The organism is Fibrobacter sp. UWB7 (genome assembly GCF_900142945.1).
Taxonomy (GTDB): domain Bacteria; phylum Fibrobacterota; class Fibrobacteria; order Fibrobacterales; family Fibrobacteraceae; genus Fibrobacter.
The window spans coordinates 1,095,760-1,153,430 of sequence record NZ_FRCO01000001.1 but is presented as its reverse complement, the minus strand read 5'-3'; the positions used below and the strand labels follow the sequence as shown (position 1 = coordinate 1,153,430).

At 45.5% G+C, this 57,671-nt stretch carries 50 protein-coding genes (2 of these 50 only partly in view); 37 read left to right on the top strand and 13 right to left on the bottom strand.

Translation table 11 applies throughout. The annotated features are described in order from the left end of the window. The 3 genes from BUC30_RS04775 to BUC30_RS04765 form a co-directional block, all read left to right on the top strand. A protein-coding gene (locus BUC30_RS04775) for a DUF2442 domain-containing protein (RefSeq protein ID WP_170861502.1) crosses the window boundary here: on the top strand, positions 1-104 show its 3' end. The gene continues 298 nt to the left of window position 1, outside the view; the window shows 104 of its 402 coding nt (coding positions 299-402); its start codon lies beyond the left edge, outside the window; it ends in the stop codon at positions 102-104. 669 nt (positions 105-773) lie between these two features. Next, positions 774-3,059, top strand: coding sequence for a hypothetical protein (locus tag BUC30_RS04770; RefSeq protein ID WP_073423767.1), 2,286 nt, complete (start codon positions 774-776; stop codon positions 3,057-3,059). An 11-nt stretch (positions 3,060-3,070) separates the two neighbouring features. Next, positions 3,071-3,595, top strand: coding sequence for a hypothetical protein (locus tag BUC30_RS04765; protein ID WP_073423766.1), 525 nt, complete (start codon positions 3,071-3,073; stop codon positions 3,593-3,595). Positions 3,596-3,709: 114 nt separating this feature from the next. Here the strand turns inward: BUC30_RS04765 and mnmA are convergent, their stop codons facing one another. The 4 genes from mnmA to BUC30_RS04745 all read right to left on the bottom strand — a co-directional run bounded on the left by mnmA (position 3,710) and on the right by BUC30_RS04745 (position 8,644). After that, positions 3,710-4,810 carry a tRNA 2-thiouridine(34) synthase MnmA gene (gene mnmA / locus BUC30_RS04760; RefSeq protein WP_073423765.1) on the bottom strand — a complete coding sequence of 367 codons (1,101 nt, stop codon included), beginning with the start codon at positions 4,808-4,810 and terminating at the stop codon, positions 3,710-3,712. A 211-nt stretch (positions 4,811-5,021) separates the two neighbouring features. Beyond that, positions 5,022-5,954, bottom strand: coding sequence for a cysteine synthase A (gene cysK / locus BUC30_RS04755; protein WP_073423764.1), 933 nt, complete (start codon positions 5,952-5,954; stop codon positions 5,022-5,024). Between the two features lie 25 nt (positions 5,955-5,979). Further along, positions 5,980-7,266 (bottom strand): O-acetylhomoserine aminocarboxypropyltransferase/cysteine synthase family protein, encoded by a 1,287-nt coding sequence (locus tag BUC30_RS04750; protein WP_073423763.1) that lies wholly within the window; start codon positions 7,264-7,266, stop codon positions 5,980-5,982. Between the two features lie 361 nt (positions 7,267-7,627). After that, complete coding sequence (locus BUC30_RS04745; protein WP_073423762.1) at positions 7,628-8,644, bottom strand: helix-turn-helix transcriptional regulator; 1,017 nt, start codon at positions 8,642-8,644, stop codon at positions 7,628-7,630. Positions 8,645-8,799: 155 nt separating this feature from the next. Here BUC30_RS04745 and BUC30_RS04740 point away from each other — a divergent pair, with 155 nt between their 5' ends. The 7 genes from BUC30_RS04740 to BUC30_RS04710 all read left to right on the top strand — a co-directional run bounded on the left by BUC30_RS04740 (position 8,800) and on the right by BUC30_RS04710 (position 15,232). After that, on the top strand, positions 8,800-9,321 hold the full coding sequence (locus BUC30_RS04740; RefSeq protein ID WP_073423761.1) for a phospholipase D-like domain-containing protein: 522 nt from the start codon (positions 8,800-8,802) through the stop codon (positions 9,319-9,321). 69 nt (positions 9,322-9,390) lie between these two features. After that, the gene (locus tag BUC30_RS04735; RefSeq protein WP_073423760.1) at positions 9,391-9,921 is read left to right on the top strand and encodes a type II toxin-antitoxin system death-on-curing family toxin; all 531 of its coding nucleotides are present in this window, start codon (positions 9,391-9,393) and stop codon (positions 9,919-9,921) included. Positions 9,922-10,478: 557 nt separating this feature from the next. Next, positions 10,479-11,273, top strand: coding sequence for a hypothetical protein (locus BUC30_RS04730; RefSeq protein ID WP_073423759.1), 795 nt, complete (start codon positions 10,479-10,481; stop codon positions 11,271-11,273). A gap of 3 nt (positions 11,274-11,276) precedes the next feature. Continuing rightward, positions 11,277-12,734 carry an AHH domain-containing protein gene (locus BUC30_RS15755; RefSeq protein ID WP_139260786.1) on the top strand — a complete coding sequence of 486 codons (1,458 nt, stop codon included), beginning with the start codon at positions 11,277-11,279 and terminating at the stop codon, positions 12,732-12,734. A 29-nt stretch (positions 12,735-12,763) separates the two neighbouring features. Then, a complete protein-coding gene (locus tag BUC30_RS04720; RefSeq protein ID WP_073423758.1) occupies positions 12,764-13,288 on the top strand; it encodes an ankyrin repeat domain-containing protein in 525 nt (174 codons plus the stop codon). Then, entirely contained in the window at positions 13,275-13,997 is a 723-nt protein-coding gene (locus BUC30_RS04715) for an ABC transporter ATP-binding protein (protein ID WP_073423757.1), read from the top strand. Before BUC30_RS04720 ends, BUC30_RS04715 begins: the two co-directional genes overlap by 14 nt. An 8-nt stretch (positions 13,998-14,005) precedes the next feature. Then, entirely contained in the window at positions 14,006-15,232 is a 1,227-nt protein-coding gene (locus tag BUC30_RS04710; protein WP_170861501.1) for a hypothetical protein, read from the top strand. A gap of 172 nt (positions 15,233-15,404) precedes the next feature. Here BUC30_RS04710 and BUC30_RS04705 read toward each other — a convergent pair whose 3' ends face one another. Together BUC30_RS04705 and BUC30_RS04700 are read right to left on the bottom strand one after the other, a co-directional pair. Further along, on the bottom strand, positions 15,405-15,605 hold the full coding sequence (locus tag BUC30_RS04705; protein WP_073423755.1) for a hypothetical protein: 201 nt from the start codon (positions 15,603-15,605) through the stop codon (positions 15,405-15,407). 172 nt (positions 15,606-15,777) lie between these two features. Then, positions 15,778-16,587 (bottom strand): Rpn family recombination-promoting nuclease/putative transposase, encoded by an 810-nt coding sequence (locus tag BUC30_RS04700; RefSeq protein WP_073423754.1) that lies wholly within the window; start codon positions 16,585-16,587, stop codon positions 15,778-15,780. A 100-nt stretch (positions 16,588-16,687) separates the two neighbouring features. Here BUC30_RS04700 and BUC30_RS16050 point away from each other — a divergent pair, with 100 nt between their 5' ends. Both BUC30_RS16050 and BUC30_RS04695 read left to right on the top strand, forming a co-directional pair. Then, positions 16,688-16,837, top strand: coding sequence for a hypothetical protein (locus tag BUC30_RS16050; protein ID WP_170861499.1), 150 nt, complete (start codon positions 16,688-16,690; stop codon positions 16,835-16,837). Between the two features lie 220 nt (positions 16,838-17,057). Then, positions 17,058-17,543, top strand: coding sequence for a hypothetical protein (locus BUC30_RS04695; protein WP_073423753.1), 486 nt, complete (start codon positions 17,058-17,060; stop codon positions 17,541-17,543). Positions 17,544-17,546: 3 nt separating this feature from the next. Here the strand turns inward: BUC30_RS04695 and BUC30_RS04690 are convergent, their stop codons facing one another. The 3 genes from BUC30_RS04690 to BUC30_RS04680 are packed head-to-tail and all read right to left on the bottom strand — an operon-like array spanning position 17,547 to position 21,351. After that, entirely contained in the window at positions 17,547-19,208 is a 1,662-nt protein-coding gene (locus BUC30_RS04690) for an AAA family ATPase (protein WP_073423752.1), read from the bottom strand. Between the two features lie 60 nt (positions 19,209-19,268). Beyond that, the gene (locus tag BUC30_RS04685) at positions 19,269-20,102 is read right to left on the bottom strand and encodes a tRNA threonylcarbamoyladenosine dehydratase (protein WP_073423751.1); all 834 of its coding nucleotides are present in this window, start codon (positions 20,100-20,102) and stop codon (positions 19,269-19,271) included. A gap of 25 nt (positions 20,103-20,127) precedes the next feature. After that, positions 20,128-21,351, bottom strand: coding sequence for an aminotransferase class V-fold PLP-dependent enzyme (locus BUC30_RS04680; protein ID WP_073423750.1), 1,224 nt, complete (start codon positions 21,349-21,351; stop codon positions 20,128-20,130). Between the two features lie 220 nt (positions 21,352-21,571). Between BUC30_RS04680 and BUC30_RS04675 the strand changes: the two genes are divergently transcribed. Next, the gene (locus BUC30_RS04675) at positions 21,572-22,948 is read left to right on the top strand and encodes an FISUMP domain-containing protein (protein ID WP_073423749.1); all 1,377 of its coding nucleotides are present in this window, start codon (positions 21,572-21,574) and stop codon (positions 22,946-22,948) included. Further along, positions 22,948-23,919: an EF-P lysine aminoacylase EpmA gene (epmA, locus tag BUC30_RS04670; protein ID WP_073423748.1), complete on the top strand. Its 972-nt coding sequence runs from the start codon at positions 22,948-22,950 to the stop codon at positions 23,917-23,919. Before BUC30_RS04675 ends, epmA begins: the two co-directional genes overlap by 1 nt. 111 nt (positions 23,920-24,030) lie before the next feature. On the opposite strand, the gene BUC30_RS04665 is transcribed toward epmA, so the two are convergent. Next, positions 24,031-24,549 (bottom strand): TlpA family protein disulfide reductase, encoded by a 519-nt coding sequence (locus tag BUC30_RS04665; protein ID WP_073423747.1) that lies wholly within the window; start codon positions 24,547-24,549, stop codon positions 24,031-24,033. A gap of 51 nt (positions 24,550-24,600) precedes the next feature. Here BUC30_RS04665 and BUC30_RS04660 point away from each other — a divergent pair, with 51 nt between their 5' ends. Both BUC30_RS04660 and BUC30_RS04655 read left to right on the top strand, forming a co-directional pair. Further along, positions 24,601-25,668 carry a type IV pilus twitching motility protein PilT gene (locus BUC30_RS04660; RefSeq protein ID WP_073423746.1) on the top strand — a complete coding sequence of 356 codons (1,068 nt, stop codon included), beginning with the start codon at positions 24,601-24,603 and terminating at the stop codon, positions 25,666-25,668. Positions 25,669-25,671: 3 nt separating this feature from the next. Beyond that, a complete protein-coding gene (locus tag BUC30_RS04655; protein WP_073423745.1) occupies positions 25,672-26,874 on the top strand; it encodes a type II secretion system F family protein in 1,203 nt (400 codons plus the stop codon). Between the two features lie 212 nt (positions 26,875-27,086). Here BUC30_RS04655 and pflA read toward each other — a convergent pair whose 3' ends face one another. Then, a complete protein-coding gene (gene pflA, locus BUC30_RS04650; protein WP_073423744.1) occupies positions 27,087-27,866 on the bottom strand; it encodes a pyruvate formate-lyase-activating protein in 780 nt (259 codons plus the stop codon). Between the two features lie 312 nt (positions 27,867-28,178). On the opposite strand from pflA, the gene BUC30_RS04645 reads away from it, so the two are divergent. The 3 genes from BUC30_RS04645 to BUC30_RS04635 all read left to right on the top strand — a co-directional run bounded on the left by BUC30_RS04645 (position 28,179) and on the right by BUC30_RS04635 (position 30,817). Continuing rightward, positions 28,179-29,126, top strand: a complete 948-nt coding sequence (locus BUC30_RS04645; RefSeq protein ID WP_073423743.1) for a hypothetical protein — start codon at positions 28,179-28,181, stop codon at positions 29,124-29,126. A 24-nt stretch (positions 29,127-29,150) separates the two neighbouring features. Next, on the top strand, positions 29,151-30,083 hold the full coding sequence (locus BUC30_RS04640) for a hypothetical protein (RefSeq protein WP_073423742.1): 933 nt from the start codon (positions 29,151-29,153) through the stop codon (positions 30,081-30,083). 62 nt (positions 30,084-30,145) lie between these two features. Further along, the gene (locus BUC30_RS04635) at positions 30,146-30,817 is read left to right on the top strand and encodes an MBL fold metallo-hydrolase (protein WP_073423741.1); all 672 of its coding nucleotides are present in this window, start codon (positions 30,146-30,148) and stop codon (positions 30,815-30,817) included. A gap of 119 nt (positions 30,818-30,936) precedes the next feature. On the opposite strand, the gene pflB is transcribed toward BUC30_RS04635, so the two are convergent. Further along, the gene (gene pflB / locus BUC30_RS04630) at positions 30,937-33,192 is read right to left on the bottom strand and encodes a formate C-acetyltransferase (RefSeq protein ID WP_073423740.1); all 2,256 of its coding nucleotides are present in this window, start codon (positions 33,190-33,192) and stop codon (positions 30,937-30,939) included. 369 nt (positions 33,193-33,561) lie between these two features. Between pflB and BUC30_RS04625 the strand changes: the two genes are divergently transcribed. The 11 genes from BUC30_RS04625 to BUC30_RS04575 all read left to right on the top strand — a co-directional run bounded on the left by BUC30_RS04625 (position 33,562) and on the right by BUC30_RS04575 (position 46,924). Further along, positions 33,562-34,602, top strand: coding sequence for a family 16 glycosylhydrolase (locus BUC30_RS04625; RefSeq protein WP_073423739.1), 1,041 nt, complete (start codon positions 33,562-33,564; stop codon positions 34,600-34,602). A gap of 117 nt (positions 34,603-34,719) precedes the next feature. Then, positions 34,720-35,205, top strand: a complete 486-nt coding sequence (locus BUC30_RS04620; RefSeq protein WP_073423738.1) for a hypothetical protein — start codon at positions 34,720-34,722, stop codon at positions 35,203-35,205. 211 nt (positions 35,206-35,416) lie between these two features. Next, a complete protein-coding gene (gene alaS, locus BUC30_RS04615; protein WP_073423737.1) occupies positions 35,417-38,065 on the top strand; it encodes an alanine--tRNA ligase in 2,649 nt (882 codons plus the stop codon). Between the two features lie 233 nt (positions 38,066-38,298). Beyond that, complete coding sequence (locus tag BUC30_RS04610) at positions 38,299-38,748, top strand: zinc ribbon domain-containing protein (protein ID WP_073423736.1); 450 nt, start codon at positions 38,299-38,301, stop codon at positions 38,746-38,748. Positions 38,749-38,863: 115 nt separating this feature from the next. Next, entirely contained in the window at positions 38,864-39,658 is a 795-nt protein-coding gene (locus tag BUC30_RS04605; RefSeq protein ID WP_073423735.1) for a MetQ/NlpA family ABC transporter substrate-binding protein, read from the top strand. Positions 39,659-39,667: 9 nt separating this feature from the next. Continuing rightward, positions 39,668-40,477, top strand: coding sequence for a methionine ABC transporter ATP-binding protein (locus tag BUC30_RS04600; RefSeq protein ID WP_014545774.1), 810 nt, complete (start codon positions 39,668-39,670; stop codon positions 40,475-40,477). After that, a complete protein-coding gene (locus tag BUC30_RS04595) occupies positions 40,474-41,160 on the top strand; it encodes a methionine ABC transporter permease (protein WP_073423734.1) in 687 nt (228 codons plus the stop codon). The genes BUC30_RS04600 and BUC30_RS04595 overlap by 4 nt, the downstream gene beginning before the upstream one ends. A gap of 107 nt (positions 41,161-41,267) precedes the next feature. Beyond that, positions 41,268-42,425: a GGDEF domain-containing protein gene (locus BUC30_RS04590; protein ID WP_073423733.1), complete on the top strand. Its 1,158-nt coding sequence runs from the start codon at positions 41,268-41,270 to the stop codon at positions 42,423-42,425. A 44-nt stretch (positions 42,426-42,469) separates the two neighbouring features. Beyond that, entirely contained in the window at positions 42,470-43,957 is a 1,488-nt protein-coding gene (locus tag BUC30_RS04585; RefSeq protein ID WP_073423732.1) for a DEAD/DEAH box helicase, read from the top strand. 311 nt (positions 43,958-44,268) lie between these two features. Then, positions 44,269-45,099, top strand: a complete 831-nt coding sequence (locus tag BUC30_RS04580; protein ID WP_073423731.1) for a TIGR02147 family protein — start codon at positions 44,269-44,271, stop codon at positions 45,097-45,099. Between the two features lie 13 nt (positions 45,100-45,112). Next, on the top strand, positions 45,113-46,924 hold the full coding sequence (locus BUC30_RS04575) for an FISUMP domain-containing protein (protein ID WP_073423730.1): 1,812 nt from the start codon (positions 45,113-45,115) through the stop codon (positions 46,922-46,924). Between the two features lie 145 nt (positions 46,925-47,069). Here the strand turns inward: BUC30_RS04575 and BUC30_RS04570 are convergent, their stop codons facing one another. Next, the gene (locus BUC30_RS04570; protein ID WP_244536480.1) at positions 47,070-48,140 is read right to left on the bottom strand and encodes a GSCFA domain-containing protein; all 1,071 of its coding nucleotides are present in this window, start codon (positions 48,138-48,140) and stop codon (positions 47,070-47,072) included. 162 nt (positions 48,141-48,302) lie between these two features. On the opposite strand from BUC30_RS04570, the gene BUC30_RS04565 reads away from it, so the two are divergent. The 7 genes from BUC30_RS04565 to BUC30_RS04535 all read left to right on the top strand — a co-directional run. Continuing rightward, positions 48,303-49,136 carry a TIGR02147 family protein gene (locus tag BUC30_RS04565; protein WP_073423728.1) on the top strand — a complete coding sequence of 278 codons (834 nt, stop codon included), beginning with the start codon at positions 48,303-48,305 and terminating at the stop codon, positions 49,134-49,136. A gap of 9 nt (positions 49,137-49,145) precedes the next feature. Continuing rightward, positions 49,146-50,741: an FISUMP domain-containing protein gene (locus BUC30_RS04560; protein ID WP_073423727.1), complete on the top strand. Its 1,596-nt coding sequence runs from the start codon at positions 49,146-49,148 to the stop codon at positions 50,739-50,741. 364 nt (positions 50,742-51,105) lie between these two features. Then, on the top strand, positions 51,106-51,939 hold the full coding sequence (locus BUC30_RS04555; protein WP_073423726.1) for a TIGR02147 family protein: 834 nt from the start codon (positions 51,106-51,108) through the stop codon (positions 51,937-51,939). Positions 51,940-51,947: 8 nt separating this feature from the next. Beyond that, positions 51,948-53,951 (top strand): FISUMP domain-containing protein, encoded by a 2,004-nt coding sequence (locus tag BUC30_RS04550; RefSeq protein ID WP_073423725.1) that lies wholly within the window; start codon positions 51,948-51,950, stop codon positions 53,949-53,951. Positions 53,952-54,256: 305 nt separating this feature from the next. Next, complete coding sequence (locus BUC30_RS04545; protein ID WP_073423724.1) at positions 54,257-55,087, top strand: TIGR02147 family protein; 831 nt, start codon at positions 54,257-54,259, stop codon at positions 55,085-55,087. 9 nt (positions 55,088-55,096) lie between these two features. Then, on the top strand, positions 55,097-56,776 hold the full coding sequence (locus BUC30_RS04540; RefSeq protein WP_073423723.1) for an FISUMP domain-containing protein: 1,680 nt from the start codon (positions 55,097-55,099) through the stop codon (positions 56,774-56,776). Positions 56,777-56,962: 186 nt separating this feature from the next. Continuing rightward, positions 56,963-57,671, top strand: the 5' portion of a protein-coding gene (locus BUC30_RS04535; protein ID WP_073423722.1) for a phosphoglycerol geranylgeranyltransferase. Its footprint extends 47 nt past the window's final position; 709 of the gene's 756 nt are visible here — the first part of the coding sequence; the start codon lies at positions 56,963-56,965; its stop codon lies beyond the right edge, outside the window.

Below are 57,671 nucleotides of genomic sequence, written 5' to 3'. Positions count from 1 at the left end.
TGATGGCTGCGTATATGAATGGTTCCAAAAAGCCGTCTGCTGAACGGGAAAAGCATATTCGTGAAGAAATTCGTAAAATCGGGCGAGAACTTTTGGAAATTTGAGTTTTGTTTGCGTGGAGTGCGAAAATACTCTGTTTTAGAATACGAAAAATGCACTTTTTAAGAAAAAGTTATTCATTTTCGTAAATATTATGTTAATTTTATCTTGAAATAGAGAGTTTTGCTCTTGTTCTCTAGTTGAAATCTCGAAAATTTCCTTAGACGAGAACAGGGTGAACGCTCACGCAGGCATGCCGTCTTTGCGGTATGTTTCAGTTTGTCGTGCCGACTTTATGGTCGGTCTTTGGTCGTATGACCGAAGGGCAACAGCCCTTTTGGGGCGTGGGTCGTTTGCGTTTATCGTCTAAAGGCATTCGAGAGCCTCAACTAGGTAAATGCAACGATCTGCGCCTTTTTTGTATTCTCAAAAAAGTGGCATATTGTTCTATAAGAACAAAACTCTAGCAACAATAAGTTTCAATACGATGGGGAACTAAAAAAAACGTTTTTTGCGAATATGTGCAAAAATGTGTCTGTACTTTTATTTGATGTTAGATGATAAGAAAGTGTTGCCTCAACAGTTGTTGTTTCTAGGATATAACAATATAGCAAGGAGAATAATATGAATTTTATTCAATATCAAAAGCGTGAATTGCTTGAGGAATGCGGTTGCGTAAGAGATATATCTTTGCAACTAATTAGTAATAGAATTATGGAATAAAGGGGTTGATTATGAAAAAATTTATATGGTTGATTATTGCTTTGTTCTCTGTTGCTTTTTCTACACAGGACAGGTGTTTTGAAAAGGATTCAGGTGGATTTATAGTAAATGGAGGCGATTGGAAAAAATGTAAATCCGTTTGTTCTGGTAATGGGGGTGGCAATGGTGCTTCAAGAACGTTGGCTTGTTTTTGGGGAATGAGTGAATCCAATGAAGATTATTTTAAAAGAACTTATGATGAAAGTGTAAAACCGGAAAATAAGCCGTATTATTCTTTAAAAGATTACAAAGATAATTTTTGTGTATTTCTTGCAATGTCTATAGATTCTGCATTTCAGAAAGATTCTCCTCTTAAAGTTAGAAAGAGCTTAAATGCTCCTTTGGCGGAATATCTTTTTTGGAGTAATTATCGGGACTATTTAACTCTGTGCCCTCCTAACATTATTAGTAGAAAAAAATGGGATGAACATTTCAAAGAGTGCTACAGTTATAATACATGTTATGATGGTAATCCGTATCCGTCGGATTTTGCAGAAGCCCTTTTTGCCGATGGTCAAAAGGGTCGATTGGAACGTTTGTCCAAAAAAGAACTGTTTTGGTTCTTGCTTCTTTCGGAATATCGTGATTCTGAAGATAGTTATAAAAAAGGATATTTTTATAATCTGAGCAAAAAACTTGATCAAATGTTTGAACTAATAAAAGGTAATCAAACAAGGATGAAAAAGTTTAAAAGAGAATTCAATTCTGGAATGAAAACGAAGAATTTTATTACAGAAGAATTCAAAAAGACTCAAAGAAAAGACATTTTGCTTAATGAATATCTGAATTATTTAAATGATATTAGAAAAATATTGTCAGAGGTTTCTCCACGATGGATTCCTCTAATAGATGATGAAATTGAACTCCATAAACAGATTCCCACGGAATGCGAGGAATTGCTGACTACGGGAGCTGATAGAAAAAGTATCAAGGGTGGAATTGAGTATATAAAAAAGATTTGTAGCGAATATACTTTAACCTATGATTTACATAAACGTGTGCTAGATTCCTTGGAAGAGTATTATTGGAAGGGTGCTGATAAATATGGACTTTATGGATTTTATTTGAAAAATTTTCCAAATGGAAAATATTATGGTCTTGCTCAGAATAAACAGAAATCAATTTTTATTTCTGCAAATGAGGTGATAAAAAGAACAGAGGAAAAATTTGAAAAAGGAGCTTCTTTAGATGAAGTAATTGATGATTTGGAGGAATATCAAGAAAATTTTTCTGATTTCTCTAATGGTCGTTTAAATCAAATGATTGAAAAGTATACTTCGGTTAGAGATACGATTACATCTTATTTCGAAAAATTAAAATCTGATAAAGATTATGAATATGATGAACTTTTTAAATGCTCTTTTGTGTCTGGTAAAAATTCGTATAAGGTTAATTCTGACAGTTTGGAAAAATTGCCGGAAAAAAATGGAAAAATGTTCTGCATGTTTCCTCTGTATGCTAGTGAATCCATATTTTCGATTGTTAAGCAAGAGCTCTCTATAAAAAATCGAAAAATTGAGGATGGAAAAGAAATTGGATTTAATCCAAGTACAATGGAAGTTAATTATAGAAAAACAATTCATTCTAATGTTGAAAAAGGCTTTTTTGTGTATAACCCTTATAAGGTTTTATTTGATAAAAATGGATATTCAATTAAATTCCCGAAAGAATCTGATTTTGTGTTGGAACCTTTTGCGGCTCGAGATATAATAAGTCTGCTAAGCAAAAATGAAAATTCGGCATATTATTTAGAGTGCTTGCCGTTTGTATTGTTGTCGGATCATGGATTGTCACCATCTTGCGAAGATGCTGATAAAGCTGAGTATAATGCAAAAATAAAAGATGGTCGAATTCTATCGGTATCTTTTAAAACTGATTCAAGGTCAGTGTTTATTCCACTTAATAATTGGGGAGAAATTAATGGAATAATTAAATATTGGGATTCTGATATAGGAAATGTTGAAGTAGCTGTAAATGCAAGTATGCCTTCATTGTTTGATGAGCACGGACGCTCTAAAGTAACAAAAGTTAAAATAAAAGGATGTACTTTTACACCCCCAAGAAAAATAATAAGCTATAAGAATACAAAATATGGAAAAGAGCCTGTTTATGAAACGTATTCAAAAAAATGTGAAGAGGTAGCTTCTGAAACAGGGATGAATTTATTGCTAAATGCAATAACTCCATATAGATACAGGGATGGCGAATTTATACCTAACTTTTTGATTCGTTTTCTTGATTGGAATAGCATTAAATAAAAGGAGGAAAAATGATACCGACATTTATAATAGAATGGAAAGGACCTTATAAAAAATCAAGCGAAACTAATCAAACTAATATTCTTTATCTCATAACAGGGTCTTCAAAAGCAGGGAGACCTTGTAAAAAGATTCGTTATATTGGTAAAACGGGAAGTGGTTGTAGAGGTCGCTTTAATAAGAGTCATCCTTTTTCAACGATGGTAGGAAAAGATAAAGAGTTTTGGATAGGACGAATAAAAAAGAGTAAAAGTGCAAAAAAAGATTCTTCCGCAATATCTAGGGCTGAAAAAATTTTAGTTCATTATTTAACAGCCTATAAAACGTCCTTTCTAATAGACCTTTTGAATGAACGATTGAAAAACGAACCTCAAAAAGCATTTGGTGTTGTAAATCGATGGTTTAAAAAAAATGGTAAGGAATATGAAAAATACCTTTTCCCGTTTAACTTGATTCCTGATATAATATTGTGGGAGAGTTCTAAGGATGTTTTGATCTCATCGGATAAATTATATATTGAAAAAGATGTAGAGTGATATTAGAATTATAAAACTTTAAGGGGTGCTTGTTAAAGCACCCCTTTGGGTATATTTTTTTTGAATTACGTTAAAATATTGAGATTTGGTAAAATCGAGGCGATTCTCGCCCCTTTACTTCCCGATGATCGCGCTGGCGACTACGCCTTTGTCTGCATAGAGCACGAGTACTTGACCCGGTGCCGATGCGAATTGCGGTTCGTCAAATTTCACGCTGATTGTGCCGGCCGCAGTGTCCAAAGCCGTAATTCTTGCCGTTGCGCCTTTATGGCCGAGGCGAATATGTGCCGTGAGCGGTTGCTTCAAAAGCGGCGATGTTTCCGAAACCATCAAGTTCAAGTCAACGGCAGAAACTTCGGTACAGCTCAATGCGCTTCGCGGACCTAAAATCACCTGGTTGTGGTGCGCGTCAATTGCCACGACGTAAAGCGGTTCCGCTTGCCCGCCGATGTTGAGCCCCTTACGTTGCCCGATCGTGTAATGCACAATGCCCTTATGCTTCCCGAGAACTTTTCCGTTCACATCGATAAAATCTCCGGGAACGTTATCGCTCTCGTCAAATAGCACCGAGTAATCGCCGCACTCGATAAAGTCCTGGCTTTCGCGCTTTGTCGCAAAATCGTCCCAGCCGATTTCCTTGGCGAGCGCTTTCACGTCTGCTTTCTGCATTCCGCCGAGCGGAAAAATCACGGTGGAAAGTTGCTCTGCCGAGAGTCTCGATAAAAAGTACGTCTGGTCTTTATGCTCGTCAAGCGCTTCGTACAAGAATGGGACATCGGGATTCTTGAAATCGAGTCGCGCGTAATGCCCCGTCGCAAAGTAATCGAAATCAATCCCGAGCTTGCGTGCCGCATGCTGTAGCGCTCCAAACTTGATGCTCTGATTGCAACGGACGCACGGATTCGGCGTTCGCCCTGCGCGGTATTCCGCACGGAAATAGTCGAGAACTTCACGCTTGTAATCTTCGGCAACCGGAACAACGTAATGCGGAATCCCGAGACGCTCGGCAACGAGCTTTGCCTCTTCGATATTCTTGTCTTCGCTCGGACCGTAACAGCCTTCGCGACCTTCGACTGCAGGCATTTTCACGGAGCCGTCCCACGTCGCCATCGTCATGCCGACAACTTCGTAACCTTGCTTTTTCAGTAAATACGCCGAAAGGGCGGAATCCACACCGCCCGACAATCCAACAGCGACACGCTTTTTTTCAGACATCTTGTTGCCTTTTGTAATTCACCCGGCGCGCATCTCGAAAAAACTTTTAGAATAGCACGACTACAGATGAGGTATAAAACACAAATAAACGCTAGAGAGGCGAATGGAACCTTCTAGCGTTTGCATTCAATAAACTTTTGTTGAGAGGATGGTTTCTACCGCGTAGCGAATGGAACCGCGAAGCACTTACCGAACAAATTTTATCTAACACTTAGTCAGCGAAGAGCGGAGTGGAGAGGTAACGGTCGCCGCTATCCGGGAGGAGTGCGACAATCGTTTTGCCCTTGTTTTCCGGACGCTTTGCAAGTTCGATTGCGGCATGCAAAGCAGCGCCAGAAGAGATACCCACGAGGATGCCTTCAGCCTTGGCAATTGCCTTGCCGGCAGCGAATGCGTCTTCGTTCTTGACCGGGAGCACTTCGTCATAGACGGAGGTGTTCAAAGTATCCGGAACAAAGCCTGCGCCAATACCCTGGATCTTGTGCGGACCAGCCGTGCCCTTGGAAAGCACCGGAGAAGATTCCGGTTCAACTGCGACAACCTTCACATTCGGATTTTGGGACTTGAGGTATTCACCGACACCCGTGACCGTTCCACCAGTACCTACGCCTGCGACGAAAATGTCAACCTTGCCATCCGTGTCTTCCCAAATTTCCGGACCCGTCGTTGCCTTGTGGGCGGCCGGGTTTGCCGGGTTCACGAACTGACCCGGGATAAAGCTGTTCGGAATTTCCTGAGAGAGTTCTGTTGCGCGAGCGATTGCACCCTTCATGCCCTTAGCACCTTCGGTGAGAACGATTTCTGCACCGTAGGCCTTGATGAGCTGGCGACGTTCAACACTCATGGTTTCCGGCATCACGATGATGATGCGGTAGCCGCGAGCGGCGGCGACAGAAGCAAGACCGATACCAGTGTTACCAGAAGTCGGTTCTATAATCACGGAACCCGGCTTAAGCTTGCCTGAAGCTTCGGCATCGTCAATCATTGCCTTAGCAATACGATCCTTGACAGATCCAGCCGGGTTGAAATATTCAAGCTTTGCCACAATCTTAGCCTGGAGATTGTTTTCCTTTTCGATGTGGGAAAGTTCGAGGAGCGGGGTATGACCGATAAGTTGGTCAGCAGAAGAGTAAATCTTTGACATGGTAGAATCCTTTTGTTATTTGTAATTAAATCTGGTCAAGAGCCTGTGCGAGGTCGTTGATGATGTCTTCGTAGTGTTCCGTACCGATGGAGAGACGGATCGTTGCAGGAGAGATACCAGCTTCGGCAAGTTCAGCCGGAGTGAGTTCGGAGTGGGTCGTCGTATACGGGTGAACAACGAGGCTCTTCACGTCGGCAACGTTAGCGAGCAAGCTGAAAATCTTGAGCCCGTCGATGAACTTGAAGGCTTCTGCCTGGCCGCCCTTCACATCGAATGTGAAGATGGAACCGGCACCGTTCGGGAAGTACTTCTGGTAGAGAGCGTGCTGCGGATGATCTGCAAAGCTCGGGTGGTTGACCTTAGCGACCTTCGGGTGCTTCGAGAGGAATTCGAGAACCTTCTTGGTGTTTTCCACATGACGGTCAAGACGGAGCGAAAGCGTTTCAGTGCCCTGCAAGAGAAGGAATGCGTTGAACGGGGAAATTGCTGCACCTTCGTCACGGAGAAGGATAGCGCGGATGTAAACGATGTAAGCTGCTGCGCCAGCTGCTGCGGTGAAAGGCACACCGTAGCTCGGGTTCGTTTCGGTGAACTGCGGGAACTTGCCAGATGCAGCCCAATCAAACTTGCCACCGTCAACAATCACGCCGCCGAGAGTCGTACCGTGACCGCCGATGAACTTCGTTGCAGAATGCACGACGATATCAGCACCGTGTTCGAGCGGACGAATCAAGTACGGAGTACCGAAGGTGTTGTCGATCACGACCGGAATCTTGTTCTTGTGAGCGAGTTCGGAGATGGCCTCGATATCCGGGATGTCGGAGTTCGGGTTGCCGAGAGTTTCGATAAAGACGAGCTTCGTGTTGTCCTTGATAGCGCCTTCGACTTCCTTCAAGTTGTGGATGTCAACGAAAGTCGTTTCAATGCCGAACTTGGAAAGCGTATGTTCCAAGAGGTTGTAGGTGCCGCCGTAGATGGAGCGCTGTGCGACCACGTGGTCACCCTTGCGAGCGAGAGCCGTGATGGCATAAGTAAGAGCTGCTGCACCGGAAGCGACTGCGAGACCTGCGATACCGCCTTCGAGAGCAGCGATGCGCTTTTCAAAAACGTCCTGCGTGGTGTTGGTGAGGCGGCCGTAAATGTTGCCTGCATCCTTCAGATGGAAACGGTCAGAAGCGTGCTGAGCGCTGTGGAACACGTAAGAGGTGGTCTGGTATATAGGAACTGCTCGGGAATCGGTTGCCGGGTCTGCCTGTTCCTGACCAACGTGGAGCTGAAGAGTTTCGAAATGGAGCTTATTCTGAGTCGTCATATTATTTAAATCCTTTTGTGCGCTTGGCGCGAAATTTTCGCGTTCGCCCGAACGTTTTGTTACTGTTGGCGTCGGGCGACGCGATAGTTAATAGTTTTGCTCAATCCTGAGCGTTAAATTTTGGCGGTATTAGGCCCGCCCGCCTTCAGCTTGGTTACACATTCGACATCGCATAGCGAAATCCTCCAGGCTTTTCCCTTTCGGGGTGCCTCGTTCGTTTGATGTGCATAATTTAAAAACATAACCCTACTAGTCCAATAGGAAAGTAGGGTGAATTATAAAATTTTTCTAGAAAAGTTACTTATATATAAATAAAAGCTATAACAAGACCGTAATTTTGGTAATAACGAGTGGATTTTCCTTACTTTTCGTACTTTTCTACCAGCTTTTTTGCCGTTTCCAGTATCATCTGCCTCAGTTTTTTCGGCTGTTGGACCGTCGCGATGTTCCCATAATACATTACCCACTGCTTGAGTAATTCGTTCACCTCGACTTTCATCGTCACGCGGATCTCGTCGCCAGGCGCGTCTTCCATTTTCATGGAGCGGTGGTACGGACGTTCCTTTAAAAAGTTCTTGGCGTATTTCGGGAAGTAAATGACGACCTTTTCCTCTTGCGGATTCTGTTCGCCCAAAAGTAGTGACCCCGTGCGGATGCGCTTGCGCAGTGATTCAACAACCTTCGGGTCTTCTTCAAAAGTTTCCTTCAGCAATTTCACCGACTCGATGCGTTGCAATTTTAACGCGTAAGTTTTGTCGGGGTGGTGCTGCGAAACGCAACCGATATAAATGTCTCCATGACTTATGGCAATCATCAGCGGAACGCGCGGCTTATCCGAAGGTGTTCCCCAGTTGTCTGTATATTTTATCTGTACTTTCCGTTTTTGACGAATCGCGTTAAGAATGGTCGGCAGGTGCTTGCTCACGTCTTCGTCGTAATTGGGCGGAGTCCCCATGAAGAGAATGCGCCCGCTTAATTCTTTTGAATAGCTCTTCAGAATGTCTTGCTGCTTCGCGGGCAAATCCTGCGTGATTCTTCTGGTAAGGTCATCGATAAGGCTAGCTGTTGCCGGGTATAAGTTTGCAATGCGCTGCAAAAAGACAAAATGCAAAACCATATCGCCAAACTCCGGGAATATGAGCTTGTTTGCACGTTCGAGCGCCGCCTGGTAATAAGTCTTGCCGCTGTCGGTAATGCGTTGGATGTAATGGCTTTCGAGATTTGTCAATGCCTGCATATCGCGCTGCACGCTTCGCAATTCATTTGCGGGAATATCCAAATGCTGCATGATATCCGTAACGTTATAACGATTGTTATAGTGTGCCATCAGGTACACAAAAATTCGCACCATGCGTTCGCCGCGACCCGGATTTTCCATAAGACCTCCGTCCTTGTCATGCCGGACACTGTTCCGGCATCGCCACATTTCATCCCTTGTCACCCCGGATTTATTCCGGGGTCGCCATCTTGTATTTTCAATATAAATAAATCCGACGACATTTATTGTCGCGCGACAATACTATATTTCTTTCTATGTCCACGTTTACCAAGTACATCCAAAACGAAGAACACTATTCCGAAGTGATTTCCCGTATCGCGACAGTCCGTGAAACACTCTGGATCGGCACCGCCGATATAAAGGACGTTTACGTGAAACAGAACAGCGAATCAATCCCGTTGCTCGGACAACTTGCAGGACTCCTCAAGCACGGCGTTGGCGTGCGGCTCATTCATGCAAAAGAACCCGGCCCGAACTTCCGCGAAGATTTCGACCGCTATAAGATTCTCGCGACCGACCTCGAACGCGTCATGTGTCCGCGAGTGCATTTCAAGATGATGATATTCGACCTCGAAACCGCCTACATCGGCTCCGCAAACTTGACAGGCGCAGGCATCGGCATGAAAAGTTCTCTCCGCCGCAACTTCGAAGCGGGAATCCTCACGAATGACCCGGAAATCGTCGAACCCGCTATAGAACAATTTGACACGCTTTGGATGGGCGCCCACTGCGAAAAATGCGGCCGCCAAGAATTCTGCAGCGATCGAATCAAGTAATCTAAGCGACTGCAATTGTCGCATCGTCATTCTATATTCATGGTGTTCCCCTACAAAAAGGAGTACGTCATGGATAAAAACGAAAAACTTGAAATTGCAAACGTCATCAGCGACTTTAGAACGGCCCTCGAAACGCTGGACCGGTACGACCATCAACAACTTGAAATCCCCAAGGCTGGCGACTATGCCGAAACGAAAGGTGCCATAACATACGAACTCGCCATGGACGCTATTGCAGTGCTCAAGGAAAAGTTCCGCGACAGCGGCATCTTCGGCGTCGAAAAAGATGCCTCTTTCAAAAGTTCTCTCGGACAAATTTACCAGACCTTCAACGGCAAGGACCTTTATCCGACTGTACAGCTGAAAGCCGCAACGCTCCTCTATCTACTCGTCAAGAACCATTCCTTTATCGATGGCAACAAACGCATCGCCGCATTCATTTTCTTGTGGTACATGTCCCGCAACGAAATCCTCTATCGCGTGGATGGCTCCAAAATCTTGAGCGATGGCGCTCTCGTCGCACTCACATTGCTCATCGCCGAAAGTAAACCCGAAGAGCGCGAAACCATGGTCAAGCTCGTCGTAAACTTGATTCTGTGATTGAAAAAGTGTAGAAAACGCGCTTTTGCGTGCATGCCTTGTGAAAATTTGATTATATTTTTCAAAAAAAGAGGTTTTTATAAGGCAATCGCGTTTTTGACATAAGTTTGAGCTTTGCTCTTGGCTTTCATTCAGAATCGGCAAATTTTTGTTTCACGGAAGACTGAGATGCATTGGTTCACGCCATGTGGCGTGGGTTTTTGCATTTATTCCGTATAGGTTTTGCCGAACCACTGTAGGGTAATCGCACTAACTCCACGCTTTTTTTTGTGAAGTTCGCGAGTGAAAATAAAAAGGGAGTGAGCTTAGGCGACATTTATCGTCGCCTAGAGGTTGTATATTCTTGAGCAACTGCAAAACTTAACGGATGAGTGAAAACCTATGAAAGAATCATATTCACGGTCACTCTGGAGGGATGAAGTCCCGATAGAAGTCAAGTCGGTGAAAAAATGAGTGAAGTATGACTTGTTATTGTAAAAAAATCGGACGGACTTACACGGATACGGCAAAAACTCTTGTGTGGACTGCCCGATGGGTTGCATAGCGGAGGATAAATTATGAGGAAAAAGTATTTATTAAGTTTTATTTGTATTCTGTTTTATGTAGTAAACAGCTATGCTTTAGATGAACAAATCGTGAAGGTTACACAATCAGTGGCAGCCCCTAAAGAAGCGTATTCGCCATTCACCACTCCAACGCTTCCCGTTGGTATAATTAATTTAAAATATGATTTTGTGGTAAAAGCAAAAGACAATGCCCATGCTGCAATTGACTTGTTAATTAAATTCCCTAAGGATTTAAATGTTGAACTTGTTTCATGTGACGGTATCCAAGCAATTGAATTAAAAGAAGACGAAAAGGTTCCTGCCTTTGCAATTTATGAAGAGGATGATAATAAATATTGTGAATTTCTTATACCTCAAAAAAGTGAAGGAACGGGATTTGTTGAATTTCAATTAAATATTTCAGAAGAGCTTAAAGACAATGATATCCCTGTTGAATTTAAATTTAAGCATTTGCAAAAACCATTTCTTTTAAGGTATGGAACAGCAATTGGTATTGCGACAGGTATTGCTGCAGGTGTTGTCGTTGGTGTTTTAACATTTAATCCTGCTACAGGAGTGGCTGCTGGAACTGCTGCTGGAGGAGCGGCTGCTGGAGCTACTACTGGTATAACTATTGGACTCGGGGGAGCGATTGCCATAGGAGCAGGTGCTGGTGTAGCTGTTGCTGCTGGAACAACTTATGTTTCGTATGAAGTTATTAGAGAATCATTACAAGAGATGAAGAAAAAATATTCATCAAAAAATATGAATGACTCATATAAACGTTTTACTTTGCAAATTAGATAGATTGTGTTTAAGGGAAAATATAAGATTGTTTGGCTTCTATTAGTCTTTGTATGTTGTTTGCCTTTAAGTGCAAATAGTTTACTTAAAGACGAAAGCAGCCTTTTGTCAGAAAAAAACTCTTTAAAAAAAGAGTCCAATTCTCTTGTTAAGAAAGACAACTCTTTACTGAATAGCAAAAATTCCTTATTGAATGATGAAAATACCTTATTTAAAGATACATCTAGTTTGCTTGATGAAAAAACTGAAACAATCGGTATTTATAACAATATTGTTACTCCAATTACTAAAAATATAGAAGAGAGCGTAATTGAAAAAATTGAAACAGTAACAACGCGAGATGCATATATAAATAATTATGGAACTTTTCTAGAATCTGTAACTAGCATAGATCCTGTAGCGAGAAATAAGTTTGTTACTTATTTTGTTGATTGGCTGTGGTCTGGTCAGACAGAAAATTTTTTCACTTATGCGTCAAATAGAGCTGAATACGAGAAAAAAGTAGAACTTTGTTATGATAATGCTATAAAGAAATTTGGGGCTGGAACTGCGCTCGTTGCTACTACATGGATTGTTTCGTTTATTGTTCCAGGGGGAACAATAATTCATGTTTCTATTGTTATGATAGCAAAAGCAACTACTGTTGGAGCATTTACAGGAGCTGCGTTTGACGGAGTTTTTTCTGCAGGTAAAGCAATATATCAAGGAAAATCTACAGAAGAAATTGTTTATGAAACAATAAACGGAGCTGCTAGTGGATATATATTTGGCGCTGTAGCCGGATTAGCTGAAGGTGTGGTGCATGTTGCCGTATTAGCTAAAAATGCAAAAAAAATAGCAGATGGAACATATATCCTTTTTGGAAAAAAACTTTATGACAAATCTGGAAGGATAATTCGTGATTTATCAGAATTTTCTGATGACGCTTTAAAAACATTAATGACTTATATTGAAAAAGGTGATGACATTGCAAAAGCAATAGATAGATTGGCGATTAATTATGAAGAACTTAATAAACTTCGTTTAGCATTAGAGCGCGGAGAAATATCAAGTGCAATGTTCTGGGAAAAAGTTGCAAAAAACAATTGGGAAAAAGAAATCTGTGATCAATTTATAAAAGGAAAAGTCGATTTTGGTAGATATCTAAGAAATTTAATTGGAGGCCCCCCTGTTGGTATGATAGACCCTCATGCTCATCATATTTTACCCAAAACGGGCAAAGGGTATATTCAACAAAATTTAGTTGAAGAGGGACAAAAAGTTCTTCGTTCGTATGGAATAGATCCTGTTTTAGGCTTTGAAAACTTATGTTGGGCTCCCAATAGAGTTGTTGGGCAACATTCAACAGAGGCTATTAGCGAAATTGTTGATGGTTTGAAATTATTACAAGAAGGTGGAGCGACAAAAGAAGAAATAATAGATTTTTTGAAAGTGATGGGACAGAAGGCTGCTTTGCGTAGATAATATTATAAAAAACAAATGGAGAAAAAATTATGGAAGAAGATATGAAAAATATAAGAATCGCAATTCACAATGGTGATTTGTCCGCTGTAAAAGCAATTGTAAAAAAAAATCCTGATATACTAAAAGAAATTTCCTCTTTTGGTTCTGTTTTGCAGATTGCCGCAAGAGAAGGAAACAAACAAATTGTAAGTTTTTTGCTTGAGTGCAAATGTGATGTTAATTTGGGAGGAGGACTTTTTAAAAAATCTCCAATTGGGGAAGCTGCTTTCAAGGGCTACTTAGAAATTGTTGATTTATTAGTAAGTAATGGTGCGAAATTAGATGTTACTTCTTTTGAAAATAATCCATTATTTGCTGCTATATATAACAAAAATGTTGATGTGGCGAAGTATTTAATTGATAAAGGAATTGATATAAATGCGACATATCCACTTGGAGAATTGGGAGAGTGTGATGCATGTGAATATGCAAAGCAATATGGTGTTGAAGAGGTCTATAAATATTTAAAATCAAAAAATAGGATTGTCAAGGAGTTTCCACGTGATAAAAATTAATAAACTATGCAAAAATTTTGGAAATAAAAAAGCGGTAAGCAATTTATCTCTCGAAATTCCAGAAGGTAAAATTTTTGGCTTTTTAGGACCGAATGGTGCTGGAAAATCTACGACAATCAAAATGATAACAGGAATTGAAAAACCTACATCTGGTGAAATTTTTATTAATGATATTGATATTCACAAGAATTCTCTTTTAGCTAAATCACAAATTGCATATATTGCTGATGAGCCGACCTTCTATGAGTATATGACAGGAATTCAATATTTGAATTTTATTTCAGATATTTTTTCCATTTCTGTACAAGCTAGAGAAGATGCGATTACTTATTATTCAAAACTGTTTGATCTCATTGATGCTTTAAATGAATTTATTTCAAAGTATTCTCATGGAATGAAACAAAAATTGTCCTTGATAGCAGCTTTTATTCATTCTCCAAAAGTTATTATTCTTGATGAACCGATGGTTGGTCTTGATGCGAAATCTGTAAAAATTCTAAAAGACACATTAAAAGCATTCGCTGCTAATGGAAATACAGTTTTTTATTCAACTCATGTAATGGATGTGGCAGAGCGTTTTTGTGATAATTTTGCCATTATAAATAAAGGAGAGCTTGTGTATTCTGGAACTTTTGAAGATCTTAAGTCAAAAGTTGGTGAAAACGATTCAACATTGGAAGATTTGTTTCTTCAAATGACTGAGATATAAAAATGAGAGTGAGACAAGTAATAAATCTTTTAGCAATGAGAGATAGTTATCACCCTATCCTCAGTCGGCTCTTCAAAAAATATCGTTATCCTGTAATTTCCATTATAATGAATGGAATTGTTGGCTGTAGTTGTTTTATCTTATTGGCTGTAGCGTTTCTAGGCTTATCATTTTTTTATACAACAGTTGATCAAGATAAAATTATATACATAGCATGTGGATTAATAATTGTTTATTCCTTTCTAGTAACGGTTAAAACTGCGTACGCATTCTTTTTTTCAGGGAAAGATATAGATTTGTTGAAAACTCTCCCTATTACAAAAACAGAAATTTTTGCAAGCAATTTTGTATTTTTTTATAAAAATCAAATTTTGTTTTCACTTTACATTATATCATCAGCGGTCTATAGCTTGCTAAGGGATGCCTTTTCTTTAGAGGTGTTACTTGAAGGTCTTGTTCTTGCGTTCTTAATACCTGCTATTACGATTTTATTTGTGTTTTTTCTGTCCCTGATTATTCATTTCTTTTCTCAATTTTTTACTGATTCAAGAATAAATGAAAAGCTAAAATTTAAGAAGCGATCTTCATTTTTCTCTCTAGTCATATATGAGAAAAAGAATTTGTTGTTATTTGCGTCTCTGAAAACGGAAATCTTATTGCAATGGGTAATGTCTATAGTATTTACTGCTATTGCTTTTAAGGTAAATTACAAATACATAAGTTTTATATCTCTGTATCCTGCGATTAGTATGATAAATGTTTCTAGCTTTTCAAGAGAAGGTAAATTTCACAATATTCTGCAAACTTTACCAATTGATAATAGAAAACGAATAATGGCAAAAGTTACATTCTATATGTTGTTGGTATTTCCTGTATTTATTTTGTGCTATGGAACTCTTTTTGCAATGACAAGAAAAATACTTATTCTTCTTTTGCTTATTCCAAATTTACTATTTGTATTGAATACGAGTTTGATGGGTGTAAAAACAGATATGAAAAATCCTAGAATTTATTGGACAAACCCTCAGGAATCGTTTAGAATGAATTTTCTTGTTTTCTTTAGCTGTATTTTTTTAGGAGTCGTTACAGAATTATTGACTTTCTATCCTGACTTGTTTTTTATTAAAAATCAATATTTTGCAATTCTTGGGGGAATATTGCTAAATTTATTAGTTTTCATGATTTTAGTTCCGAGAAAAGGAAAAAACATTTTGCAAGAGATGGATGCTAAGTAACGATACATCTACACGATGCATCTTTCTAGCCCCCATTGAAGTAAACCCATGCTCGCCAAGTATGACAAGGCAAATGGACTTACATCCTGCGATTTTTTCTGCAAATGGCTTAAAGAAAACTGGGTGTAAGAAACCCCTGAATTATACTCAGGGGAAAGCTTCGCTGGAAAAATTATGCTTTTTTCTTCCAGGAACGGATTTCTTCTTCTGGAACGCCTGTTATAATGGAAATTTTTTCAACAGGATCTCCATAATCAAACATTTTGCGAGCAAATTCGCGTTTGGTTTCTTTAATTTTGGCTTCAAGCTCTTCTTCTTCCACTTCGGCAATGGACTTGTAGCCGTAAACTTCGCTGCATTTCTTGAAATCCATCTTGAATTGCACCTGTGCTTCGCCTTTGAACCACTTAGCGATATCGTTAAACCATTACTAAAAATATCTTTTTAGCAAAGAGACTGTCAATAGCTTGAATTGAGAGCCGTTTTATGAAAAAAATCCCTGAAGTAAGTTCAGGGATTATGAAGAATACTTGGCCAAATGGAAATTATGTCCTGTTTTTCCAAGAAAGAATTTCGTCTGTGGGAATATTATAGTGACGAGAAATGATTTCAGCCGGGACTCCGTCATTGAAAAGGCCCTTAGCTTTTTCACGATCTCTTTCGGCAAGCTCTTCTTCCACTTCTTCAATGGACTTATAGCCGTAAACTTCGCTGCATTTCTTGAAATCCATCTTGAATTGCTCCTTGGCCTCGCCATTGAACCACTTGCGTAAATATATAAAAGTTTGAGTAAGAAAGTCTTCTGCTTCGTCTTTTGGTAGAGCCTTAAGTCCTGCGATGGCTGGCTTCAGATACTTTTTAAGCTTATCTCCAGAAAAGACATATTTCAACGCAACTAGCGCGAGTGCGATTTTGGGCGAGATTTTAGAAATTTCATCTTCGCTAAAAATATCGCTGATATCCACAACTTCCAAAATAAACGGAAGTCCGATTTTGTGGTAGTATTCAGGGTAATTTGGAAACATAACTTGTTTCTCGATTTTCCATGAGTCCTGCCCGTTGTACAGAACGATGGCGATTGTCGGAATGTTTTTCTGATTCCTGACCATGATTTCATACCAGTATTTTACAAGCTGGGGTATAAGCGAGTAGTCGGGATAACTTTTGTGCTCTTCGAGGATTCCGACGAGGAGTTCAGCTTGTTTGGGATCGTCGCTTTCGAGTTTTACGGTAAATGCCAAGTCGCTGTATCCGAAAGAAATGGTGTCGCTGTATGCACCGGGAATTTCTTGCAAAGTATCTAGATTCACGGTTGCGAGGAATTGCGCGAGATGTGACCCTAGCCTAATAGCCACAGATTTGTATTTGCTTTTCTCTCAAGTGCTTAGGATGTATAGAGACGACATTATTTGTCGTGCCTCGGTGCTAGATTAAAAACATTACGAGGATTTGAAAATGAATAAGAAAAATGTTCCGTTGACTCCTGTAGTGCTTTTCAAGCTTATTTTTGTTTTTGTTGCTATGGCGATAATTTGGTATTACGCACAGATGCTGGTGTATGCGGAAGTGATAATTATTTTGATGAGGCTGAACGGTAGCTTTTAATGCATGACCCTTGAAATTGTAAGCTTCCCCATAATTTAGATGTTATGCGCAAGCTTGGGGTTCCTGAAGAAAAAATTCAGGAAGCAAAAGCTATGCAGGAAAAGGCGTCAAACAATTGATTTTTTGATTTTCAACATCAAAAAAATAAGGGGTTTCGCGGACGACGATAATTGTCGTCCGTTGAATCTACATTCTTGATAGTCTCAAAAAAAGAGGATTTATGACTATCAAAGAATTTCTAGAAGAAAAAAAACTGTTTTGCGTTGTGCAAGGCAAAGAACTTAGTGAGAGAATTGTTGCCGCTCTCGGTAATTGTCCCGTGTGGGAAGATGTTGACGTTTTCAAGGACGAGGTGGGCGAAGAATGGGATGATTTCGCTGCTACGGAACACTGCCGGATGCTTGTAGACAGCTGCAAAAAGGATTCTCCGTATATTGTTCTTTATTGTGACGTGGCTGAATATCGTTGCGAAGATCCGGAATCTCCTGTAACGGCCACCAAACTTCGCGAATTCCTTAGCTGCTTTACGTGTTTTGAATGGGAGTCGTCTTCTTGGATTTCGAAACAACCTGAATTTTATTCTGAAAGGATAGTTACAGTTTTTCCAAATGGTGTCGTGGAATTCTCTGCAAAAGAAACGAATGAGTATCCGAAACACTTCATGCTAATTCCGCAAAACATCTGGGATGAAAATAATTATGTGTAGATTTTATAGTCCTTTCAAATACTCTTCTACATTCAAATAATTAATATCGCCAAAGCGGTCTTTTGCTCCGCGGTAGATGACGTTCTTGCTTAAGATTTTCCCGTAGCGGAATTCCGTCTCGGCACATTTCTTGGGGTCAAGCAAATGGCGGCATTGCTCTTTAGCAATTTTGTCACTATGCTTGATTTCGTAAATTTCGGAACAGGCATTTTGTGGGTCGAATACCACCATGTCGAATTCGCCGACGGCAAACTGTAATTGGAAAACTTGCTTTGTGGGTTTTGCAATTTGGGTTTCCAGGAGTACGATTTCTTCCATCATGCGTCCACGGATTTCATCGAGAATTCGTTTCTCGATTGCCATACGCTCAATAATCGGAACTTGTTTGAACGTCTCGTCTAGCAAAAGGCTCTTGATGAGTGCTGATGCTTGGGCGTAACGGAGTCCTGGTTGCGAAAGAACTGTACGTGTACGGTGCTCGTTCAGGTTGGACATGTTGACAATATCGATGTCGCAAGTCAAATCGAGTAAGTCGAGATATTCCTTGATTTCTATGCGGTGTGGCTCGCTGATTTCTACAGATTGTTCTGCTTTGTCCTTGATGAGCAAAAGATGTTTTAGTTGTTTTGTGGCGGAATCACTTGACTTGAATTTTTTAGTCAGTACGTCTATGGTAAATCTGTGGTTGACGTCTTCGACGATGCGATTGATGGCGCTCGTTAATTCGCCAGCATTGTATAGATCTTGCAATGCGCGGAAATGCCCTTCGTGCTGGTAGCATTTGAGGGAATGTTGGATGTTGCGTGCAATGGCGGAATCCACGTAATCGTTTGCGCTTTTTTGTGTGGCAAAAGTAAACTTGTCTGTGTTGTAGTTGCTCCCGCCCATGCTCATCGTTCCACCGAACTCGATAAATTTATCGATGCCAGCAATTCCAAGAACGTTTTCAAATTCGCGATAGGGGATGAATGTCGTGTGCAATAAAATGCAACGGTCATAAAGTTGCTCGTCTTCGGAAAAAACGAATCCCAAGGAATCGGTTCCCGATAGGACCACTTTCATGCCGCCGGCGGCGAAAATATCGGAGAATAATGCGGCACCTTCGATGAAATCGTTTAGCAAGGTTACTTCGTCAATGAATACGTAACGAAAACCAAGCAATTCTAATTGTTTCAGGTCGTGGTTGACGTCGGCGAGCGAATGTCTAGAGCTCAGCTGGATAAACGCCGTTTTCTGTTGCATGTCGGCAGACATTTCGCCAATTAGTTGGCGGATGAGCGTCGTTTTGCCTGTGCGACGTAGCCCGTATAGGATGAGAACTCGGTCGTTGTTTTCTCCGTAAATGTAATCGTGGAGCGCGCCGAAACATTCGCGCTTTTTCCATTTCATGACGGGTTCAAAAAAACGGGTGAGTTGTGCTCCGATTTTTATGTCGGTTTTGAATTCGGGTTTTGCTGAATATGGAGCGGTGTTTTCGGCGACCACTAGTTGCTGAATGTTTCTTGACGAATTCTTTTTCGCTTTTTCTGTCGCAATTTTTGCAGCGAGTTCCGCAAATTCATCATCCTTGACACGGCGACTGTGCTGCTTGCCGTTTTCGGTCCATTGATAGTAAGCGTAACGCTTGCCGTTGATGGTCTTAAATGTAATTCCGCCGATGCTCATGCTCTCTCCTTTTAACTTTAATTTAACTTATTAAGTTAAAAAAGTCAAGAGCGAGTTAAATCACTCAGCTTGCGTTAGCGCTTTCTGATAAATGTCGTTCATCACAAGACCTGCAATCATAAAGCCGAAAATGGCCGTGGCATGTGCCATGGTGCCGTTGATTTGAGCCTTGCTGCTACACCATTCGTGATCGACAAGTTCGGCGTTCTTGAGTTCCGCTTCGCTGCGTTCTTGGCGGACTTTAGGACACATGCAGGCGGCGGTTCCGCAAGAAGAATTTTGACCGCGATTTTTTAAGAGTTCGTCGCTATAAACGCAAAGTACTTTTTTCTTGAGCCACAATTTTTTTCGCTTGAACTTGTCGCGAAGTGCGCGTGCGAGCGGGCAACCTGTAACCTTCCAGAATTCGGCGACCTTGATTCGCGTGGGGTCCATCTTGAGGGCGGCTCCCATCGACGAGAATACGGTTGCCTTGGTGTGCGTGGCGTGCCAAAGCAACTGCATCTTGTTTTCGAGGCTGTCGATAGCGTCGATGATGTAATCGAATGTGTCTAGCTGGAACTTGTCCGTATTCGCTTCTTCGTAGATGTCCTGCAATGCGACGATGTTTGCGTGCGGATTGATTTCTAACAAGCGGTTTTTAAGCACTTCGACTTTGACTTGGCCCACGGTTTTGGTGGTGGCCATTAGCTGGCGGTTTACGTTGGTGACGCACACGCGGTCAGAATCGACGAGCACGAGTTCCTTGATGCCGGAACGCACCAGGCTTTCGGCACACCAGCTGCCGACTCCGCCGAGTCCAAAAATGATGACGCGTTTTTGGTAGATACAGTCCATAACATCGTCTCCGAGAAGGAGCGATGTGCGGTTGAAAATGCCTTTTTCAATTCCCATGAGAATCCTGCAAAACTGGCGGAATTTAGGCGAACAGACGGACGACGCGCTTGATGCCGGCAACAAAACGGTCAATGTCGCGTTCGAGCGTGTAAACGCCAAAGCTCAAGCGGAGCGTGGCGTCCAGCCCAAAGCGGTCCATCACCGGTTGCGCGCAATGGTGCCCGCTACGCACGGCGACGTTTTCTTCGTCGAGAATCATGGCGGCATCACCGACGGCAATTCCGTCCAATGTAATGCTGATGAGCGCGCCGCGTTCCTTCGGGTTGCCGAGGACTTTTACTTGCGGGATTTCGGCGAGCTGCTTCAGAGCGTACTGCGTAATTTGTTCTTCGTGCTTGCGGATGTTGTCGAGGCCGACGTTGTTCAGCCATTCGATAGCTTTGCCAAGTCCGATGACTTCGGCAATGGCAGGTGTGCCTGCTTCAAAGCGTGCCGGGACGTCAGCGTAAGTCGTCTTTTCAAACGTGACGTTCTTGATCATTTCGCCACCGCCATGCCAAGGCGGCATGCTGTCGAGCACGTCGTACTTGCCGTAAAGAACGCCGATGCCAGTCGGGCCGTACATTTTGTGGCCGCTGAAGGCGAGAAAATCGCAGTCGAGCTTTTGCACGTCAATCTTGATGTGGCTAGAGCTCTGGGCGGCGTCAATCAAAATTTTTGCTTGCGGGGCGAGCTTGCGGACGGTTGCAATGATTTCTGCAATCGGGTTCACTGTGCCAACGGAATTGCTCACGTGGGCGACGGCGACCATCTTGGTGCGCGGCGTGAGGAGCTCGGGGAGCTTGCTCAAGTCCAAATCGCCGTCATCGCGGACGGGAATGACCTTGATCTTTGCGCCCTTCATTTCGGCGACGAGCTGCCAGCTCACGATGTTCGCGTGGTGTTCCAAACCGCTGATTAAAATTTCGTCGCCCGCTTCGAAGAACTTGCGTCCGTAGCTCCAGGCAACGAGATTGATGCTTTCGGTGGTGCCGCGCGTGAAGACGATTTCGTCTTCGGATTTTGCGTTGATGAACTTCGCAACGTCTTTGCGAGTCTTTTCAAAGGCTTCGGTAGTGCGTGCGCTGAGGCGGTAAACCCCGCGCTTCACGGAGCTGTAGTGCTCGCGGTAAAAATCGTCCATCGCGTCGATGACGCTTGCGGGCTTCTGGGTCGTGGCGGTGCTGTCCAAAAAGGCGAGCGGCTTTGCTTCTTTGTCGCCTGCGACCAACATCGGGAATTCATTGCGTAAGACTTCTGCGTTCATGCCCGCAAAGATAGAAATCCTCTATAGCCGGAGTCAAATTCAAGTAAAATATTATTAGGGTTCAAGATTTTTTTTGATTATTCATTAGGGATTGTTTATAATTCGTTATATATTAAAACTATTCATGTCGTTATCCCGACTCAGGAATTGTCATTTTGATATTGGAACTGTCATCCTGAGCGAAAGCGAGGGATCCAGTTAAGTTTTAAAAGAGGTTTAGATGAAGAATCTTTTTATAGCAAGTTTGGTTTGTTCTGCAATTTTGGCACAGGGTAGTTTTGCCCAAGAAGCGCTCCGCAAGGCCGTTGATTCCAACAACTGGAAAAAGGTTAAAAAGATTGTCAATTCCGGCGAGCTCGAAGAAATTTATTGCGGTAAGATGTCGGCAAAGAATGCGACGAACATTTATGGCAAGCATTTTAAGCAGATGCCGGATGAGGCGTTTGCTGCCTGCCCGTCCCAGTTTGCGTATGGCTTTGGTCCGAAGGTGTGCTCGATGGCAAATGCCGCGAATGCCTGCTCGGGTGTCATCAAGTATTTGCTCGCCGATGGTGAAAAGGGGAGTACGAAGGCTCTCAAAACGCTAGACGAGGTGGCTAAGGCTGCAACGAAGACGAAGGCCTTTGGAAAACAGTCTCTCGTGAGTGTCGATACGACGGTCTGGAAACCGTGCCCCAAGAAGGGCGCTGCACGAACAAAGTGCATTGCCCAGTGCAAGGAAGATGCTAATTCCTTGATGGCGATCAATCATGATGTGAACTGCAAAAAGAATCCGGAGCAGATGGTCGATAAGACAATCAAGGTCTATAAGCCGTCCCCGGTTTTTGCAAGCTTGCGCGAAGGTCTTTCCGATGGCTTCTGGAAGGCTCCGATGTCTGTTGCCGGGACGTATGCTGCACTCGCTGGCAAGTATGCCAAGGTGCTCTCGATTCCTGATACCGCTGTGACGGGCCTCCATTACGTGAAGACTTGGGTTGCCAAGCATAAGGGCGCTTCGCTCCCGGGCGGTCAGCTGTTCCGCTTCTGCACCGCTTGGAAGGGCAAGGTCGATCCGATTCTTTCTGAAGCAGGCTTCAGCACTCGCTGCCCGGTGTTCAAGAACTTTGTGGACAAGCGTGACAAACAAGTTTACAAGGTCAAGGAAATCGGCGGCGTGGACTGGTTCGTCGAAAACTTGAACTACAACGATCCGGAAGGCTCGATGTGCTATGACCGCGACGATGCGAACTGCAAGACGTTCGGTCGCCTCTACACGCAAGAAGCTGCCAAGAAGGCTTGCCCGGCAGGCTACCATCTCGCCACGGATGCGGATTGGAAAAAGCTTGAAGAATATGCGGGCGGTTCTCGCGAAGCTGCGCTCAAGCTCAAGAGCAACGGCAGTGACGATTATGCATTCACGGCCATGTTCGGTGGCTACGCCAACAAGACCGGCGTCTGCACGACGATGGGCGAGGGCGCCTATTTCTGGACTGCCGATTCCGAAGAAGATTCTCGTGGCAAGGCTCGCACAATGTTCAGCTCCGATAAGGATGTCGGCTCCATCTCCGTGGACCCGAGTTTCTATCTTGCGGTCCGTTGTGTAGCCGGAGCTGAGTAATGGAAAATTTGAACTTGGGCGCGTTTGCGCCCACTTGCACGCGTGAAACTTGGATCAAGCGCCAGGCGCTGATGGCCCGCGTCCGTGATTTCTTTGTTCGTCGTAATGCACTCGAAGTTGAGACGCCTGTGCTTTCTGCATACGGCGGAACGGACCCGCAGCTCGATTACTTTGAAATCGAAGACCCGAAGCGGTTTATGATGACGAGTCCGGAATTTCACATGAAGCGTTTGCTAGCTGCAAAGTTCGGTGACATCTTTCAGATTACAAAGTCGTTCCGCAAGGATGAATTTGGCGGCCACCACAACAACGAGTTCTCGATGGTGGAATGGTACCGCGTGGGTATGATTCAGGACAAACTCATGGATGAAGTCGAAGACCTTGTGAGCGAAATCATTGGGACCAAACTAAATGCCCGCCGCACCCGCTGGATTGATGCGTTCAAGAATTACGCTGGCGTGAATCCGTTCTGCGAAAAGCTCACGGACTTTGCGGATGCTTGCCGCGCTCGCGAGATTCCTGTGCCCGAAAAGAGCGAAACGCTCACGCGCGAAGACTGGTGGGACTATCTCATGGTTTTCTTGGTGGAACCTGCACTCGCTAGTAACGGTCCCGAGTTCATCTTGGATTACCCGCCGTCGCAGGCTGCTTTGGCGCAGACTTACGTGGATGCTGAGGGCTATACGTGGGCTCGCCGCTTTGAGCTTTTTGTGAACCAAGTGGAACTTTGCAATGGTTACACGGAGCTTACGGATCCTGTGGAGCAGCGTCGTCGTTTCTATGCTGATTTGGAAATTCGTAAGGGGATGAACAAGCCCTTACCGCCTATTGACGAACGGTTCCTTGCAGCTCTTGAATCGGGAATGCCTGCTTGCTCTGGTGTGGCTCTCGGGCTCGACCGCCTGTTCATGCTCGCCCTCGGTAAAGAAGAAATTGCCGACGTGATCCTCTTCCCCAGCCCCATTGCTTAACGCTTGGTTGTCACCTGGCTTGTCACCCCGGATTTATTTTCTTTGATCACTTAGTGCTTTAGCACTTATGTGAGCATGATCCGCGTATGGGGACGGGGTCGCCATCTCGTATTACTGTCCCAGCAGTCGCTTTAGCTCGTGTCGGACTCTCAGTTCGTTGAGTACTCCGACATCGACGTGCTGGATCTTGTCATCCTTGTCGACCACAAAGCTTACGGGAATCACGCCCGGGCTTCCTAGCGCCTTGAGCGCGTCGTAGTTCCAGTGGAGCATCGTCCACGGGATGTCCATGCTTTTCTTGTACTTGCGGGCGACCTTCTTGGAATCGTCCTCGTCGATCATCAGAATCTTGAGACCCTTCGGCCCGAATTCCTCGTGGAACTGCTTGAGGATGGGAAGTTCTGCCCGGCAGGATGGGCACCAGGATGCGGTCAAAACAATAAGCGTTGCAGTCCCCTTCTCGCTTACGTAGTCCGATTTGCCCCCCATTACATCGTCTGCCGTGAAGTTTGCAACGGTCTCTGGGAAGTTCAGGTTATAGCGGGATTTTGCCTCGAACGCATAAAACGCGAAACCGAGGAAAATAATTGCCCCTACCCATGCGAGAATTTTATAAGTGGATGAACGCATTGCATAAAGAATTTATGAAATTTTTGAGCTTTTTAAATTATATTCTAGTGCATGGCATATAACATTCAAGATCTTTTAGCAGAAATGGTCAAACGTGGGGCGTCCGACTTGCATATTACAGCCGGCGCACCTCCTCTTATTCGTCTTTCCGGCAAGCTTACCCCCATTGGGGAGAACAAGCTCAAGCCCGACGAAACCATGCGTATGACTTACAGCTTGATGAACGAAGCCCAGAAAAAGACTTTTGAACAGCAAAAGGAATGCGACTTTTCATTCGGTATTGCAAATCTTGCGCGTTTCCGTGCGAACGCCTACTTGCAGCGTGGCTGCGTGGCGCTTGCCCTCCGTATTATTCCGCTGGATATTAAGACGTTCAAGGATCTCGGCCTCCCGAAGATCATGGCTGAATTTACGACCCGCCCTTCTGGACTTGTGCTTGTGACGGGTGCTACCGGTTCTGGTAAGTCCACGACCTTGGCGGCAATGATCGACAAGATCAACAAGGAGCGTCACGACCACATCTTGACGGTCGAAGACCCGATCGAATTTTTGCATAAGCATCAAGGTTGCATGATCAACCAGCGTGAAGTCGGTAGTGATACACATAGCTTTGCCCAGGCATTGAAGATGGCTCTCCGTCAGGACCCGGATGTGGTGCTCATCGGCGAAATGCGTGACTTGGAAACGATCCGTGCCGCACTGACGATTGCAGAAACCGGTCACTTGACGTTTGCTACGCTTCATACAAACTCCTGTGTGCAGACGATTAACCGTGTGGTCGACGCCTTCCCGAAGGGAGAACAGCAGACCGTGCGTACGCAGCTCTCGTTCGTGCTTCAGGGCGTTATCTGTCAGACCCTTTTGCCGAAAATTGGCGGCGGTCGCGTGATGGCATACGAAGTCATGAACGTGACGCCGGGTATCCGTGCTTTGATCCGCGATGACAAGGTGCATCAGATTGAATCCATGATTGAAATTGGTCAGAAGTTTGGCATGAATACGATGAACATGTGCTTGTGCGAACTTGTCAAGAATCACAAGGTCGACCGTTTCGATGCTCTGGCTCGCTCGTCGAGTCCGGATCAGTTGGAACAGTTGTTTGTAAAGGAAGGGGTGTAATCGATGGCAGAATTTTTGTACAAAGCCCAAAACTCACAGGGCAACAGCTTTGAAGGTACGCTTGAGGCAAAGGACAAGGCTGAAGCCGAAGCCCTTTTGCTCCGTCGTCGATTGGTCATCACGAGCCTTAAAAAGAAGCCGACCGAAATCAAGATTAAGATTGGTTCTGGTATCAAGACCGAAGATATTACCCGTTTTACGCGTATGTTTTCGTCTATGTGCTCGGCTGGTCTTCCGATGCTTCAGTGCTTGAACATTCTTGAAGCTCAGTGTGAAAACCCAGAGCTCAAGAGCGTTGTGCATAAGCTCACGCAGTCGATTAACGGTGGTTCTTCTTTGGCTGATGCTTTGGCGCAGCACCCGAAGGTCTTTGACTCCCTGTATTGTAACATGGTGGCTGCTGGTGAAGCGGGTGGTATTCTCGAAGGCATTCTCGCTCGTCTGGCGGAAACTCTCGAAAATAACCAGCGCCTCAAACGTAAAGTGAAAAAAGCTTTGACGTACCCGATCATGGTTATCATTGTGGGTATTCTCGTTGTGATTGCCCTTATGACGTTCGTGGTGCCGACGTTCGCTGAACAGTTCGCCGCCCTTGACGCTGAACTCCCTGCTCCGACGCAGGTTGTGATGAACATATCTGATTTTATACGAAACAATGGTGCGTTTATTTTTATTGCACTTATCATTGTCATCTTTGCTTATAAGATGATTATGCGAATACCGCAAGCGCAATTTGCAATGGACAAGTTTACGTTGAAATTGCCGAAACTTGGTGATTTGCAGATTAAGTCTGCAACGGCGGGTTTCTCGAGAACGCTTGGAACGCTTTTAAATGCTGGTGTGTCTGTGATGGATGCGCTAAAGGTCGTTGCGTCTACTGCAGGTAACAAAGTTGTGGAAAAGGCGATTTATAAGATATCGATTGGTATTGCTGGCGGTAAATCAATTGCCGAACCGATGGAAGAAGTAGGCATTTTCCCGCCCATGGTGATCCAGATGACGGGCGTTGGTGAAAAGACTGGTAACCTTGGCGGTATGCTTTTGAAGCTTGCGGACTTCTACGATGAAGAAGTGGACGCCGCTGTCGATGCGGTCGTGAGTATGATTGAACCGATTATCATTGTGTTCTTGGGCGGCGCCGTCGGTGGTCTCCTGATTGCAATGTATATGCCGATGTTTAGCATGGGCGACGCCATTAAAGGCTGATCTTTCGCCGAAAGCCGTCGCGATAGTTCGTCACAGCTTCGCTCACGTATAACAATACGCTACGCGAAGCTGATTCCTGCTCTCGCTAGGCTTTAGACGAAATCTCGATTTAAATTTAAAGACGAAGCTGCGCGCCTCGTCTTTTTTCTTTGTCATCCTGAGCGGAGCGCAGCGGAGTCGAAGGATCTCCTGCGCTTTTTGCGCTTGGTTGGTTATTTCTTCATCCAGCTCGTGTATTTTGCGGTTTCGAGAATTTCGTTGGCGTTCTTGACACGGTCGGCGGTGGGCGTTTGCGTGTCCTTGAGCGCGTAGTCGATTTCGAGTTCTTGATACTTGCTGAGGGCAAATGCATGGTAGGGGAGAACTTCGACACGTTTGACGTTGCTTAGCGTACGGATGAAGTCGCGGGTGCGCGTGAGCGCTTCGTCGTTGTCGCTGATTCCCGGAACGAGCACGTGACGGATCCAGATGGGCTTTTGAATGCGGTCGAGGTAATGGAAAAATTCAATGATGTTCTCGTTGCTGTGACCCGTGAGTTCCTTGTGCGCGCCTGCGTCGATGTGCTTGATGTCCACGAGCAAGAGGTCGGTGGATTTCATCAATCGTTCGAACTTGGCAAACTGTTCGCCGGTGCTCCTGAATGAGACTCCGCTAGTGTCGATGCATGTATGAACTCCCGCCGCTTTTGCCGCTTCGAAGAATTCAATCATGAAGTCGATTTGCGCGAGGGGCTCGCCGCCACTCACGGTAATACCTCCATCGGTTCCCCAATATGGCTTGTAGCGCACGGCTTTTTTTAGCAGGTCTTCAGCGCTCATTTCGAATGAACCGTTCTCTGTTCCGTTTGCGCTTTTTGTTCCGAAATCCCATGTTTCTGGATTGTGGCAGAACTTACAGCGCATCGGGCAGCCTTGCAAAAATACGACAAACCGGATTCCCGGTCCATCGACCGATCCGAACGTTTCGAGCTTGTTGATTCTTCCGAGAGTCATGACTCGAAAATAGAAAAATATGCGTGAGCTAGTGTGATTAGCTTTTTGCGAAATGTGCTTTTGATGATGTTTCTGTAGGTGCTTGAGCTCCTTGCTTTGTGTGAGTATATAATAAGGATTGCTAATATAAAACAATTTTTGCGATTTTGTTTGTTGTAATTTAAATTATACAAAATAATTCATTACTTTGGTGTGAATATGTTGTTTGTTTTATTTATTGATAATAAATAAAATGTTTTTATTATTACAAATAAGATTTTTAGTACAAAATATATTGACGATTAATTTGTTTTGTTTTATATTCGACGTACTATGAATAAATTACTACTTACATCAATTGCTTTATCACTGGCGGCAAGTTCGCTTGCCTTGGAATATGAACCTACATGGAGATGGGCTGAAAATGCTCCGATCTATAGACTGCATATAAGTGCTTATGCAGTGGATGACTACTCGCATTTTACGGGTGGTAGCGCAAGTAACCTTAGTAATAGGGTGCGTACCAAAAATGCGTTTATTCAGTATATTGAAGAATCGGCTAATAGAGCGTATCCAAATATGCCGACTCCTATTCATGACTATATGTATAACAATAGCGGTGCTACTAAGGCAAACTTTAAGAACGCTCAACTCTATCACTCTAATATTGTTTTCTTTGCTGGTCATGGTGCTCAGCAGACTTTGGCTTTTTATGATCAGCCGATGGCTGTTTCTCAAAAACCTTATGGAGGCGATATCAAATGGGTGTTCTATGATGCTTGTGAAGTCCTGAATATTAATAAAGATGGACAGCTTAATGTCCCGCTTTATTCGAACCCGAGCCCATTGGATAATAATAAACTTATGAATTTGTATGGGGCTTTTATTGGCGTTCACGCTATTTTAGGTTATTATTCGTTAGGGAGAGATGATCCTTATTATACATCGAATGGCGTTACAGTGTATCAGCATGTGAAGTACAAGTATTTTGCTGAATACTTTATTGAAAATGATTTTACTCTTTGGGAAGCTTATTATTGGGCTCATAATAGGACTTTTAACGAGTTCGATCAAGTTTGGATGAATGCCGGTGCTGGACATATTCCGGGCTTTACTCCTGCAATCGCATTTATGGCGGGTACAGACCAGCATGGTCGTTATCATGATGGTAGCGCAGAAAAGTTCTCTAGTACATACGAAGTGGGATTAGACCCGCGTAAGGAAGGTACGAATTATTCCATGTATATCCTTTATCAGGAATTTGGAACACCGGAATACTAGTAAAAATTTAAAAGAGGAAATATAATGAAAAAGGCTTTTATTACAATTTTGACAATGGCGATGCTTACTTCTGTTGGCTTTGCCAAGCCGAGTCTTGTCGTTAATAGTAAGGCAAAGAAGTTCCTGACGGAACGCAATCATTTCGATGCCAAGAATTTTAACAAGAAGGGCATGAAGGCTCCTGCTCGAGCTTCGTCTCTTGTGGTTGCTATTGACGAATCTTCGGATAAGACTCAAAAGAACCTGAAAAATCGCTTGAGCGAAAATTATCGCGTTCGTGTTTCTGCTCACGAAAAGAACGTTCTTTGGTTCAATGAAGGTAACGTGACAGTTGACCTTTCTGATTTGGAATCCGATCGCAATTTGAGCGCCAACAAGATTTTGAGCGCTGTTTTGCCGAGCGAATATGCGGACCAGTTTAAGCTCGTAACTATTGATAAGCGCTATCTTGCTTCGATGGACAAGAAGGTCGAAATTGATGGTTATGCATTTAAGTTCAAGCGCGTCTTTAATGGTCGTGTGGTTCGCAATGACAAGAACTTCTTGACTGTTTTGACGGACAAGTATGGTCATGTGCAGAATGCTAACATCGCTATGCAGGATTTGAAGACGACGTCTGAAATCTTGACGACGAATGATGACGCTGCAGAAAATCAGGCGACCTTGGATTCCGTGCTTGTTGCTGATTACGATCGCATTGAAGTCTTTAATGAAGACGGTGAACAAAAACAGTTGAAGGCTGAAAAGGTTGAAGTCGGCAGTGTCGCTGAAGCTTATTGCGAAGTCGAAGACGGTTCTGCTAAGAAGCTTTATCCGTGCCTTTCTTACGTTTCCAAGGTTAGCGTAGGCGATGGCAAGTTTATTTCTCGCATTATTGACGCTCCGCATTCTCGCCATTCTTGGAATCGCAATCGTCAGGGCAAGAAGCCTGTTAAGTTCCATCGTTACAACCGATAACTTGATAGATGTTTTTGTTGGAGAGGGCTCCCGAAAGGGAGCCTTTTTCTATCTTTGGCGCCGTGTCCAAGATCGTTAAACTTACCGATAGAATCCATTATTTGCAGATGTCGAATGACCCGCTGAGTGCGGATGTCATCGCTGTGCGTGGCGATTGCGCGTGGTGGATTTTTGACGTGGGCGCATGCGATGAGGCTGTGCAGTTTATCAATGAACTGCCGCATAATCTCGTAGGCAATTCGGCGAGTCTCGTGAAGAATGTCGTCATTTCACATTTTCATCGGGACCATTTGCTGAATGTCCAGCGCATGTGCAGTGGCGAAATTTCGCTAGACATCGATGCGCTTTACGTGGGTGCCTACACTTCAAAAACGTTTGGTGAAATTGAAGGCACTTCAAAGAATGTTGTGATGGAACCGCTTGCGTTTGACGATGGTGTGCAGATTCAAATCTTGCCGATGCCCAATAGCCATGCCAAGGGCTCGCTTGCGCTTATCGTTGACGATTACGTTTTCTTGGGTGATGCGACTTACCCGATGGTGGGGCATGGCTCTCCTGACGTTTATAATGTGCAAATTTTGGGCGAGCAGATAAAACTATTGAAGAAACTCTCGGCGTCGCGTTTTTGCCTGAGTCATAAGCGTGGACTTGTGCGCGACAAAACCTCAGTCCTCATGTTTTTAGAATCTGTTTACGCTCGCCGCCAAAAGAACGAAAATTATATTGTGGCGTAGAGCCGGCGCCTTCGCGTTTTCGCCGCATTTCAACGCGCGCATTCCCTCAAAAATCGGCATTCCCCAGAAACAAAAAAAAGGTTCCCTTTCGGGAACCTTTTTAAGCTTTTTCCAAGCGATTAGAGCACGCCGTGTGCCTGGCGGGCAATCACGTCGAGCTGCTGTTCGCGAGTGAGCTTGATGAAGCGCACGGCGTAGCCAGAAACGCGGATCGTGAAGTTCTGGTATTCTTCCTTCTCTGGATGTTCCATAGCGTCCTTGAGCTTTTCGACACCGAACACGTTCACGTTCAAGTGGTGGCTGCTCTGGCCGAAGTAACCATCGAGAACCTGCACGAGTTTGTTAGTGCGTTCTTCGTCGTCGTGACCGAGAGCGTCCGGGTTGATCGTCTGCGTGTTGCTGATACCGTCGAGAGCGTATTCGTACGGAATCTTGGCAACAGAGTTGAGAGATGCCAAGAGACCATTCTTTTCGGCACCGTAGCTCGGGCTTGCACCCGGAGAGAATGGTTCGCCCTGCTTACGACCATCCGGGAGAGCGCCCGTTGCCTTACCGTAAACAACGTTACTCGTGATGGTAAGGATGGAGGTGGTCGGTTCAGAGTCACGGTAAGTCGGCGTGTGCTTGATCTTAGCCATGAACGTCTTGAGGAGCCAAACAGCGATGCTGTCTGCGCGGTCGTCGTCGTTTCCATAACGCGGGAAGTCGCCTTCGATCTGGAAGTCTTCGGCAAGGCCCGTAGCCGGGTCACGGATGACCTTGACCTTAGCATACTTGATTGCAGAAAGGGAGTCGACAACGTGGCTGAAGCCTGCGATACCCGTTGCAAACGTACGGCGAACATTGGTATCGATGAGGGCCATTTCGGCAGCTTCGTAGTAGTACTTGTCGTGCATGTAGTGGATCAAGTTGAGCGTATTCACGTACAAGTGAGCGATCCAGTCCATGTAGAGTTCAAACTTGTGGACGACTTCATCGTAGTCAAGGTATTCGCTAGAAATAGGCGGATATTCCGGGCCAACCTGCGTACCCTTCACGAGGCATTCATCCTTACCACCGTTGATGGCGTAGAGGAGCGTCTTGGCGAGGTTTGCACGAGCGCCGAAGAACTGCATTTCCTTACCGGTCTGAGTTGCAGAAACGCAGCAGCAGATGCTGTAGTCATCGCCCCAGATCGGACGCATCGTGTCATCGTTTTCGTACTGGATGGCGCTGGTCTTCACGGAGATTTCTGCAGCGAACTTCTTGAAGCTTGCCGGGAGGCGCGGGCTGTAGAGGATCGTAAGGTTCGGTTCCGGAGACGGGCCCATGTTCACGAGCGTGTGCAAGAAGCGGTAGTCGTTCTTGGTCACCTGATGGCGACCATCCTGGCCGAGGCCAGCGACTTCGAGAGTAGCCCACACCGGGTCACCGCTGAAGAGTTCGTTGTAGCTTGTGATACGGGCGAATTTCACCATGCGAAGCTTCATGACGAAATGGTCGATGATTTCCTGAGCTTCGGTTTCGTTGATGACGCCGTTCTGCAAGTCACGGGTCATGTAAATGTCGAGGAAGGTTGAAACGCGGCCAACGCTCATGGCGGCACCGTTCTGTGTCTTGATGGCGGCGAGGTAACCGAAGTAGAGCCACTGCACAGCTTCGCGGGCGTTTGTTGCCGGCTTGGAAATGTCATAGCCGTAAATCTTTGCCATGACCTTCATGCCTTCGAGAGCCTTGATCTGTTCGGCAAGTTCTTCGCGTTCGCGGATCACATGTTCGCGCATATCCGTTTCATCGGTCAGAGCCTTGTCGGCCTTCTTCTGGGCGATGAGGTAATCGATACCGTAAAGAGCAACGCGGCGGTAGTCACCGACGATACGGCCACGGCCGTAAGTATCCGGAAGACCCGTAATGATGTGGGCCTTGCGGGCCATACGCATTGCCGGCGTGTAGGCGTCGAAAACGCCCTGGTTGTGAGTCTTGTGGAATTCAGTAAAGATGCGGTGAAGTTCTTCGCTCGGTGTGTAACCGTAGTTCTTGCAAGATTCTTCAGCCATCTTGATGCCGCCGAACGGCATGAATGCGCGCTTGAGCGGCTTGTCGGTCTGGAGACCTACGATCTTTTCGAGATCCTTGGTTTCTTCGGAAATGTAGCCAGCGTTGTGGCTTGTAAGAGTGGAGACGACGTCTGTGTCCATGTCGAGGACGCCACCCTTTGCAATTTCTCTCTTCTGTAGTTCCTGGAGTTCTGCCCAGAGCTTGTTCGTAGCTTCAGTCGGTCCCTGCAAGAACGACTTGTCGCCATCGTAGGGAGTATAGTTTTTCTGGATAAAGTCGCGGACGTTAATTTCTTCCTGCCAGCGACCGCCTTTAAAGCCTGTCCATGCTTCCTGCATAGTAACCTCTTTTGTCTCGAACCCGGCTGTCAATACAATTAAAAAGTTGTTTAACTTTTAAGCGTTGTAGAAAAAGGTGGGCCCGAAATTGTGCTTTTTTCTATCGATTTTTTTTGTAAAACGCAATATACATATTAAAAAAGGGGCAGGCAAGGTATAAAATGAGGCTTTTCAATCTGAAGTGACCTTGCAAAATGCTTACGGAAATATTACGTGACCAATTTTTGAAAAAGTACGTTTTTTTATGTAAAACGTAGGTAGAATATGTAAAATACGGTTGATACAGATGATTTTAAATTTCCTGTCGCTAGTCGTACGCTCTGCCGTTTTAGAAGCTATCTTATAGTTAAAGAAATTATGAGGTCAACAATGAAAAAGATTCTTATCCCGATGGTTGCAATGGCATTCTTCGCCGCTTGCTCTGATACCAACGCCCCCACCTACCCGGTTGCTTCTAATCCGACTGCGGGTTCATCCTCCAGCTCCGAAGCTCTCCTTCCGGTTGGTGAATCTTCCAGCTCTGTTGCTCCGGTTGCAGGAGTTTCTTCTAGCTCTGTCGATGTTCTTGGCGTATCCTCCAGCTCTGTGGATGCTCTCCCGGCAGTTTCTTCCAGCTCGAATGGCGCTGCTCAGTTTACCTACAGTGTTCCGCCGCTGACCGCTATTGATCCGACTAAGTCGTACTCCTTCTATGGTGCAGAACTTACGGGTCGTGACCAGTTCAAGTATGGCCGTTTCGAAGCCCGCATGAAGATGGCTGCTATCTCTGGCACGGTGAGCTCCATGTTCGTCTATTATGATGACTCCTGGGAAAAGGGTGAAAAGCCTTGGAACGAAATCGATATCGAAGTTTTGGGCAAGGCTCCAGACGCATGGCAGTCCAACATCATTACACGTGAAGGCGATCCGTCTATCAAGGCTAATACCGCTTCCGAAAGCAAGCCGCTTCATGAATTTGGTTTTGATGCCACGCAGGACTTCCACCTCTACGCTATCGTCTGGACTCCGGAATACGTTTCTTGGGAAATCGACAGCGTCGAAGTTCGTCGTGATGAGATTGGTCTCAGCCGTGGTACTCACGCCGATGCTGACCAGGTCAAGTTCCTGACTGAAGAACAGTCCCTCCGCTTCAACCTCTGGGCTTCCAAGAGCGCCGCATGGACGGGCAAGTGGGATGGCGGTATCGGTCTCCCGATTGAACAGCAGATCGACTATGTCCGCGTGTACTCTTACGATGAAGCCACTAAGGGCTTTACGGTGCTCTGGCAGGATGACTTCGATGGCGAAGATCTTGATCCGAAGCATTGGGACCGTGGCAACTGGGAAATGGAACGCGTGAACCTCCGCCCGGACAACGTCATTGTTGAAAACGGTGTTTGCCGTCTCATCATGGACTACGAAGCTAACTAACAAGTTTGGTGTATAGAAGCAAGCCTCCTGGAGCAATCCGGGAGGCTTTTTTTATAAAACATTTTTTGCTTTTCTTGGAATGTAAATGATTGTATATTGGTTTAAAAAGAGGTAATCATGAAAAAATTTTTCCTTACGGCTATTGCCGCAATTTCGCTTGCTTTTATGGCTTGCGCCCCTTCCAAACTCGATATCCAAGAAGCTTCGATTACTAGGGACGTGCTGATTGAAGTTCGTCAGGTATTGAATGACTCTATTAGTTTGTATGTTGGAAACGTGTTCTATTTGAACTCTAGGCAGATTGTGGCTGATGACATGTACCCGCTGCACGCGAGTACGCGCGACCCGTCGGAATTTGAAAAGCTCACGCCGACAGATGTGCTCAATAGCGACGAGGAATTCTTGAATTACTTGCGCCGCAAGGCCCCGGACATGATGAACGTGGGCATCGTGATTGGAGAAACGGCTTACAATGAAATCGGCTTTGACGAGGCTGCTGCCGTTGCAAAACTCACCAAGATTTTCCAGAAGATTCAGGGTGGGTCGCTTACGCTCTTCCACGAAAAAGAAGGTCAACTCACCGATATGAAAAAACTGTACTAGTAGTTGGTCAATAGTCGTTAGTCATTGGTCATTAGCTATTAGTTATTGGAGCTTTGTCATGCCCGCCATTGAGCGGGCGTTTCTTTTTTTCTACTTTGAGCTCCTTCGGAGCTCATTTAGCTCGGCTCAGCAATGTCAAAACAATAAATTGTTTTGCCGCTGCGTTCGCCTTTTGCTAAATTTGGGCTCGTAAAAAATCAAAGGAATAGCTATGTCCGAAAAAATGACTTCTGCGCAAGTGCGCGAATCCTTTATCAAGTTCTTCGAATCCAAGGGCCACCTCTTCGTGCGTTCTTCGCCGGTGGTTCCGCATGACGACCCGACGCTCATGTTCACGAACGCGGGCATGAACCAGTTCAAGGCCATCTTCCTTGGCGACAATCCGAAGGGCTGGAAGCGCGCATGCAACAGCCAGAAGTGCCTCCGCGTGTCTGGTAAGCACAACGACCTCGACGTCGTGGGCCGCGACAACTACCACCACACCTTCTTCGAAATGCTCGGTAACTGGAGCTTCGGTGACTATTATAAGAAGGATGCTATTTCCTGGGCATGGGAACTCCTCACTGAAGTTTGGAAGCTCCCGAAGGAACGCCTCTTTGCGACCGTTTATCAGGACGATGACGAAGCATGGCAGATTTGGAAGGACGTGTCCGGTCTTCCGGATGACCGCATCATGCGCTTTGACGCTCACTCCAACTTCTGGGAAATGGGCGACACCGGTCCGTGTGGTCCTTGCTCCGAAATCCATTACGACCGCGGCGACCTCGCTACGCAGGCCGAAACGTTCAAGGACCCGATTAAGGGCGTGAACGGCGAAAACGACCGCTACATCGAAATTTGGAATAACGTGTTCATGCAGTACGAACGCGTGAGCGACGGCTCCTTGATTCCGCTGAAGGCCAAGAACGTCGATACCGGTATGGGCTTCGAACGTATCTGCGCTATTCTCCAGGGCAAGACCAGCAACTACGATACTGACGTGTTCACTCCGATTATCGCAAAGATTGCTGAACTCTCTGGCGTTCCGTACAACGATGGCGAAGCCGGCACCCCGCACCGCGTGATTGCCGACCACATCCGCGCTATTTCGTTTGCAATTGCCGATGGCGCTCTCCCGTCTAACGAAGGCCGTGGTTACGTGCTCCGCCGCATTCTCCGCCGTGCTAGCCGCTTTGCTCGCTTGCTTGGTCAGAAGAAGCCGTTCATTTGCCAGCTCGTTCAGGTTCTCGCCGATACGATGGGCGATGCCTTCCCGGAAATTCGCGAACGCAAGGAATTTGTTGCTAGCGTGATCAAGAGCGAAGAAGAAAGCTTTATCCGTACGCTTGACGCTGGTCTCGAACGCTTCGCCGCTATCTCTGCCGAACTCAAGAAGGGCGACAAGATTCCGGGCGACAAGGTGTTCCTCCTCTATGATACTTATGGATTCCCGCCGGACCTCACTGGCATTCTCGCCGAAGAAAAGGGCCTCCTCATCGATGAAGAAGGCTACGAAAAGTGCATGAATGAACAGAAGGAACGCGCCCGCGCTAACATGAAGCAGGGCATCAACACGATGGGTACCGAAGGCTGGACGCAGTACAGCGAAGCTAGCACAAACTTTGTCGGTTATGAACTCTCCGCTTGCGAAACGAAGGTTGTCCGCTGGCGCGAAGACAAGGGCGTGCTCTCTATCGTCCTCGAAACCTCTCCGTTCTATGCCGAAATGGGTGGCCAGGTTGGTGACAAGGGAACGCTCGTTTCTGCCGACCTCGAAATCCAGGTGTTTGACACCGTGAAGGTGAACGATACCGCTCTCTGCCGTGGTAAGGTCGTGAAGGGCGAAGCTAACGAAAAAACGATGGGCGCCGTGTTCATGGCAACCGTCGATAACGATCGTCGCGCTGACATCCGCAAGAACCACTCCGCAACGCACTTGCTCCAGGCCGCTCTCCGTGAAGTGCTTGGCACCCACGTGCAGCAGCAGGGTAGCTTCGTTTCGAACGAACTCCTCCGCTTTGACTTCAGCCACTTCAACGCCATGACCGCTGAAGAAATCCAGAAGGTCGAAGACATCGTGAACGCCAAGATCATGGAATGCTTGCCGGTCCACACCGACGTGATGGACGTCGATGAAGCTAAGGCTAGCGGTGCTATGGCTCTGTTCGGCGAAAAGTATGGCGACAAGGTCCGCGTCGTGAAGATGGGTGACGCTGGCGTCGAATTCTCCCGCGAACTTTGCGGTGGCTTGCATGTGCAGAACACCGGTAATATCGGCATGGTGAAGATCGTTTCTGAATCTAGCGTGTCCGCTGGCGTGCGCCGTATCGAAGCCGTTTCTGGCCGTGGCGCCTTGAGCCTCCTCCGCGCTGGTACGCAGATCCTCAACGCTCTCCGTGAACAGCTCCGCTGCAAGGATGCCGAAGTTCTCGACCGCATCCAGCAGACGTTTGCCAAGACGCAGAACCTCGAAAAGAGCCTCCAGTCCGTGAAGCTCGAACTCGCAACGCTCGCTGCTGCCGAACTCTTGAACGGTGGCATCAACGTGATGGGCGTGAACCTCTACGTTCGCGAACTCTCCTTGCCGGATGAAAAGTACAAGAACTTGCTCGACGGCGTTCAGAACAAGCTTGACGTCGATAGCGTTGCTGTGATTGCAAACAAGGACAACGGTTCTGGTAGCATCGCCGTGATGGTTGGCAAGAACGTTCAGGCCAAGGGCATCAAGGCTGGCGACATCGTCAAAGATCTCGCCAAGGCTTGCAACGGTAAGGGCGGTGGCCGTCCGGACCGTGCTCAGGCTGGTACCCGCGAACCGGAAAAGATTGCCGAAGCTATCGCTAACGCTAACAACTGGATTAGAGCAAAGCTCGGTGCATAATATCATTCCCGCCTCCGAGCGGGAATCTCCTCCTATAAGAGGTGTTCCTCGCATTTATGCGTGGCGCCTTTTTTTTTGTTTGTGGACCGGGGGCCGCGCGCTTCTCGGTTGCGCGTCTCTCGTAAAAAAGCAACAGCCTGTTGCTTGCTTTTGCTATAGCTTGGTTCTATATTATACTCGTCAAAAGAAATGATAAACGATTAAAAATATTTTATTTGCAAAAGGAGAATATTATGGAAGTACGAGAAGTTTTGCTTAAGTTGCGCTCGAATCAAAACCTGACCCAGGACCAGATGGCCGAACGCTTGCATGTAACGCGCCAAGCTGTGAGCCGCTGGGAAACTGGCGAAACCCAGCCGAATACCGAAATGCTCAAAGTCATCTCCCGTGAATTCGACGTGTCCATCAACACGTTGCTCGGCGCTCCGCGCCAACTCTTCTGCCAATGCTGCGGAATGCCTCTTAGCGAAGATTCCATGATCAGCCGTGAACCCAGCGGCGAATTCAACGAAGATTATTGCAAGTGGTGTTATACCGATGGTAAGTTTGTTTACAACGACAAGTCGGTCCTCCTCGATTTTCTGCTTTCGCACATGCCCAATCCCGACAATACTCCCGACGCAGAACGCCGCGCCTTTTTCGACAAACACCTCTCGCAACTAAAGCATTGGAAACAAGCGTAAAGCGTTTTGCACAAAATACGTATAGAAAAATCCTATAAAACGCTATAGTTAAATATATCTTGCTGATAACTCTTGCTAATCCTATCTTTTGTGCGAAAAAAATAGGAGAGTAAAAATGAATATCAGTAAGATTATTTTGTCTGTTACTTTTGCCGCTATTGCTGCGTTTTCTGCCGAAGTCATCAAGGTTGGTGCGACTCCGGAGCCGCATGCTTCCATCTTGAACTTGGTTAAGGATGACCTTGCCAAGGCGGGTTATGAACTCAAGGTTGTTGAGTTCACAGATTACGTGACTCCGAACGAGACGCTGGAATCTGGCGAATTAGATGCCAATTACTTCCAGCATTTGCCTTACCTCGAAAGTTTCAATAAAGAAAAGGGAACGCATCTTGTGAATGCGGGCGGCATTCATGTGGAACCTTTCGCACTTTATCCGTCGAAGAATTCCAAGAAAAAGGTCAAATCGCTTGCGGATTTGAAGAAAGGTGCAACGATTGCGATTCCGAACGACCCGACCAACGAAGGGCGCGCCTTGCTTTTGTTGCAGGCTGCTGGCCTTATTAAGCTTGATCCAAAGTCTGGCATCACTGCAACTCCCATTGATATTACCGAGAATCCGAAAAAGCTGAAGTTCAAGGAACTGGAGGCTGCTTCGCTCCCGCGCATTTTGCAGGATGTGGATGCGGCAGCCATCAACGGCAACTATGCGATTCCGGCAGGTCTTAATGCATCGTCTCATGGTTTGTTTGTTGAAAATGCGAGTTCGCCTTACGTGAATGTTATTGCGGTCAAGGCGGGTAACGAGAAGTCTGCAAAGATTCAGGCCTTGGTGAACGCCCTCAAGAGCGAAAAGGTCAAGAATTGGATTAAGGGCAAGTACACCAAGGGCGAAGTGGTTCCCGTTTTTTAGATTGCGTCAATGCAGCTTAGGCTCGAACATCTCAATAAAACATACACGACAAAACGCGCAAGCGTCACGGCAGTCAAGGATGTTTCCCTTGATTTTCCTGATAATTCCATCATCGGCATTATCGGCAAGAGCGGGGCTGGCAAATCTTCGCTGTTGCGGCTTGCGAGTTTGTTAGAAACTCCCGATAGGGGCGAGGTCTATTACGATGGCGTTCGTGTGGACCATTTGCCCAAAAAAGAGCTGAACCGCCGTAGGCTCGAAATCGGAATGATTTTCCAGAATTTTAATTTGTTCAGTTCTCGCACGGCAGGCAAGAATGTGGCGTTCCCGCTGGAACTTGCAGGTTGGAACCGCCGCGATATCGACGCTCGCGTCAAAGAGATGCTTGCGCTTGTGGGCCTTGAAGACCGCGAGAAGTCGCCGATTACAACACTTTCGGGCGGTCAAAAACAGCGCGTGGCGATTGCACGTGCCTTGGCGCCGCGGCCGAACATTCTTTTTTGCGACGAAGCGACGAGTGCGCTCGACCCGCAGACGACTCACGAAATTCTGGACTTGATTAAGAAAATCCACGCAGGAATGAATCTCACAGTGGTGATGATTACGCACCAGATGGAAGTGGTGCGCGATGCTTGCCAATATGTCGCTGTTGTAGACAAAGGTTACGTTATCGAGACGGGTGCGGTGTCGGATGTTTTCCGTTCGCCCAGGCACGAAATCACTCGTGAATTTTTGTCGAACATCCGTCGCGAAGAAATCACAGTGGATTCCGCTATCGCTTATTTGCAGGCTCAAGGTTACGAGGTGAACAAAAGATGAGTCCTATAACAGAACTGGTTTTGCAATCAACTTGGGAAACTGTCGTCATGGTTTTCTTTTCGACGTTGTTCGCGATTCTTCTCGGATTTCCTCTTGGAATTTTCTTATTTGTCACATCCCCGCGCGGTATCGCTCCCAAAATTATTCCGTATCAATTAATTAGCCGTATCGTGAATGTGCTGCGTTCGTTCCCGTTCGTGATTTTGATGATTGTGCTGTTCCCGCTTTCCCGTGTGGTGTTGGGTACGGCGATTGGAACTGAGGCAACGATTATTCCGCTATCCATTGCGGCGGCTCCTTTTATTGCGCGCTTGACCGAAACGGCGTTGAACGAGGTGGACAAGGGCGTAATCCAGGCGGCTGTTGCCATGGGCGCATCCAAACGTCAGGTGGTGCGAAAAGTGTTGATTCCCGAAGCGCTTCCATCGATTATTTCTGGTGTTACTTTGACTATAATTACGCTGATTGGCTATTCGGCGATGGCGGGGGCAATCGGCGGGGGAGGTCTTGGTGATCTAGCCATCCGTTATGGCTACCAGCGTTTCCGTACTGACGTAATGATCGAATCGGTCGTTATCATCATTGCGATGGTGGAGGTTATCCAGTTCCTCGGCAACAAGGCGGCAACTTTGGTGGTGAAATACCCTATCGGGAGTTTTGGACGCCAGAAAAGTCCTAAATAATTTATTGAAACTTCTTTTTTTTTTTGTTGCAAAAAGCGTTTTTCTGCGGAACCCTTATTGCCAAGATTGCCTAATTATAATGTATAATTAGGAAACAGGTTGGAAATATGGAGCCGTTATTTAATCTAGAAAGCATTTATGTTACAAACGTAATCGGGATAGTTCTGATTGCTGTCATGATTGTTTGTAATTTATGGCGTTTCCAGACGCGCAGCCGTGCGGACCAGAATTTGCTATTGATGATGTTCCTTGCTCTCACGAGCTGCATAGCCGACCCGATTTCTTATTCGATGAAGGGCGTGCCCGGCCTTGTTCCAAAGATTGCCGTTTATGCGACGAGTACGTGGCTTTTTGCGGCGAATATGCTTGCAAGCTTTTTCTGGGTGCGATTCCTTTCGTTCCATTTGAATGGTGGAATCCCGCGCCGTTCTAGAATTGTGCTCGACTCAATTGTTGCCGTTGGCATTACTTTGCTCTTGATAAATATCTTTACGCCGATTGTATTTTCTATCGACGAGAACAACCTTTATTCGAGAACTAATCTGTACGCCTTCTTTTTGGTGGTGGATTACCTGTTTGTTGTCTATAGCATTGTGGTGTATCTTAAGGCGCGAGCGAAAGGCGGCATTCTCAAGTTTTTCCCGATTTGGGTTTATATTGCGCCGATCCTTATCGGTGGTATGGTGCAGTCACTTTACTACGGCATTTCTGTGATTCCGACGAGTATCGCCATCTCGATTGCGGGCGTGCTTGCGAGCCTCCAGAACGAGATGATTTACCATGACCAACTGACAGGTCTTTTTAACCGTTCCTATTTGAATTACCTGTTGGACAAACTTACGGACCGGACGAAGTTGAACATTACGGGTATCATGATTGACTTGAATGGGTTCAAGCGTATCAACGATGAATTAGGCCATGCGGTGGGTGACGATGCGTTGGTGATTACAGCCCGAATTCTGAAATCTGCAGTGGGCAACGCAGGTAGTGCTGTTCGCTATGCGGGCGATGAATTTATTATTTTGTTGAATACGCAAGATGACGTTGCAATAGAAAATTGCCTTGCTCGAATCCGCCACTCTTTTGATAAATTCAATAAAGAAACTGACAAACCCTACAAACTTTTTATTTCTGTTGGATTCCACAAGTTCGACATGAAGAACGAAAGTGCGGATGCCTTTATTAACGCTGTTGATGAGCGCATGTACGAGGATAAAGAAGCGTTCTATGCCGCTCATGCTGAAAAGAATCGCCGTAAGCGTTAACTTTTCGAGAGGCGTGAGCCTCTCTTTTTCTATCTTTGCGCAGTATGAAATTTGAAGAACTTCCTTTGGCAAATCCGTTGCAGCGGGCTGTCCGCGCTGTTGGTTACGAAACCCCGACCCCGATTCAAGAACGTTCCATCCCGAGCCTTCTCGAAGGCAAGGATCTCTTGGGAATTGCTCAGACGGGGACTGGTAAGACGGCCGCATTTGCACTCCCGATTTTGCAGCGACTTTTGGATTCCGGGAAGTTCCGTTCTCCCAAAACTTGCCGTGCATTGATTTTGTTGCCGACACGTGAGCTTGCCATCCAAGTGGAAGACTGCTTCAAGGAATATGCGCAGTTCACGGCAATTTCAACGGCGTGTATTTTTGGTGGCGTGAACGACAATCCGCAAAAGCAAAAACTTATTCGCGGTGTCGATGTGCTTGTCGCGACTCCGGGACGTTTGTTGGATTTAATTGGGCAAAAGGCGGTGTCTCTCAAGAAGCTTGAATTCTTTGTGCTCGACGAAGCTGACCGCATGCTCGATATGGGCTTTATCCATGATATCCGCAAGGTTGTAGCGATGCTCCCGCAAGACCGACAGAATTTGTTCTTTAGCGCTACGATGCCGGAAGAAATTTCGAAACTTGCAGCGACGATTTTGCGCCCGAATCCGGTGCGAGTTGAAGTCGCGCCGCAGAGCACTCCGATTGAACGCATTCGTCAGGAACTTTATCGCATTGACAAGCGCCGCAAGGGGGCTCTCCTCAAGGAACTCTTGGCAGAACACCCTGAAATGAAAAAGGTGCTAGTGTTCTGCCGTACAAAGCATGGTGCAGATAAAATTGTGCGTGTGCTCGAAAAGGCGGGTATCAAGTGTGCCGCTATTCATGGGAACAAGAGCCAGAACCGCCGCCAGGAAGCTCTCGGGAATTTCAAGTGCGAACAAATTCGAGTACTTGTGGCAACGGATATTGCAGCACGTGGCATTGACGTGGATGATGTGAGCCATGTGTTCAATTACGACTTGCCGAATGAACATGAAACGTTCGTGCATCGCATTGGCCGTACGGCCCGTGCAGGGAAGGAAGGCGTTGCCATTTCGTTCTGCTCTCCGGACGAAGAATCCGATTTGCGCGGGATTGAAAAGCTTACTCGTGTGAAAATCCCGGAAGGCGACCGGAGCATTTTCGAGAAGCTCCCGCCTCCGCAAAAAGAAACTGCCGAAAGCATGATGCGTAATTCTCGTGGTCGTATGTCCCGCGAAGAAGCTCAGGCCCGCGCTGCGGAAACTCGCAATAAACAAGGTTCGCATAAGGATAATCGCGGTCCTCGCGGTCGCAAGGACAACCGCAATGAAAATCGCGAGAATGCCCGTAATGCAAATGCCGAAAATCCGCAGCGTAACAATGCGCCGCGCAATCCCGAACAAAACGCTCCGGCCGATAACACCCCGAATCCGCAGAACGGCGGTCGCCGTCATCGCCGCAACCGCCCGGGTTCCCGCGCTCGCCGTCGCATGCGCGAATCGCAATCCCAACAGCAGTAAAATATCGCTGCGGGCGCAACGCCCGCGCATTTCCTTTTCATTGTCATCCCGGCCTTGTGCTGGGATCACCATTCCCTATTGGAATAAAAAATCTACAATACATTTGTGTTGTGAAAAATGCTTAAAATTTTATAATATTTTCTAAAATCTTTTAAAACTTTGCAAAAATCAATATTTTGTGTTGTAAATCTATTGCAGTTTTAAAATTTATGTTGTATATTTGATTTCAAGAACGAAACGGACAAAAGAGCCGCAATTCGTTTGTTTTTACGGACCCTGAAAAAATTTAGGGATTGTCGTAAGGAGGAAAAATGAAAGAAATACTAGAATATACGAGCTATCGCCAGTATATTGCGGACTATTACGCCGATAAAAAGGCGAGTTCTGCGTTTACCTGGCAGACGTTCGCTACCGAAGCTGGTTTTTCTTCGCGTGTTTATCTGAAATACGTGAGCGAAGGCCGCTTTAACTTGAGCGATTCGGCGACCGCCCGCGTGGCAGGTGCTATGCGCTTGGTCGATTACGAACGCGAATATTTCACCGAAATGGTCAAGTTCGACCACGCCAAAACGGATGCCGAGAAGAAGTCTGCATTCAACAAAATGCTTGCAATTGCAGACTCCCACAAGGCTAAAATCTTGGAAGGCGATGCGTTCCGCTTTTTCGAAAGCTGGAAAAATCCGGTCATACGTGAACTTGCACCGTCTATGCCTGGCGCAAAACCGCTCGCGATTGCACATGCCTGCCGCCCAGAAATTACCGCCGCCGAAGTCAGCGATGTGCTGAACTTCCTCGTCAAAGGCGGATTCCTGAAAAAAGATGGCGAAGGCAATTACGTACAAACGGAAAAATCCTTGACGACGGGCCCCATGGGGGTAACGCCGCTGGCTGTCCGCACGATGCACCGTCAAATGGGCGAGCTTGCGCTTGAGGCGATTGAAGGCGTTGCTCAGGACAAGCGAAATTTCTCGGGTGTCACGTTCGGCATCACTAAAGAAGGATACGATGAAATCGTGCAAGAAATTGCCGATTGCCGTAAAAAAGTTATCGCCATTGCTCGGAAAAACGCCGCTACAGACGAAGTCTATCGCCTGAACATGCAGCTTTTCCCGCTGACGCAAAAACAAGAATTAAAAAAATAGAGTTGGAGGAATCATGAATTACTCAAAATTTAGCGGACAGTTTGTCTGCAAAATGGCGATGCTGCTCGCCTTTATGTTTGCAGCGTGCTCCGAAACGGATTCAGGAAACAATGTTGCCGGTGGCACCGTCGAAGAAACGGGCGTTTATGCGTTGGCAGGGCAAGTAGGCGATATCTACCCCAAGTTGTTGCAAATGGACGGTTCTGATGGGGCGACAGAAGAATCCCCAAGGTATGAGGGTTCGGTATTTGCGGTTAAGGGATCTGTTATTACTGTTTATGAATTGGACTCTTTAACTTTTGATGAAACCGGTCGCTCATTTGTTGATTCAGTTGATGATGAAGGACGCTTTGCGTTTGACTCGCTAGCTCTAAATAGTCCGTATGTGCTGATTGAGAAGCGAGAACCTTATGATTCTGTTAGTGTACGTGTGGACTTAGGGAATGCAAAACTTGATACCACTGTTAAATACAGGACATTTAAATCTGTTATTGATTTGCGAAAAACTCAAAGTGTAAGTGTGAACTCATTGACTAGCGCGAAAATTCCGCTTTTGCGAGAATTTATTGCGGATGGAAAAACTTTTGAAGAAGCGAACCGAATGGCAGAACGCGAAATTCTTGAAGGTTTCGGCATATACGAGGATCTAGGCGCGTTTGAAACATTGAATGAGGAAAAATCAGAACTGCCTTATGTAAGTGCTTTGATGTGGTATGATGATCTTAATCTTCGATTTTATATTGAAAGGGAAGAAAAATTCATCTTGTATGCATCTCCTAAAAATTTTGTTGGAAAGGGCAAGTTGGTGGAACGGTATTATAAGAATTCTTTGAAAATGATTGATTATGAAATTGGTTATGCGGCTAAATTAAATGGCTTGGAACAGTGTACGGAATCTCGTGAAAATGATGTCGGTAAGATAAAGGGCCGAGAGAACGGAACATTTTTTGATGTTGTGTGTCGTTCTGGGAGATGGACTATGGGATTTAAATCGATAGAACATACAAATGGAACGATGGTGGATAATCGTGACGGAAAAGAGTACAAGACTGTGACATATAATTGGGGCGATGGTACGCAGACTTGGATGGCTGAAAATCTTGATTTTACGGATGTTGATGGTGTGTCTTGTGTGCAGAGTTTGGGTGAACCGGACTGCGAATTGTATGGACGTGAGTATCCGTGGCTTGCCGCAATGAAAATAAATTTCGATGATTTGAAAGTGTATTCTGTAAGTGCAAAAGGTGATACGGCACTTATGACAAAAGAATGCGTGGATGCGTTTTGGCTGGAAGAAAATCCTTGCGATACTTTGTTTTTTGATGTGGTGGACTCCTCGAATGGCGACACGTATTATAGAAATTGGTACTCGAATTTTGCGGATATTGTAGAGAAATCGGAAGTAAACTCTTATCAAGGAATTTGTCCAGATGGCTGGAGGATTCCGACATCGGATGACTGGGCTTCTTTGCTTCGTCATTTTGGAGGGCTGTATGGCGTTGATTATAGTGATGTAATACCTGTTCTTTACGATGAAGTGGCGACCGGTTTTGGCCTGAATAGCTCGGTCTTGCTGTCGTATGATGATCTCTTTAATGTGGTACGCTATAGGAGAGGTTCTTTTTATAATAGCTTCCTAGTTGTTGATGATCCTTGGTTTGTTGTGGAACTATTTAATAATGATAGATCTGGATTCGGACTTGATGGCGCTTCTTCTGGTAAGCATGCTTTTGTGTACAAGCTTGAAAAATACTCGAATGATACGGATATTGGGAATCCTTATGAACCGTATGGCTCAGCTTCTGTCCGTTGCATCAAGAATTAAGAATAATCAATAATAAGGAGGAAAAGGGAAGGCGGGCTTTGGCCCGCCTTCTTTTCATCTCGTCATCCTGAGGGCGTAAGCCCGATATATGAAACTAGGCTCTTTAGAGCCTTAGTTGAATTAGGTTCGTAGGAGCAGGATCCAGTTATTTCTCATTATTGAGTTTCAGCCCGGTAATTTCTTTCTCGAGTTCGGCGGCTTGCGCGGCGAGTTTTTGCGCAAATTCTCTTGAAGCAGGTGACTGCGAATCGACAATACGATGGTTCGCCATTTTCATGAACTTTTCCACCTTGCGGATGTCTTCGCGCGTTTTCTCGCTGCAATACGTTTCTGCCATGCGCTCGAAAATGTAGCCTTCCGCCGTCTTTGACAAATGAATCATGTCATCATCGTAAAAACGATAGTCGCGCAGCTCGTCCATCACGATCTCGTAACTCGGAAAATAACTGATAGTCGTCGCGGGTTCCGTGACAATCTCTCTGATGACCTTCTCTATCGCTAACTGCAATGTCGCTTTTGAAAGCGTGTTTTCATGAGCGCCGTCGCTTAAATGCCTTAACGGTGAAACCGTAAAGACTATGTGAAGGTCGCGATTCTCGCCGATCCTGTCGCATTTTATTTTCAGCAAATCGTGCACAATGCTTTTCAACGCTTCGGCTGCGTGGTCCACGGAAATCATCTTGCGAATAAACAGGTTTGGATTTTGCCGATGGCAATTTGAAACGGCAACCCCGTTTTCTCTCAAAAAGTACACGAACGCAGTTCCGAGCGTGATGAACACTGTATCGGCTTTCTGCAAAAACTCTCGTGCATTAGCGGTCGTTTCGTTCAATTTTGCGATACACTCTTCACGAGTTGCGGCGGAAAGTGAACCGTGCGTGTCCCAGCAGTGCCAGAGGCCGCGAATCTCATTGCCGTTTTCCGAAACGCCCAATCGCGTATCCTGAAAAACGTCCGCTTCTCCAAAAATTTTCCCGTTCGCAATAGCCTTGATCTGCATTGCCGCTGAGAGCGGGTTGTAAACCGTTCCGAACGGATTTGCCAAAACGTTGAATTTCCGCGATGCAAACTGCGCCGAAATATTGTCAGCGAAACACGACCCGAAAAACGCGAGCCTAGAATTGTAGTCAATCTGCCAACCGGCAGCCGGAATATTGATTTTCGTGAAAAAGTCCATGAAGTAAATATAGTAGGTTATTTCTACAATATTCTTCATATTGTGAAATTCTATAATTTTTCTAATTACTTTTAAAATCTTTAAAATTATTGTAAAAATCAATAAAATATATTGTAAAACTATTGATTTTTGAAAATTTATGAGCTATATTTAGATTAACAACGAACGATCCGACAAAGAGATTGTTTGTTAGGAGGAAAAATGAAAGATATACTTGAATATACGGACTACCGCCAGTATATCGCAGATTACTACGCCGATCGAAAGGCGAAGACTGCGTTTTCTTGGCAGGAGTTCGCTAAAACGGCGGGTTTCTCTTCGCCGGTCTACCTTAAATACGTGAGCGAAGGCCGCTTCAACTTGAGCGAAGAAGCTGCCGTGCGCACGGCGAAGTCCATGCATCTTGCGGATTTCGAATGCGCGTTCTTTGTCGAAATGGTCAAGTTCGATCATGCGAAGAACGATGATGAAAAGCGGGCGGCGTTCAGCAAAATGATTTCGATTGCGGATGCGAACAAGGCGAAAATCCTGGAAGGCGAATCGTTCCGCTTTTTCGCAGACTGGAAGAATCCGGTGCTCCGTGAACTTGCTCCCGCCATGCCCGGCGCAAAGCCATTGGCGCTCGCTCATGCCTGCCGCCCGGAGATCTCTGCTGCCGAAGTCAGCGAATCGCTGAACTTTCTGGTCAAGGCGGATTTGCTCAAAAAAGACAAGGACGGCAATTACGCACAAACGGATAAAGTCGTAACGACCGGCCCGATGGACGTTACACCGCTAGCGGTTCGCGGAATGCACCGCCAGATGGGCGAGTTCGCGCTCGACGCTATCGAGAGCGTGCCGCAGGACGAACGCCATTTTTCGGGCCTTACGCTTGGTATTACCCGCGAAGCGTACGAAGAAATCGTGCAGAGAATTGCCGAGTTCCGCAAGGACATCATCGCGATTGCGACACGTAAACCTGCGACAGACGAAGTCTATCGCTTGAACGTGCAGTTCTTCCCGATGACAAACAAAAGTTTAAACAAAAAGGACTAGGAGGAAACTATGAAAAACTTGAATCGTAACACGCTTGTGCGTGATTTTATCGGGGCGGCGTTCTGCTTGACGATGGCGTTTGCTCTTCTTATGATATATTCGGGTTGCTCCGAAGACAGTTCTCCGATAAACGGTGCCCATGGCGGAGCCGCCGAAGAACAAGGTGTGTATGCCAGTCTGGAAAACTTGACGATTTCCGGGATGGCCAAAATAGCTTTGGCAAACCAAGGCGGAGGACTCCCACAGATTGACATGCGGGGTCTTGAAATAGGAACCGTGATTACCCTTTATGAACTTGATTCAATATCATTCACAAATACAGGCGTCGTACTTAAAGATACCATCGTGAATGACAGCGGAGACTTCTCGTTCCAGAATGTGACCTTGACAAGTCCATACATCCTTATTACGGCAGAAAGGCCTTTTCCTGAAACCGAATACGCCTATAGCGTCTTTGCCGATGTACGCGATACGGGAAAAGTACAAATTAACGTATTGACACATCTGGAGGCCCTGCGCTCCCTGCATCTTGTGAAAACGGGAATTGGATTTTCACAAGCAAAGCAACAGGCTAGAACAGAAATCTTGAACGCTTTTGGCATCTATGGATTGTCTGATAATATCATGAACGAAGACCCCATGGAATATACGGCATTGATTTATGCGTTATCCGTTGTCTTGCCTACGTATGACCATAAAGGGATATATCCTGAAAGCTTGATATTTGGAGGTGAACCTCTCGAAATGCTTTTTGACGCTATTGCCGAGTATGGCTCGTTCCACAATATTGATGCATCTGTGGATTCGGGTTTCGTGGACATCGTTAACGCCAATATCAGCCTTGTGCAACTTACCTTAGCTACCCCGTATGAATACTTCGAACAAACTGGAGAAGAAGGAGTTCGTTTTTACAGGACAGAACAACGTGTGGTAGAATATTTTGCAAATATGCTGTCTGTTGTATTTGGTATTGGACGCTGCGACCAAGCTCGCGAAGGAGAAACTTTCAACGCACCTAAACCAGATTATCATCAATCCTGTATTGCAGATTACGGCTTGGTTTGCCGCTCAGGAAGCTGGCGGATAACGATGGTCGAAAAGGAACATACCGAAGGAACGATGACAGATGCGCGCGATGGACGACTTTACAAGACGGTTACGATTAATGTGGGCGGAGCGCAGCAAACTTGGATGGCAGAAAATCTGAGATTCGATGCACAAGAAGGTTCGTCGTGTAATGAAAAATGGAGCATAGTCGAAGGCTGCTACTATTCGAACGAAGCTTTGATGGATAACGTGTGTCCTGATGGATGGAGAGTGCCTAAATCAACCGATTGGGAGACACTCTTGTCATCTGTACGAGATTATTATGCCGTTCCCGAAGGCACCGTGCAGTTTTACCTGTTTGACATGGCGGATTTAGGAAATCCCGTGGGTTTTGGATTGAAGGTACAAGTTGGTTCTTATACAACAAGATTGGCGATAGATCCGGATGAAGACATTGGAGAAACGGACGTCAAAAACAGCGTCTATTTATCTCTAGTGGAGGGATATGGATTTTCAGAGTCCTCAGAAAGGCTGCCAGTCCGCTGCATCAAAAACTAAACCATTTAAAATCGCATAAAAATTATTTGTTAGGAGGAAAAGGGAAGACGGGCATCGGCCCGCCTTTCTTTTTTTTGCGCTGTCATCCCGGCCTTGTGCCGGGATCGGCGTTCTTGTTTTGCTTTGTCATCTTGAGCGAAGTCGAAGGATCTAGTAAGGTTTTGTAATTATGGATTATTAACTTTATTTGTATTATGTATATATGCTAAAATTTTTAATGAATAATGAAAATTGCTTAAATTTTACTAAAAACACTAAAAATTTATGATAAAACTATTGACTTTTTAAAATTTGTGATTTATATTTGATTCTGTAAACGGCACGGACCTGTAAGTCGAGATGCTGTTTACGTTAGGAGGAAACAATGAAAGATATACTAGAATACACTAGTTATCGTCAGTATATTGCTGATTACTATGCCGACAAAAAGGCGAAATCCGCATTCACTTGGCAGGAATTCACGCGAGCGGCGGGATTCTCTTCGCCAGTTCATCTGAAGTATGCGAGCGAAGGCAAGCTCAACTTGAGCGATGCGGCCGCGCTGCGCGTGGCGCAGGCCATGCATCTTGCCGGCTACGAACAAGATTACTTTTGCGAAATGGTCAGGTTTGACAACGCAAAAACGGACGCCGAGAAAAAAGATGCTTTTGGCAAAATGCTTTCAATTGCAGATTCTGTCAAGGCTAAAATTATAGAAGGCGATTCATTCCGCTATTTTGAAAGCTGGAAAAATCCGGTACTCCGTGAACTTGCCCCTGCGATGCCCGGTGCAAAGCCACTTGCGCTTGCACGTGCCTGCCGCCCCGAAATTACGGCCGCTGAAGTGACTGAAACGTTGAATTTTCTCGTCAAGGCGGGCTTGCTCCAAAAAGATAAAGACGGAAATTACAAACAGACCGAAAGAGGCGTGACAACGGGACCGATGGAGGTGACTCCGATTGCGGTTCGTGAAATGCACCGCCAGATGGGCGAGTTTGCTTTGGATGCCATAGAGGGCGTCGCTCAAGATGAACGCCATTTCTCTGGTCTTACGCTCGGTATCACGCGTGAAGCCTACGAAAAAATTGTTCAGGAAATAGCTGAATTTCGCAAGAGGATTATTACGATTGCGACGCAAGATAGCGGTATGGACGAAGTCTACCGTTTAAATGTGCAGCTCTTTCCGATGACAAACAAAAGTATTAATAAAAAAGGTTAGGAGGAAACATGAATTACTCTAAATTCAGCGGGCTGGTTGCCTGCAAAATGGCTATGCTGCTGGCCTTTATGTTTGCGGCTTGTTCTGATGAACCTAGCGTTTCTCCGCTTGCGCAAGACGGCGGCTACACGGAAGAACAAGGTGTCTATGCCTTGGCGGGTCGCGTGGGCGATGTGGTTCCCAAAGTGATGGACTTGAAAGGGCATGATTCGGTGCCCGAAAGTAATGACGGTTATTTGAATGCTGCAAAAGGAACGGTCGTGATTATTCAAGAATTGGACCCGCTTACGCTTGATCCAACGGGGCGTACTTTTACGGATACAATTGATAATGATGAAGGTCGGTTTGAATTGCTGGATTCGTCTTTGGCAAGCCCGTATGTGTTAATTGGAATTCAAGATTCTTGCATTGCGTTTGATTGTCATGAACGTGGTGTTTGGGGGTCTTCGTCATATCCTGAATTTCGTGATGTTCCGTGTGATTATGACGCTTTGATCGCTGAAGATTCCTCCTGGGCGGCGGCTTTGCCCTCTAGCTGTGGGGTTTTGGATTCCACGATGTATCCTGTACCTTTGAATGCTGTTGTCGATGTACGAAAAAATCGTGAAATTAGCATTAATTCGTTAACTTATATGAAAACTCCGCTGTTGAAAAAATATTTCGCAGAGGGGATGTCTTTTGATGATGCCAGTAAAAAAGCAGAAAGTGAAATTCTTGGAAATTATGGTGTCTATGAAGATTTAGGAAGCTTTGAAGATGCTAAGAGCGTTAGGGGCGAATTGTCTTATGTAATAAAAATGATGGGTGATATAGTTCGTTGGGAATCTGGAATTATAGACGATTTGCCGTATAATATTGAATATTATTATTATGGCGTTTCTCCTGCTATGGTTGCCACTTTGGGTTCTGCTGCGGAAAAGACTTATGAGAATACGGTCAAAACTCTTGTGTACGAAATAGGCTATTACGCGCGTTTGCGTGATATTGGTCGATGCACGGACTCTCGAGAGAACGATACAAGCCGTATTGATAGAGCTTCGATTGTATGCCATTCGGGTAAATGGGTGCCGGGAAAAAAGAAAGTCGATTATACAACGGGTTCTATGGTTGATGATCGAAATGGCAAAACTTATAAGACTGTGACGTATAATTGGGGTAACGTTACGCAAACTTGGATGGCTGAGAATCTCAATTTTGTTGATAGTGTTTCTGCAAACGTCAATGGTGTTGCGAATAATTTGCCGGGGAATACGAGATGCTGGAATGGAGACCCGTCATGTGAATTGTTTGGACGCTTTTATACGTGGCGCGCTGCGGTAAACGTGGATTGGGCTTCCTTGGCGATGACGTCTGTTGTGCTTGATTTTGTGGAGGTTGATGGAAATACGGTAGATTCTTTGAAAGAAGTACTTGTTGAAGAAGCTTGCTTGCCTGAAAGATTTTATGAAACTGAAGGAATATTCTATCATAAATATCCTGGAGATTTCCGTGAGGGTCCGGACGTTGCGTATGAATATTGTTCGCAAAAATCGTCTACGGGTGAATGCTTGTATCTTGATACGGCTGCTAATGTTTATGAGTATTGCTCTAGACGATATTGGAGGGAATGCCGTATGGATTTGTCTGGTTTGGTTACTCCATCGAAGCCAGCAAATCATCAGGGTGTGTGCCCAGATGGATGGAGGATTCCTAATAAGGAAGATTGGAATATCTTGTCTGAAAATATTAAAAGCTTAGGTGCTGCGCTTGAAGATGAAGGAAGTGGTTTTGCTTTTGTGAAACCGAGGACGAGGAATCGTGTTGAATCGAATGGACCGGAGTGGAATCTTGATGTTGGAACCATCCATGACGGGGCTAGGTTTGCTTCGATTCCTGATGCGGAAATTCCTGTAGGAGGACCATCGCTGTACTATTATATCGCAGATGGCTTTGTGCCAGAATGGGGTGAAAATGGAAATGTTCCTTTTTATGCTCCGAACACGGAGGTTGTTGTCCGCTGCATCAAAAATTGATTCTTCCGACGTAACATGGGCGATTTTTGTTGGGAGAGGCAATAAGGTGAGGAGGAAAAGGGAAGACGGGGTTCGCCCCGCCTTCTTTTTTATCAGTCATTGTTTCTAGCGTTCGTTGTTTTATTTTGTTTATATCCTTAAAATTGATAGATTTTTATATAATATTTTTAAAAATGCCTAAATTTATTTAAAAACATGAATTATTTATCATGAAACTATTGACTTTTTAAATTTTGTAGGCTATATTTCAAATTGGAAACAACACGGGTCTTCGGACCAAGAGGCTGTTTTGTTTGGAGGAAACAATGAAGGATGTACTAGAGTACACAAACTATCACCAATACATCGCGGATTACTATGCCGAGAAAAAGGCGAAATCCTCGTTTACTTGGCAAACTTTTACGCGAGCGGCTGGTTTTTCGTCGCCAGTGTTCCTTAAATACGTGAGCGAAGGCCGCTCTAACTTAAGCGAAGAAACTGCAGGGCAAGTTGCGTTCGCGATGGGTCTTGTAAATTACGAGCTGGATTATTTTTGCGAAATGGTCAAGTTCGACCATGCCAAAACGGACGAAGAGAAAAAGTCCATTTTCAACAAAATGCTTGCCATCGCCGACATCCACAAGGTGAGAATCCTTGAGGGGGATTCCTTCCGCTATTTCAATAGCTGGAAAAATCCGGTGCTCCGTGAACTAGCTCCAGCCATGCCGGGGGCAAAACCGCTTGCGCTTGCTAAAGCTTGCCGACCGGATATTACCGCCGCCGAAGTCAGCGAATCGCTGAGCTTTCTGGTCAAGGCGAATTTGCTGCAAAAAGACGAAAATGGCAATTACGTACAGACTGAAAAATCCGTAACGACAGGACCAATGGATGTGACTCCTGTGGCAGTTCGCGGGATGCATCGCAAGATGGGTGAGTTTGCTCTTGATGCTATTGAAGGTGTGCCGCAAGATGAACGCCATTTTTCTGGCCTCACGCTCGGTATCACGCAATCTGCCTACGATGAAATTGTTGAAGAAATCGCCGCATTTCGCAAACGCATCATAGCGATTGCCACGCGCGATGACGAAACGGACGAGGTCTACCGACTGAACGTTCAGTTCTTTCCGTTGACAAAAAAGAGTGTTAAAAAGGGTTAGGAGGATATCATGTTTTTAAATAAAATAAACATTGCCATCGCTACGTTGTTTGCTGTAGCGCTTGCCGGTTGTTCTTTGGGCGGTTCCACCGAAGAAACTTGCGATTTAGGCGGATCATCTGAGGAACCAGGCATCCAGGCGTTGCTCCCGAATGTATTTGTCTCGGGTAGCGCAAAATTGATTGCGCGTAATGTTGAAAGTTCTGAAGTCGTCGATAGCTCTGCTATGGGTACGTGGAGCATCTCTGCCAAAAAAGGAACCATCATAAGGATGGCTGAATTGGATTCAGTGACTTTGGACACGACAGGCGTGTTTTATTATGCCAAGTGCCAGGGGTATAATGGCGAATTCAGTTTTGACAGTGTTTCGTTGAATAGTCCGTATGTCATGCTTGAAATAGCGCCGTATGTAGAGGACGGTTATTGGAAATGGGACGGAACATGGTCTTTCGATGAGTATAATGAAAATTGGGGAGAGTACACCATAACCTATAGCGCAATCGTTGATGTGCGGGATTCTGGTGGCGTTGATATCAACATCATGACTTATTTGGAAATATCTCGTTTACGTTACCTTGTTCGCCATGGAATGAGCTTTGCGACTGCAAAGCAACAAGCGGATCGCGAAATTCTTGAATCCTTGGGCTTGCCGGATGGTGTCTTTTCTTTCGACGATGGCTCCTATCTGAAAAAGCCGAAATATGAAACCGCGATGCTTTATATGAATGCGTTTATAATTTGCTGGTTGAGGAAAAGTTCTCCTTTGATCATCGCGGATGCTTTTGGAACATCGGGAACGCTTACATCGGTAGATTCGATAAGGGATTATTTTGCGGCGAGTGCTTATTCGTTCAGAACTGGTATGAGTGCCGGTTATGGGAATTCTGCATTTTTGGATGGTTTCTTGGCGACCCTTTATGGGCTTGGAAAATGTACGCCGGAACTGGAGGGGCATACCGAGGAACTCCCGTGTGAATCCAGGCTATTTAAGGACATTACGTGTGTGTCGGGAGCGTGGACTATTTTGGATAAGAATACCCCGGAACAGCTGGAAGAAGCTTTCTCCATTACGAAAGGGACGATGACGGATGCTCGCGATGGAAAAGTCTATAAGACGGTAACGTACAGTTTCGAGGGTTCAACTTATACCTGGCTTGCTGAAAACCTGAGGTATAGCGATTCGCTTATTCAGCCTGTTTTGGGAATTGATTCGGCTTTCTTTGTTAAAAATCAGGGCCGCGATGGTGAATTTGAAGAATACATCAATTCGCGTGATTCCTCGTATTGGGAAACTTATGCGGGATACGCTGTTTCTGACGTCATTGGTGGCGATTCGATTGTGATGGAAAATGGACGTTTCCAGGGGCTTTGCCCGGACGGGTGGCATATCCCGACACGTAAGGAATGGTCTCGTGTGTTTTACTTTGCTGAAAAAGAAAGTGGTGAATGTTATTCCCATGATTGCAGAGAACAATTTGAGGTGTATGAGGGCTTTGGATGGTATGCCTCTAGGTATTTGCACCAGATTGGATTTGGCGATATCACTATGGAATACATGACATTCTTGCAACAGGATGAAGCGGGTTCTTGGTCTGTGTGGTCGTTTACAATGGATAACTGGAAACCGTATGATTACCGAGTGTCCGATGATCCGGATGTGCGTATAAGTATCCGATGCGTCAAAAATTAAAGGAGGTTGTTATGACAGGTGTAACATCAGAAGAATCAGATATCCTTGCCTAGACGTGAATTTGCTTTGGGAGGATAGGAAAAGAGAGGAGGAAAAGGAGGAGGCGGGCTTCGGTCTGCCTCCTTTTTTTGAGGAAATATTGTATCTTTACTCTATCTTGCGCATTATGTGTGAAAAGGAATTGTTATGAAACCTGGTAAGACTGAACTCCGTTTGAATGCTGATATCGAAAAGCGCGGCGCACTTTTTGCGGTGCTCTTGGATCCGGATACTTCGGACGAGGCCGCCTTTGTCAAGGCTGGCACGATGGCTGCAGAAAATGGTGCAGACTTGCTTTTGGTTGGTGGTTCTTACCTCGGCAATTTCACGCTCCCAAAGCAGGTTGCAGCCCTCAAGGCTGCTGTCGACTTGCCGGTGATTCTTTTCCCGGGTGGCGCTTCTCAGGTCGTTCCTGGCTTTGATGCCATGCTTTTTATGACGCTTGTGAGCGGTCGCAATCCGAACTACCTCATTGACGAACAGGTACGTGGTGGCGCTCTCGTGCGTGCGCTCAACATGGAAGCTATCCCGACGGCTTACCAACTCATCAACAGTGGCAAACGCACAACTGTCGAATACATCAGCAACACGATGCCGGTTCCGGCTAACAAGCCGAAACTTAGCATGGTGAACTCCATCGCCGCAGAACTCATGGGCATGCGCTACGTTTACCTTGAAGCAGGCAGCGGTGCAGAAGAACCTGTGCCGGTCGAACACATTGCTTACACTCGCAAGGCAACTGAAATGACGATTATCACTGGTGGTGGAATCAAGGACCCGCAGACTGCGGCCGTCCGCGTTGCCGCAGGCGCCCAGATCATCGTCACAGGCACCCTTTGGGAAAAAGTCAACGACC

Excerpts from the sequence above, each read along its gene's own strand:
- BUC30_RS04770 (WP_073423767.1), top strand. The coding sequence starts at position 774 with ATGAAAAAATTTATATGGTTGATTATTGCTTTGTTCTCTGTTGCTTTT.
- BUC30_RS04765 (WP_073423766.1), top strand. The coding sequence starts at position 3,071 with ATGATACCGACATTTATAATAGAATGGAAAGGACCTTATAAAAAATCA.
- mnmA (WP_073423765.1), bottom strand. The coding sequence starts at position 4,810 with ATGTCTGAAAAAAAGCGTGTCGCTGTTGGATTGTCGGGCGGTGTGGAT.
- cysK (WP_073423764.1), bottom strand. The coding sequence starts at position 5,954 with ATGTCAAAGATTTACTCTTCTGCTGACCAACTTATCGGTCATACCCCG.
- BUC30_RS04750 (WP_073423763.1), bottom strand. The coding sequence starts at position 7,266 with ATGACGACTCAGAATAAGCTCCATTTCGAAACTCTTCAGCTCCACGTT.
- BUC30_RS04745 (WP_073423762.1), bottom strand. The coding sequence starts at position 8,644 with ATGGAAAATCCGGGTCGCGGCGAACGCATGGTGCGAATTTTTGTGTAC.
- BUC30_RS04740 (WP_073423761.1), top strand. The coding sequence starts at position 8,800 with ATGTCCACGTTTACCAAGTACATCCAAAACGAAGAACACTATTCCGAA.
- BUC30_RS04735 (WP_073423760.1), top strand. The coding sequence starts at position 9,391 with ATGGATAAAAACGAAAAACTTGAAATTGCAAACGTCATCAGCGACTTT.
- BUC30_RS04730 (WP_073423759.1), top strand. The coding sequence starts at position 10,479 with ATGAGGAAAAAGTATTTATTAAGTTTTATTTGTATTCTGTTTTATGTA.
- BUC30_RS04720 (WP_073423758.1), top strand. The coding sequence starts at position 12,764 with ATGGAAGAAGATATGAAAAATATAAGAATCGCAATTCACAATGGTGAT.
- BUC30_RS04705 (WP_073423755.1), bottom strand. The coding sequence starts at position 15,605 with ATGGATTTCAAGAAATGCAGCGAAGTTTACGGCTACAAGTCCATTGCC.
- BUC30_RS16050 (WP_170861499.1), top strand. The coding sequence starts at position 16,688 with ATGAATAAGAAAAATGTTCCGTTGACTCCTGTAGTGCTTTTCAAGCTT.
- BUC30_RS04695 (WP_073423753.1), top strand. The coding sequence starts at position 17,058 with ATGACTATCAAAGAATTTCTAGAAGAAAAAAAACTGTTTTGCGTTGTG.
- BUC30_RS04690 (WP_073423752.1), bottom strand. The coding sequence starts at position 19,208 with ATGAGCATCGGCGGAATTACATTTAAGACCATCAACGGCAAGCGTTAC.
- BUC30_RS04685 (WP_073423751.1), bottom strand. The coding sequence starts at position 20,102 with ATGGGAATTGAAAAAGGCATTTTCAACCGCACATCGCTCCTTCTCGGA.
- BUC30_RS04680 (WP_073423750.1), bottom strand. The coding sequence starts at position 21,351 with ATGAACGCAGAAGTCTTACGCAATGAATTCCCGATGTTGGTCGCAGGC.
- BUC30_RS04675 (WP_073423749.1), top strand. The coding sequence starts at position 21,572 with ATGAAGAATCTTTTTATAGCAAGTTTGGTTTGTTCTGCAATTTTGGCA.
- epmA (WP_073423748.1), top strand. The coding sequence starts at position 22,948 with ATGGAAAATTTGAACTTGGGCGCGTTTGCGCCCACTTGCACGCGTGAA.
- BUC30_RS04665 (WP_073423747.1), bottom strand. The coding sequence starts at position 24,549 with ATGCGTTCATCCACTTATAAAATTCTCGCATGGGTAGGGGCAATTATT.
- BUC30_RS04660 (WP_073423746.1), top strand. The coding sequence starts at position 24,601 with ATGGCATATAACATTCAAGATCTTTTAGCAGAAATGGTCAAACGTGGG.
- BUC30_RS04655 (WP_073423745.1), top strand. The coding sequence starts at position 25,672 with ATGGCAGAATTTTTGTACAAAGCCCAAAACTCACAGGGCAACAGCTTT.
- pflA (WP_073423744.1), bottom strand. The coding sequence starts at position 27,866 with ATGACTCTCGGAAGAATCAACAAGCTCGAAACGTTCGGATCGGTCGAT.
- BUC30_RS04645 (WP_073423743.1), top strand. The coding sequence starts at position 28,179 with ATGAATAAATTACTACTTACATCAATTGCTTTATCACTGGCGGCAAGT.
- BUC30_RS04640 (WP_073423742.1), top strand. The coding sequence starts at position 29,151 with ATGAAAAAGGCTTTTATTACAATTTTGACAATGGCGATGCTTACTTCT.
- pflB (WP_073423740.1), bottom strand. The coding sequence starts at position 33,192 with ATGCAGGAAGCATGGACAGGCTTTAAAGGCGGTCGCTGGCAGGAAGAA.
- BUC30_RS04625 (WP_073423739.1), top strand. The coding sequence starts at position 33,562 with ATGAAAAAGATTCTTATCCCGATGGTTGCAATGGCATTCTTCGCCGCT.
- BUC30_RS04620 (WP_073423738.1), top strand. The coding sequence starts at position 34,720 with ATGAAAAAATTTTTCCTTACGGCTATTGCCGCAATTTCGCTTGCTTTT.
- alaS (WP_073423737.1), top strand. The coding sequence starts at position 35,417 with ATGTCCGAAAAAATGACTTCTGCGCAAGTGCGCGAATCCTTTATCAAG.
- BUC30_RS04610 (WP_073423736.1), top strand. The coding sequence starts at position 38,299 with ATGGAAGTACGAGAAGTTTTGCTTAAGTTGCGCTCGAATCAAAACCTG.
- BUC30_RS04605 (WP_073423735.1), top strand. The coding sequence starts at position 38,864 with ATGAATATCAGTAAGATTATTTTGTCTGTTACTTTTGCCGCTATTGCT.
- BUC30_RS04600 (WP_014545774.1), top strand. The coding sequence starts at position 39,668 with ATGCAGCTTAGGCTCGAACATCTCAATAAAACATACACGACAAAACGC.
- BUC30_RS04595 (WP_073423734.1), top strand. The coding sequence starts at position 40,474 with ATGAGTCCTATAACAGAACTGGTTTTGCAATCAACTTGGGAAACTGTC.
- BUC30_RS04590 (WP_073423733.1), top strand. The coding sequence starts at position 41,268 with ATGGAGCCGTTATTTAATCTAGAAAGCATTTATGTTACAAACGTAATC.
- BUC30_RS04585 (WP_073423732.1), top strand. The coding sequence starts at position 42,470 with ATGAAATTTGAAGAACTTCCTTTGGCAAATCCGTTGCAGCGGGCTGTC.
- BUC30_RS04580 (WP_073423731.1), top strand. The coding sequence starts at position 44,269 with ATGAAAGAAATACTAGAATATACGAGCTATCGCCAGTATATTGCGGAC.
- BUC30_RS04575 (WP_073423730.1), top strand. The coding sequence starts at position 45,113 with ATGAATTACTCAAAATTTAGCGGACAGTTTGTCTGCAAAATGGCGATG.
- BUC30_RS04570 (WP_244536480.1), bottom strand. The coding sequence starts at position 48,140 with ATGAAGAATATTGTAGAAATAACCTACTATATTTACTTCATGGACTTT.
- BUC30_RS04565 (WP_073423728.1), top strand. The coding sequence starts at position 48,303 with ATGAAAGATATACTTGAATATACGGACTACCGCCAGTATATCGCAGAT.
- BUC30_RS04560 (WP_073423727.1), top strand. The coding sequence starts at position 49,146 with ATGAAAAACTTGAATCGTAACACGCTTGTGCGTGATTTTATCGGGGCG.
- BUC30_RS04555 (WP_073423726.1), top strand. The coding sequence starts at position 51,106 with ATGAAAGATATACTAGAATACACTAGTTATCGTCAGTATATTGCTGAT.
- BUC30_RS04550 (WP_073423725.1), top strand. The coding sequence starts at position 51,948 with ATGAATTACTCTAAATTCAGCGGGCTGGTTGCCTGCAAAATGGCTATG.
- BUC30_RS04545 (WP_073423724.1), top strand. The coding sequence starts at position 54,257 with ATGAAGGATGTACTAGAGTACACAAACTATCACCAATACATCGCGGAT.
- BUC30_RS04540 (WP_073423723.1), top strand. The coding sequence starts at position 55,097 with ATGTTTTTAAATAAAATAAACATTGCCATCGCTACGTTGTTTGCTGTA.